The sequence below is a fragment of the Streptomyces sp. NPDC058525 genome, assembly GCF_042719495.1.
In the GTDB taxonomy this organism is placed as follows: domain Bacteria; phylum Actinomycetota; class Actinomycetes; order Streptomycetales; family Streptomycetaceae; genus Streptomyces.
Window position 1 is genome coordinate 1 of the sequence record NZ_JBHXNP010000017.1, and the last position, 48,000, is coordinate 48,000.

At 72.6% G+C, this 48,000-nt stretch carries 40 protein-coding genes; 9 read left to right on the top strand and 31 right to left on the bottom strand.

Going from position 1 to position 48,000, the window contains the following annotated elements; all coding sequences use genetic code 11:
- Positions 1-261: isocitrate/isopropylmalate family dehydrogenase (locus ACFWP3_RS11395; protein WP_384218883.1), on the top strand; the 261-nt coding region annotated here is incomplete at its 5' end.
- A 145-nt stretch (positions 262-406) separates the two neighbouring features.
- Positions 407-799, top strand: coding sequence for a cupin domain-containing protein (locus ACFWP3_RS11400; RefSeq protein ID WP_384218885.1), 393 nt, complete (start codon positions 407-409; stop codon positions 797-799).
- 72 nt (positions 800-871) lie between these two features.
- On the opposite strand, the gene ACFWP3_RS11405 is transcribed toward ACFWP3_RS11400, so the two are convergent.
- The 11 genes from ACFWP3_RS11405 to ACFWP3_RS11455 form a co-directional block, all read right to left on the bottom strand.
- Positions 872-1,627, bottom strand: a complete 756-nt coding sequence (locus tag ACFWP3_RS11405; RefSeq protein WP_384218887.1) for a thioesterase II family protein — start codon at positions 1,625-1,627, stop codon at positions 872-874.
- Entirely contained in the window at positions 1,624-2,844 is a 1,221-nt protein-coding gene (locus ACFWP3_RS11410; RefSeq protein WP_384218889.1) for an aminotransferase class I/II-fold pyridoxal phosphate-dependent enzyme, read from the bottom strand. Before ACFWP3_RS11410 ends, ACFWP3_RS11405 begins: the two co-directional genes overlap by 4 nt.
- 170 nt (positions 2,845-3,014) lie before the next feature.
- The gene (locus ACFWP3_RS11415) at positions 3,015-3,242 is read right to left on the bottom strand and encodes a phosphopantetheine-binding protein (protein WP_384218892.1); all 228 of its coding nucleotides are present in this window, start codon (positions 3,240-3,242) and stop codon (positions 3,015-3,017) included.
- Positions 3,243-3,283: 41 nt separating this feature from the next.
- Positions 3,284-4,243 carry a chlorinating enzyme gene (locus ACFWP3_RS11420; RefSeq protein WP_384218894.1) on the bottom strand — a complete coding sequence of 320 codons (960 nt, stop codon included), beginning with the start codon at positions 4,241-4,243 and terminating at the stop codon, positions 3,284-3,286.
- 56 nt (positions 4,244-4,299) lie between these two features.
- The gene (locus tag ACFWP3_RS11425) at positions 4,300-5,862 is read right to left on the bottom strand and encodes an amino acid adenylation domain-containing protein (protein ID WP_384218897.1); all 1,563 of its coding nucleotides are present in this window, start codon (positions 5,860-5,862) and stop codon (positions 4,300-4,302) included.
- 38 nt (positions 5,863-5,900) lie between these two features.
- The gene (locus ACFWP3_RS11430; RefSeq protein ID WP_384218899.1) at positions 5,901-6,557 is read right to left on the bottom strand and encodes a hypothetical protein; all 657 of its coding nucleotides are present in this window, start codon (positions 6,555-6,557) and stop codon (positions 5,901-5,903) included.
- A 64-nt stretch (positions 6,558-6,621) separates the two neighbouring features.
- Positions 6,622-8,412: a 2-isopropylmalate synthase gene (locus tag ACFWP3_RS11435; RefSeq protein WP_384218907.1), complete on the bottom strand. Its 1,791-nt coding sequence runs from the start codon at positions 8,410-8,412 to the stop codon at positions 6,622-6,624.
- A gap of 127 nt (positions 8,413-8,539) precedes the next feature.
- Complete coding sequence (locus ACFWP3_RS11440) at positions 8,540-9,820, bottom strand: cation:proton antiporter (RefSeq protein ID WP_384218909.1); 1,281 nt, start codon at positions 9,818-9,820, stop codon at positions 8,540-8,542.
- A 58-nt stretch (positions 9,821-9,878) separates the two neighbouring features.
- The gene (locus tag ACFWP3_RS11445; RefSeq protein ID WP_384218912.1) at positions 9,879-11,933 is read right to left on the bottom strand and encodes a BTAD domain-containing putative transcriptional regulator; all 2,055 of its coding nucleotides are present in this window, start codon (positions 11,931-11,933) and stop codon (positions 9,879-9,881) included.
- A 270-nt stretch (positions 11,934-12,203) separates the two neighbouring features.
- Positions 12,204-13,211 carry a DMT family transporter gene (locus ACFWP3_RS11450; protein ID WP_384218914.1) on the bottom strand — a complete coding sequence of 336 codons (1,008 nt, stop codon included), beginning with the start codon at positions 13,209-13,211 and terminating at the stop codon, positions 12,204-12,206.
- A gap of 19 nt (positions 13,212-13,230) precedes the next feature.
- Positions 13,231-13,662 carry a DUF2000 family protein gene (locus ACFWP3_RS11455; protein ID WP_384218917.1) on the bottom strand — a complete coding sequence of 144 codons (432 nt, stop codon included), beginning with the start codon at positions 13,660-13,662 and terminating at the stop codon, positions 13,231-13,233.
- Positions 13,663-13,712: 50 nt separating this feature from the next.
- On the opposite strand from ACFWP3_RS11455, the gene ACFWP3_RS11460 reads away from it, so the two are divergent.
- Positions 13,713-14,552 (top strand): AraC family transcriptional regulator, encoded by an 840-nt coding sequence (locus ACFWP3_RS11460; RefSeq protein WP_384218920.1) that lies wholly within the window; start codon positions 13,713-13,715, stop codon positions 14,550-14,552.
- 62 nt (positions 14,553-14,614) lie between these two features.
- On the opposite strand, the gene ACFWP3_RS11465 is transcribed toward ACFWP3_RS11460, so the two are convergent.
- Together ACFWP3_RS11465 and ACFWP3_RS11470 are read right to left on the bottom strand one after the other, a co-directional pair.
- Entirely contained in the window at positions 14,615-15,013 is a 399-nt protein-coding gene (locus ACFWP3_RS11465) for a RidA family protein (RefSeq protein WP_384218922.1), read from the bottom strand.
- Positions 15,010-16,179 (bottom strand): acyl-CoA dehydrogenase family protein, encoded by a 1,170-nt coding sequence (locus tag ACFWP3_RS11470; RefSeq protein ID WP_384218924.1) that lies wholly within the window; start codon positions 16,177-16,179, stop codon positions 15,010-15,012. The genes ACFWP3_RS11465 and ACFWP3_RS11470 overlap by 4 nt, the downstream gene beginning before the upstream one ends.
- A 146-nt stretch (positions 16,180-16,325) precedes the next feature.
- Here ACFWP3_RS11470 and ACFWP3_RS11475 point away from each other — a divergent pair, with 146 nt between their 5' ends.
- From ACFWP3_RS11475 to ACFWP3_RS11485, 3 genes are all read left to right on the top strand, one after another.
- Positions 16,326-17,957 (top strand): AMP-binding protein, encoded by a 1,632-nt coding sequence (locus ACFWP3_RS11475; protein WP_384218926.1) that lies wholly within the window; start codon positions 16,326-16,328, stop codon positions 17,955-17,957.
- Between the two features lie 4 nt (positions 17,958-17,961).
- Positions 17,962-18,774: a PaaX family transcriptional regulator C-terminal domain-containing protein gene (locus tag ACFWP3_RS11480; RefSeq protein WP_384218928.1), complete on the top strand. Its 813-nt coding sequence runs from the start codon at positions 17,962-17,964 to the stop codon at positions 18,772-18,774.
- 87 nt (positions 18,775-18,861) lie between these two features.
- Positions 18,862-19,701: a GNAT family N-acetyltransferase gene (locus ACFWP3_RS11485; protein WP_384218931.1), complete on the top strand. Its 840-nt coding sequence runs from the start codon at positions 18,862-18,864 to the stop codon at positions 19,699-19,701.
- A 16-nt stretch (positions 19,702-19,717) separates the two neighbouring features.
- Here the strand turns inward: ACFWP3_RS11485 and ACFWP3_RS11490 are convergent, their stop codons facing one another.
- Positions 19,718-21,967: a bifunctional salicylyl-CoA 5-hydroxylase/oxidoreductase gene (locus tag ACFWP3_RS11490; RefSeq protein ID WP_384218932.1), complete on the bottom strand. Its 2,250-nt coding sequence runs from the start codon at positions 21,965-21,967 to the stop codon at positions 19,718-19,720.
- Positions 21,968-21,971: 4 nt separating this feature from the next.
- A complete protein-coding gene (locus ACFWP3_RS11495) occupies positions 21,972-22,799 on the bottom strand; it encodes an enoyl-CoA hydratase family protein (protein ID WP_384218935.1) in 828 nt (275 codons plus the stop codon).
- 159 nt (positions 22,800-22,958) lie between these two features.
- On the opposite strand from ACFWP3_RS11495, the gene ACFWP3_RS11500 reads away from it, so the two are divergent.
- Positions 22,959-23,444, top strand: a complete 486-nt coding sequence (locus tag ACFWP3_RS11500; protein ID WP_384218937.1) for an ATP-binding protein — start codon at positions 22,959-22,961, stop codon at positions 23,442-23,444.
- A gap of 46 nt (positions 23,445-23,490) precedes the next feature.
- On the opposite strand, the gene argF is transcribed toward ACFWP3_RS11500, so the two are convergent.
- From argF to ACFWP3_RS11525, 5 genes are all read right to left on the bottom strand, one after another.
- Positions 23,491-24,501 (bottom strand): ornithine carbamoyltransferase, encoded by a 1,011-nt coding sequence (gene argF / locus ACFWP3_RS11505; protein ID WP_384218939.1) that lies wholly within the window; start codon positions 24,499-24,501, stop codon positions 23,491-23,493.
- Between the two features lie 122 nt (positions 24,502-24,623).
- Positions 24,624-25,850 carry an arginine deiminase gene (locus tag ACFWP3_RS11510; protein WP_384218942.1) on the bottom strand — a complete coding sequence of 409 codons (1,227 nt, stop codon included), beginning with the start codon at positions 25,848-25,850 and terminating at the stop codon, positions 24,624-24,626.
- Between the two features lie 46 nt (positions 25,851-25,896).
- Positions 25,897-26,409: a hypothetical protein gene (locus tag ACFWP3_RS11515; RefSeq protein WP_384218944.1), complete on the bottom strand. Its 513-nt coding sequence runs from the start codon at positions 26,407-26,409 to the stop codon at positions 25,897-25,899.
- 161 nt (positions 26,410-26,570) lie between these two features.
- Complete coding sequence (locus ACFWP3_RS11520; protein WP_384218946.1) at positions 26,571-29,186, bottom strand: polynucleotide kinase-phosphatase; 2,616 nt, start codon at positions 29,184-29,186, stop codon at positions 26,571-26,573.
- Positions 29,183-30,688: a 3' terminal RNA ribose 2'-O-methyltransferase Hen1 gene (locus tag ACFWP3_RS11525; protein ID WP_384219055.1), complete on the bottom strand. Its 1,506-nt coding sequence runs from the start codon at positions 30,686-30,688 to the stop codon at positions 29,183-29,185. The genes ACFWP3_RS11520 and ACFWP3_RS11525 overlap by 4 nt, the downstream gene beginning before the upstream one ends.
- A gap of 181 nt (positions 30,689-30,869) precedes the next feature.
- On the opposite strand from ACFWP3_RS11525, the gene ACFWP3_RS11530 reads away from it, so the two are divergent.
- Positions 30,870-31,670 (top strand): excalibur calcium-binding domain-containing protein, encoded by an 801-nt coding sequence (locus ACFWP3_RS11530; protein WP_384218949.1) that lies wholly within the window; start codon positions 30,870-30,872, stop codon positions 31,668-31,670.
- A gap of 48 nt (positions 31,671-31,718) precedes the next feature.
- Here ACFWP3_RS11530 and ACFWP3_RS11535 read toward each other — a convergent pair whose 3' ends face one another.
- The 8 genes from ACFWP3_RS11535 to ACFWP3_RS11570 all read right to left on the bottom strand — a co-directional run bounded on the left by ACFWP3_RS11535 (position 31,719) and on the right by ACFWP3_RS11570 (position 44,673).
- Positions 31,719-33,440 (bottom strand): hypothetical protein, encoded by a 1,722-nt coding sequence (locus ACFWP3_RS11535; protein WP_384218951.1) that lies wholly within the window; start codon positions 33,438-33,440, stop codon positions 31,719-31,721.
- Positions 33,441-33,549: 109 nt separating this feature from the next.
- A complete protein-coding gene (locus tag ACFWP3_RS11540; RefSeq protein ID WP_384218954.1) occupies positions 33,550-33,810 on the bottom strand; it encodes a DUF6406 domain-containing protein in 261 nt (86 codons plus the stop codon).
- A 4-nt stretch (positions 33,811-33,814) separates the two neighbouring features.
- On the bottom strand, positions 33,815-35,305 hold the full coding sequence (locus ACFWP3_RS11545; RefSeq protein WP_384218956.1) for a hypothetical protein: 1,491 nt from the start codon (positions 35,303-35,305) through the stop codon (positions 33,815-33,817).
- Positions 35,306-35,330: 25 nt separating this feature from the next.
- A complete protein-coding gene (locus ACFWP3_RS11550; protein WP_384218958.1) occupies positions 35,331-37,463 on the bottom strand; it encodes a hypothetical protein in 2,133 nt (710 codons plus the stop codon).
- Positions 37,460-40,777 carry an ATP-binding protein gene (locus ACFWP3_RS11555; protein ID WP_384218960.1) on the bottom strand — a complete coding sequence of 1,106 codons (3,318 nt, stop codon included), beginning with the start codon at positions 40,775-40,777 and terminating at the stop codon, positions 37,460-37,462. The genes ACFWP3_RS11550 and ACFWP3_RS11555 overlap by 4 nt, the downstream gene beginning before the upstream one ends.
- Positions 40,774-42,717: a hypothetical protein gene (locus ACFWP3_RS11560; RefSeq protein WP_384218963.1), complete on the bottom strand. Its 1,944-nt coding sequence runs from the start codon at positions 42,715-42,717 to the stop codon at positions 40,774-40,776. The genes ACFWP3_RS11555 and ACFWP3_RS11560 overlap by 4 nt, the downstream gene beginning before the upstream one ends.
- 124 nt (positions 42,718-42,841) lie before the next feature.
- Entirely contained in the window at positions 42,842-43,732 is an 891-nt protein-coding gene (gene mmuM / locus ACFWP3_RS11565) for a homocysteine S-methyltransferase (protein ID WP_384218965.1), read from the bottom strand.
- A 17-nt stretch (positions 43,733-43,749) separates the two neighbouring features.
- Positions 43,750-44,673, bottom strand: coding sequence for an LLM class F420-dependent oxidoreductase (locus ACFWP3_RS11570; RefSeq protein WP_384218968.1), 924 nt, complete (start codon positions 44,671-44,673; stop codon positions 43,750-43,752).
- Positions 44,674-44,877: 204 nt separating this feature from the next.
- Between ACFWP3_RS11570 and ACFWP3_RS11575 the strand changes: the two genes are divergently transcribed.
- The gene (locus ACFWP3_RS11575; protein ID WP_384219065.1) at positions 44,878-45,135 is read left to right on the top strand and encodes a hypothetical protein; all 258 of its coding nucleotides are present in this window, start codon (positions 44,878-44,880) and stop codon (positions 45,133-45,135) included.
- Between the two features lie 214 nt (positions 45,136-45,349).
- Here ACFWP3_RS11575 and ACFWP3_RS11580 read toward each other — a convergent pair whose 3' ends face one another.
- The 3 genes from ACFWP3_RS11580 to ACFWP3_RS11590 all read right to left on the bottom strand — a co-directional run bounded on the left by ACFWP3_RS11580 (position 45,350) and on the right by ACFWP3_RS11590 (position 47,692).
- Complete coding sequence (locus tag ACFWP3_RS11580; protein ID WP_384218971.1) at positions 45,350-45,835, bottom strand: DUF6099 family protein; 486 nt, start codon at positions 45,833-45,835, stop codon at positions 45,350-45,352.
- Between the two features lie 123 nt (positions 45,836-45,958).
- Positions 45,959-46,300: a nucleotide pyrophosphohydrolase gene (locus ACFWP3_RS11585; protein WP_384219058.1), complete on the bottom strand. Its 342-nt coding sequence runs from the start codon at positions 46,298-46,300 to the stop codon at positions 45,959-45,961.
- Positions 46,301-46,426: 126 nt separating this feature from the next.
- Entirely contained in the window at positions 46,427-47,692 is a 1,266-nt protein-coding gene (locus tag ACFWP3_RS11590; RefSeq protein ID WP_384219060.1) for an ATP-binding protein, read from the bottom strand.
- Positions 47,693-48,000 lie beyond the last annotated feature (308 nt).

The following is a 48,000-nucleotide window of genomic DNA, read 5'->3' on the forward strand; positions in this document are numbered from 1 at the left end:
TCCGGGAACATCAACCCGACCGGCGCCTTCCCGTCCATGTTCGAGCCCGTCCACGGCTCCGCCCCCGACATCGCCGGCACCGGCAAGGCCGACCCCACCGCCACGATCCTCTCCGTCGCCCTCCTCCTGCGCCACCTCGGCCACGAAACCGAGGCCGCCCGCATCGAGGACGCCGTCACCGCCGACCTCGCCGAACGCGACGGAACCTTCCGCTCCACCGACGCCATCGGCGACGCCCTGGCCGCGCGCGCAGCCGGCTGACGCACCCGGTACCGGCGCTGCCGCCCGATTCCCCGCGCAGGGAAACCGGGCGGCGCGCGCTTTTCCCTGCCGGCCGGGCCGGGAAAGGAAATCACCTTCCAAAGCCCCCCTTGAACGGGGCCGTCAATTCGGGCAGGATGAAATCGTGACGAGTAGACCAGTGAACATCAAGGCAACCCTCGATTCGTTCAGCGACCTGTGGAGTCCGCGTATCGTCGCCCAATTCAACGACTATGACGTACGGGTCGCAAAATTCCATGGCGAATACATCTGGCACGCACACCACGACACGGACGAACTGTTCATCGTGGTCTCCGGCCGGCTGGTCATCCACCTGCGCGAGGCGGGCGCCGAGCGGTCCGTCACCCTCGAGCAGGGCGATACGTACGTAGTGCCGCGGGGCACCGAGCACAAGCCGGTGGCCGACGACGAGGCGCACATCCTCATGGTCGAGCCCACCGGGACGCTCACCGTCGGGGACACCCACGAAGAGGTCCCCGATTACGTCGACGCCACCACCGGGCACCGCGTCGCCTGATTTCCGCGCGGAAACACTTGCGGGGCCCGCCCCTTTGGGGGGCGGGCCCCGCGGCACGTCTCCCACCGGTTATTACCGGAGGGAATGCGCGGCCGACAGCTCGGCGGAGACGAGCCGGACGATATCCGCCTCGCATTCCCGGAGATAGTGGTGTCCGCCCGGGAACACCTCCACCCGGGTGGGCGCCGTGGTGGCCTCGGACCAGGACCGGAGTTCCTCGACCGAGCAGGTGTGGTCGTCCGCCCCGCCGAGCACCGTGATCGGCGCGCTCAGCGGAGTGAGGGCGTCCGGCCGGTAGCGGTCCAGGAGGGCGAGGTCCGCGCGCAGCGGCGGCAGGATGATCGGCAGCAGGCCGGCGTGGTCGTAGACCGCGGCGTCGGGCCCGCCCAGGCTCCGCATCGCGGCGACGAGTTCGGCGTCGTCGAGGCGGTGCCGGTGCTCGCCGTCGATGCGGTGCGGGGCCGGCCTCGCGGAGACGAACACATGGCTCATGACGAAGCCGTCCGCGTCCTCCAGGCGGCGGGCGACCTCGTACGCCAGACCGGTGCCCATGCTGTGGCCGAAGAGGTGGACCGGAACGTCCAGGAGCGGGCGCAGTGCCTCGGCGAGCCGGTCGGCCATCTGCCCCATCTCCTCGATGGGCTGCTCGGCGATCCGGTCCTGCCGGCCCGGGTACTGGACGGCGATCAGCTCGGTTCCCGCGGGGAGCAGTGCGGCCCATGAGGCGAAGGAGCCCGCGGCGCCGCCGGCGTGGGGCAGGCAGACGAGCCGGCTGCTTACCGGGCCTTCGACGGGATGCCGGCGCAGCCAGCGGCCGGAGCCGCTCACCGCCCGCTCCGCGCGTCGCGCAGTTCCAGGAGCGTCTCGCCGAGCCGGTTGATCCCCTCGGCGATGTCCCACTCGTCGGGGCTGAGGCTGAGGCGGATGCAGCTGCGGCCGTGGGTGCGCAGGAACGGCGTGTCGAGGGGCTGCACGAAGAAGTGGCGGCCAGGGACGACGAACATCTTCTTGCGCTTGAGCAGTTCGTACACTTCGAGGTCGTCGAACCAGTCGTGGTCGAAGGACAGCCAGCAGAACATGCCGCCGTCGCTGGAGTGCAGGCGCCAGTTCAGTTCGTCGGGGAGGGCCTCGGCGAGCAGGGTCTCCGCCATGGTCCGCTTGGCCCGGTAGTAGGGCTTGATGTGCTGGGTGGTCAGCACGTCGATGCGGCGGGTGGCGAGCATTCCCTCGGCGACCGTCTGGAAGAGCTGCGGGGTGTGCAGTGCCGAGTTGGCGATGAAGGACACCATCGGGTCGATGAGCTCGGCGGGGCCGATGGCGAACGCGATGCGCTCGCCGGGGAGTCCGGCCTTGGACAGCGTGAACAGGTTGATCACGTGGGGGTGGAGTACGGGCGCCACGCGGGTCTGGACCACGCCGGGGAAGGGTTCTCCGTACGCGTGGTCGATGACCAGCGGGGCGTCGTGCTGTTCGGCGACGGAGATCAGGAACTTGAGTTCGGCCGTCTCGACGCTGCTGCCGGTGGGGTTGGCCGGGTTGGACAGCAGCATGAGGCCGATGTCGCGCTGCCGGGCGAGGGCGTCGAGGTTGACGGCGTACCGGAAGGCGTGTCTGCCCTCCTCGACGATCAGGGGCTCGATGCCGACGATCCCGCCGGGGTCGAGGCCGAGTCCCTGGTAGCCGGTGTAGTCGGGCAGCCGCGGCAGGACCAGGGGGCGGGCGGGGCCGTCCGGGGACGGGCCGGTGAAGAGCGTGGTCGCGACGAAGGACAGCATCTGGCTGCCGGGGCCGACGACGACGTTCTCCGGGCCGATGGACCAGCCGTAGGTGAGGTTGAAGTAGTCGACGACGGCGTCGACCAGGCCGGTGGTGCCCCGGGAGGGCCCGTAGCTGGTGCTGGCCTCCACGAACCGTTCCTCGACGGCCTCGCGGGCCATCTCCTGCCAGGCCGCGACGACTTCGGGGATGTGGGAGGGGTTGCCGGGGCTGAGGTTCAGCCATGCGCCGTCGTCCGCGTCCTGACCGGCCGCAGCGATGTCCTCCATGATGCTGCGGATGCCCGACAGCCGGTACATTTGCCGGCCCCGACTCGATAGCTGCACTGGGTGCTCTTCCTTGTGGTGGATGGGATGCACGACTGCCGGGGACCGTGCCCTGGGGGCCGGCCCCCGGCGGACGGGTGCGTGGTGTGGGAATGGACTGCGGCGGTCGGCCGTCAGGCGGCCGAGCGGGCGGCCTCGATGTGCTCGGAGATCTGCTGGACCGTGGACTTGCGGAACAGCTGGTCCATCGGGATCTCGATGCCGAGCTCGGTGAGGATCGCGACCTGGATCTGGGTCATGATCAGCGAGTGGCCGCCCAGGTCGAAGAAGTCGTCGGTGTCGGAGAATTCGTCCAGCTTGAGCGCGCGGCTCCAGATGGCGTGGATCTGCTCGGCGATCATGACGGGGTCCTTTCGGGACTCGTTCGGCGGGAAGGGCGCGGTCAGCTCTGGGTCCAGCCGAACGGCGTCCCGTGGTTGTTCTCGGTGCGGATGCGGTTGTGGTCGTAGCGGTTCTCGCCCGCCACGAGGACGCTGCCGTAGTCGGCGAGGTCGAAGGTGGCGCCGTGGGCGCTGAAGGAGTCCTGGCCGGGGTAGACGCGGACGTGGGTGGGCACGTAGCGGCTGGCGATCGCGAAGCGGGTCTCGCGCTCGGTCAGGTTCGGGGTGGAGCCGTGGACGCAGGAGGCCGTGAAGATGACCGCCTCACCGGGCTGCATCTCCAGCTCGACGACGTCCTCGGCGCGGGGCTCCCACTTCGGGTCGATCTTGAAGTCGGCGAAGTCGTAGCCGAAGAAGCCGGTGTTGGCGTGGGCCACGTCGTAGTCGGCGCCGCGGCCGGCGTCGGTCGCCTTGTGCTCGTCGAAGATCCACTCGCGCTGCGAGCCCTTGACGAACTTCATGCACGCCCGGTCCTGGGTGGCCGGGGTGAAGGTCGTCCAGACGGTGATGTCGATGAACGCGTTCCACTCCGACTCGGTCGGCAGGAGCTGCGGCTTGCCGTTGGCGTAGCTGTAGTCGCGGACCTGGTGCCACTCGGTCGCCTTGGCCCCCGGGAACTTGGGGAACCACTCGGTGCGCCAGTTCAGGACGTCGGGGCCGAGGATCGCCGTGAGGTACTTGATGATCGTCGGGTGGGTGACGTGCCGGCTGAGCTCCGGGATGTCGAAGTGCCGGTCGTAGTTGACGCTGTTCTGGTAGAGCGCCTTCGAGGAGTCCTGGTTGTTGATCCGGATCTCGCGGATCAGGGCCGCGGCCTCCTCGGGCTCGTACAGCTTGATCGGGCCGGTGAAGCCGTCGATGCCGAACTGCTCGATGTCGGCCTTGATGTCCTCGGGGATGACCGCGTTGTCCGCGATCTGCGCGGCGGGGGTCGGGCGCTGCTGGTCGGTCTCGGTGGTCATGGTGATGTCGTTCCTCTGCTCTGCGTATGTGGTGTGTGGAAGGACGGGAGTGCTGGTCAGGGACGCGCCAGGGCCGCGAGGGCCCGGCGGTCGGTCTTGCCGTTGGGGTTCAGGGGGAAGGCGTCGAGGACCGTGAACGCCTGCGGGACCATGTTGCGCGGCAGGGTCCGCAGCAGGTCCTGGGACAGGGCCCGGGGTTCGAGCACGGCGCCGGCGACGGGCAGGACGAAGCCGACGAGGCCGAGTTCGCCGCTGCCGTCGGGCAGGGCCAGGACGACCGCGTCCTGCACCAGGCCGTGGCCGCGGACGCCGTGCTCCACGTCGCCGAGGTCCATGCGCATGCCGCGGATCTTGACCTGGGCGTCGGACCGGCCGACGACCACCAGCTCCCCGTCCGGGGTGAGGTAGCCGCGGTCGCCGGTCCGGTAGATCCGCAGGGGTCCGCCGGGCGCCTCGATCGAGGTGAAGCGGGCGGAGTCGGCGGGCGAGGCGTTGAGGTATCCGGCGCTGACGCTGCGGCCGGAGATGCAGATCTCGCCGGTCTCGCCGTCCGGTACCTCGGCGAGGTCCTCGTCCAGCAGGTGGATCTCGGTGTTGTACACGGGCTCGCCGACGGGGGTGGCCGCGCCCTTGTAGCGCGGGTAGTCGGCCAGGACGTGGGACGTGGCGACGTCGGTGCACTCGGCCACGCCGTACTGGTGCAGGAGGACGCAGGTGTTGCCGGCCCGGGTGGCCCACTCCTCGATGCGGGCCACGTTGAGCGGCTCGCCGCCGATGAAGACGTGGCCGACCTTGGTGAGCGTGTCCCCGCCGAGCGCGCGCTCGTAGTCGATGAGCACGTACAGGGTGCTGGGCGCGCAGTGCAGCTGGCGCACGCCGTGGGCGGCGATGAGCCGGTGGGCCATGCCGGTGTCGAAGACCCGGCTGGGCAGCAGGTGCAGGGCCGCGCCGCAGAACAGCGGCGCCATCAGGCCGCGCTGGCTGATGTCGAAGCCGAAGGAGCTGACGGTCAGGCCGCTGGAGTGCGGGCCCAGTCCGTAGGCGACGCGGAGCCATTCGAGCAGGTTGTACCAGCCGTCGTGGCGGACCGCGGTGGCCTTGGGCGTGCCGGTCGAGCCGGAGGTGAACACCACGTAGCACAGGTCGTCGGAGGCGAGCTCCACCCCCGGGTCGGTGGCCGGCTGGAGGGCGAGTTCGGTGCGCAGTTCGTCGATGGCGAGCAGTTCGCCCGGGGCGTCGGCGATGAGCTCGCGGGTCTCGGCGGAGGCCACGTTGAACTTGAGGACGTCGAGCTGGGAGACCATCAGGCGCAGGCGTTCCGCCGGGTAGGTCGGGTCCAGCGGCACATAGGCGGCGCCCGCCTTGAGGATGCCGAGGATGGCGGTCAGCAGGTCGGGGGTCCGGTCGAGGCAGACGCCGATGACCGAGCCCCGGCCGGCTCCGAGGCCGATGAGGTGGTGGGCGAACCGGTTGGCCCGCTCGTTCAGTTCGGCGTACGTGACGCGCTCGTCGCCGCAGGTCAGCGCGGTCTGGTCGGGGGTGCGGCGGACGTGGGCCTCGAAGACGCGGTGGACGAGGAGGTCATCCGGCAGGGGCAGCTGCCGGCCCTTGAGGGACATCGGAAGGGTTCCCTTCGAGGTACGGGGTGGGAGGGAGCTCAGACGAGGGCGGAGACGGGCGCGCCGAGCAGGAGGCTCTCGTCGCCGGCGAGCAGATAGCTGTAGAAGGGGTTCCCGGGGTGGAATCCGCGGGCGACGAGCTCGCTCACGCCGATCCAGCGGGTCCGCAGCGGTCCTGCCGAGCGGGCGCCGGCGACGGGTACGAATCCCAGCTCGGCCAGGCGTGACGCGGCCCGGCCTGCGGCCACTTCGGCCACGACCTCGCCGACGTCGTGCGACACGGCCCACTGCAGGCAGCCCTTGAGGAGTCCGCCGACCGCGCCGAAGGGCAGTTCGGGCAGGGCCCGGTCCGCGTATCCGGGCCGGACGAAGGGCCGTCGGACCTGGACGAGGCGGCGGCTGCGGCGCAGGACGCCGTCGAGGGCCGGCCACTCGGAGAGCGGCAGTCCGAGCGGCGAGTAGGCGACGAGCTCGGCGCCCGCCACCAGCTCGCCCTCGACGAGGACCAGCATGTGGGTGGTGTGGAACCGGTAGGGGTCCGGTGCCGCGGTCGTGGCGGGTGCGATGCCGAACAGGTCCGTTGCGGCCTGCTCCCGCAGCGTGTCGATCGCGAGGAGGTCGAGTTCGCTGTGGGCGGTGTAGACGAAGCAGTCGCGGCCGGGGTCCTTGTGGCTCTCGTTGAAGGTGAAGTCCATCTCTCGGCTCGCGCGGGTGGAGGGGTGGGCGGGGAGGGAGGGGCCGCGGCCGGGTCGGCCCGGTTCAGGCACGGGCCCGGTTCACGGCCGAGGTGACGGCGGCCAGCCGGGCCGTGTCCTCGTCCCCGGCCAGGGCGGCTCCGTACCAGGTGGCGCTGTCGAGGCCGAGCCGCGCATAGGCGGCGTAGCGCGTGCCGAGGCTGTCGCTGACGGGGTGGGCCGTGATCTCGGTCAGGGCGGCGTCGATGCCGTGTGCGGCGAGGGCGGCGGTGTAGGCGGCGGCGACGTCGGGGCCGGTGCCGGTGAGCCGGGTCTCCAGGCCCGTTCCGTCCACGACGAGGGCGTCGACCACGGTGGCCGCGGCCTGCCTGGTCGCCTCGAACTCCTTGAGCACCAGGGCCGGCATGTCCGCGTCGAGGTACATGCGGGAGAAGACGGCGTGCAGTTGCCGGGAGGTGAGCTCGATGCCGTCGCCGTCGGCGACCGCCTGCACCTCCTTCGCCAGCTCCACGCGCATCCCGCGCGGCAGGTCGAGTCCGTAGACGCTCTTGAGTACGTGGGCGACGCCGCCCTTGCCGGACTGGCTGTTGACGCGGACGACGGACTCGTAGGTGCGGCCGACGTCCTTGGGGTCGATGGGCAGGTACGGGACGTCCCACGGGATCTGCTCGGTGGTGGTCCCGGCTCCCGCGGCCTGCCGTTCGATGTCGGCGAGGCCCTTGGCGATGGCGTCCTGGTGGGTTCCCGAGAAGGCGGTGTAGACGAGGTCGCCGACGTAGGGGTGGCGGGCGCCGATGGGCATCTGGTTGGCGAACTCGACCGTGGAGCGGATCTGGTCGATGTCGGAGAAGTCGAGCTGGGGGTCGACGCCCTGGCTGAAGAGGTTCAGGGCGAGGGTGGCCAGGCAGACGTTGCCGGTGCGCTCGCCGTTGCCGAAGAGGGTGCCCTCGATGCGGTCGGCGCCGGCCAGGACGGCGAGCTCCGCGGAGGCCACGGCGGTGCCGCGGTCGTTGTGCGGGTGCACGGACAGGACGACGGAGTCGCGCCGCTCCAGGTTGCGGTGCATCCACTCGACCTGGTCGGCGAAGACGTGCGGCGAGTCGGTCTCCACGGTGGTCGGCAGGTTGAGGGTGACCGGCCGGTCGGGGCTCGCGTCCCAGAGGGAGATGATGGAATTCGAGACATCGAGTACGAACTCCGGCTCGGTGACGTTGAACGTTTCCGGGGAGTATTCGAAGCGCAGTCGCGTTCCCTTGGCGGCGTCCGCGTGGCGGGCTATCCGCTCGGCCGAACGCAGCGCCATCTGCTGGACCTCGTCGGCGGTCATCCCGAATACGACTTCCCGCCACAGGCAGGCGGTCGCATTGCACAGGTGCACCATGGCCCGGTCGGCGCCCTCGATGGCCTCGAAGGTCCGGTCGATGAGCTCGGGCCGGGCCGGGGTGAAGACCGAAATCGTGACGTCGTCGGGGATCCGGTCCTGCTTTATCAGCGTACGGAGAAAGGAGAAGTCGGCCTCGCTGGCGGACGGGTAGCCGACCTCGATGTCCTTGAAGCCCATGCGGACGAGCAGGTCGAACATCCGGGTCTTGCGCTCGATGTCCATCGGACTGCTCAGCGCCTGGTTTCCGTCCCGCAGGTCGACCGAGGCCCACAGAGGGGCCTTGACCAGCGTGTTCGACGGCCATGTCCGGTCGGTGAGCTCCTGCGGCAGCCGGAGTGCGGTCCGGTTGTAGCGCTGGAACGGCATGGCGGATCCGCGTTGCGCGTTCCACCAGGGCTGGTCGGTGCGGTGAGGACCGGCAGGAGTCCTGATTCCCGGAGCGGTGAGGGGCGACGGGGGTGCCTCGGTCATTCCATGCCTCCCTTTGACGTCGGTAAGGTGCGGCCGGCAGCGGGCGGAAAAGGCCTCGACCGGTTATTGAGTCAAAATGTAGGAGGGGGTGTCCTCATCCCATCCCCGGCCGGTCCTCGGGACGGCCTCAGGCGCTCTTGCGGGAGGATTCCGCCAATGGTTCGGTGCCGGACACGGGGAATTCAGCGGGAATCTCCGCGCGGTCCGTTTCCTGTCCGCGCACACCGAACAGCTTGAGCAGCGGCCCGGTCATGGCGGTCGTGACGACGGCCATGACGACCATCATCGAATAGAAGCCCTGGTTGATCAGGCCCATGTCGAGGGCCACGGCCACGATGACGATCTCGGTGAGGCCGCGGGTGTTCATCAGGACCGCGGCCGGCAGGGCCGCGGAGTGCGGCAGTCCGGCCAGCCTGGCGCCTGCGTAGGTGCCGCCCGCCTTGGACGCGATGGCCACGCCGATCACGGCGACGAGGGCGAGGACGGCGGAGACGGTGAACGCGGACAGGTCCACCTTGGTCCCGGCGATCACGAAGTAGAGCGGGAGCAGGATGTGCCCGACCTGGCTCATCTGCCGCATGATCTGCCCCCGCAGCCCGCCCAGTTCACCGCGTGGCATGACCGCGCCGAAGGCGAAGGCGCCGAAGATGAAGTGGATGCCGATCCACTCGGTCGCGGCGCAGGAGAGCATCAGGCCGACGACGAGTACGGGCACGACCCGTTCGGCGGGGGTACCGCGGTCGGCGGCCCGCTGGGCCATCACGCGCAGCAGCGGCTTCACGACGGCGATCAGGACGAGGAGGTAGACGGGCACCAGCGCCATGCGCCACTGCCCGGAGGTTCCGGCGTAGGCGACGACGCCCGCGAGGCAGATCCAGGCGATGAGGTCGCCGACCGCGGCGGCGGCGAGGGTGAGCGCGCCGATGGGATGCCGGGCCAGGCCCCGGTCGGAGAGGATCCGGGCGAGGACCGGGAAGGCCGTCACGGACATGGCCACGCCGACGAAGAGCACGAACGCGCCCTTGCTGCCGGGGGCGTACGCGTCGGCGAGGGGAACGGCGAGTGCGGCGCCGGCGATGAGGGGGACGACGACGGATCCGGCGACCACTCCGAGGGTGGCCTTGCGGCGGTCGCGTCCGAATCCGCCCTCGATCTCGTAGCCGACGATGAACATGAACGTGGCCAGGCCCACGTTGGCGAGGGCGCCGAGCAGGGGTTTCACGGTTGCGGGCAGAACCGTTTCCGCTCCGGCGGCGGTGATGATCATCGGGCTGGCGAGCAGCCCGGCGCAGATCTCGCCGACGACGGCCGGCTGGCCGACCCGCTGGGCGAGCGCGCCGAGGACCCGGGCGGCTCCGAGGGCCAGGGAGAAGGCGAGGAAGAAGTCGACGAGTATGTGTCCGGTCATGGGACGACTCCGAAGGAGGTGGTCGTACGGGGGAGGGAGGAAGGGAGGAAGGTGCTGGTCAGGCGGCGAGGAGCCGCGCACCGCAGGCCGCGCCGGAGCCCGTTGCGGCCGCGCCGGAGGCCGCGGCGCCCGCGGGTGCGGCATCGGCCATGGGCCGTGCGGCATCGGCCGCCGGACGTGCGGTGTCGGCCGCCGGACGTGCGGTGTCGGCCGCCGGACGTGCGGTGTCGGAGGCCGGACGTGCGGTGTCGGAGGCCGGCGGGGCCGGAGCGGCCCGCTCCGCGCCGTCCTCGTCGGGGTCGCGCAGCTGGGCGCAGTACGTCTTCACCAGCGGGTGCATGGAGTACCGGCCGGGCTCGGGGTGGGACAGCAGGTGCTCGTCGACCAGGTCCTCGAGCATGTGCTCGGCGACGTACACCGGAAGTCCGGCGAGGACGGAGGCTTTGGCCACGTCGGTGTGGTGGTCCGGGGCCGCGCCGAGGAGGCGCATCAGCCGCTGCTGGCCGGCGTTCAGCCGGCGGTACGAGTCTTCGAAGCGGTCGGCGACGCCGCCCTGTTCGGTCCGCAGGTCGGCGAGCCGGCAGACGGGGTCGGCCAGCCGTGCGGCCAGATGGGACAGCTGCCACGAGGGGCGGCGGCGCAGCCGTGCGGCCGCGGCGGAGATCGCCAGGGGCAGGTGGCCGCAGAGTTCGAGGACGGGCGCGGCCTCGTGCTGTTCGGGCCGGGCGTGGCGCTTGCCGAGCACGCGGCAGAACAGTTCGTGGCTGTCGGCCGGGGTGAGTACGTCGAGGGAGAGCACCCGGGTCGCGGACCACGTGGTCATGGTCAGCCGGCGCCTGCTGGAGACCAGGGTGAGGCCCGCGTCCCCGGCGGGGAGCAGGGGACGGATCTGCTCGGCGCAGGTGGCGTTGTCGAGGACCACGAGCAGGCGCCGGCCCTCGGTGCGCGCCCGCCAGGCCGCGGCCAGCTCCTCGTCCGTGTCGGGGAGTTCGCGCTCGGGCATTCCGGACAGGGTCAGGAGCCTGCGGAGCGCTTCGCGGTGGTCGAGCGGGTCGGGATGGGGGCCGTGGGCGCGCAGGTCCAGGAAGTACCGGCCGTCGGGGTAGTCGCCGGCGATGCGGTGGGCGACGTGCAGGAGCAGGGCGGTCTTGCCGACTCCGGCCATTCCGTCGACGGTGAGAACGCGCCGCGGTCCGGGCTGGCCCGCTTCGCCGAGGAGCGTTCCGACTTCCGCGTCGCGGCCCACGAAGTGGACGATGTCCGGCGGCAGGCTGTCGGGTACGGGCGCGGCGGGGGGCCGTCCGGTGCTCGCCTCGGTGACCGGATCCGTCCGCGCGGCGGTGCCCTGCGAGCCGTCGGGGCGGGGGGTGATCCGCGGCGGTTCGGCCGGCTGCGCGGCCGGGAGCCGGGCGCCGCGGTGCGGGGAGGCGCTGTCCGACGGGGTGTCGGAGTCCTCGCGCAGCATGAGCTGGTGGATCTCCATCAGCTCGGGGCCCGGGCTGAGGCCGAGCTGGTCCACGAGGCGGCGGCGGGCCTGTTCGTAGACGGCGAAGGCGCGGGCGCGGGAGCCCGAGCGGTAGAGGGCGAGGACGTACTGGGCGACCATGCGCTCGCGCAGCGGGTACTCGGCCACCCAGGCGGCGAGCTCGCTGATGAGGCTGGTGTGCCGGTCGCGGGCGAGTTCGAGGTCGATGCATTCCTCGACCACCGACAGCCGTACTTCATTCACGCCCGCGACCTGGGCCTGAAGTGCGTCGCTGTGAATCCCCGAAAGCATCGGGCCGCTCCACAGGGACAACGCCGCGCGAAACTCGACGATGGCGTCCGCCGGGCGCTGCTCGCCGAGATGAGTGCGGGCGCGGGCCACGTGCTGGTCGAACTGGTGGAGATCCAGCTTGGCCGGGAGTATGTCGAGTCTGTAGCCGTCCGCGACCGCGATGATGGCGGCTCCCGAGGGAGCGATGACCGTGCGCAGGTCGGAGACGGCATTCCGGATCTGTTTCTCGGCGGTGCTGGGCGGTGTAGGGCCCCAGACCGCGTCGACGAGCCGGCCAATGGAGGTGCGCCGGTTCTCGGAGAGCAGCAATGAGGCGAGAACGATCTGGTGTTTCATCCCCCTGAGGGACACCGAGCGTCCGCTAAGCGTGAGCTCCAGCGGACCCAGTACCCGAAACTCCACGTCGTGCATGAAGTTGAGACCCCGATCTTGCATTCTGAACGGTGGGCGATTGTCGTCGCCCGCGTCGTTGCCGGCGACGGGGGGGAGGAACAGGAAGCCCGCCCAGGCTGGGGTGAAGCCTGGGTCGGGACGCGGGATGCATCACCATCCCCCCGATGGTGATGCGTTGCCGCTGGGTGGCCTGAAAACACCTGTGTGCAGGTGTCAGTTGCCTGTCGGCTCGGTCGCTCGGACCTGTGGGCCCGGCGCCTCGGAGCCCACGGGGCCGGTCGGTGCCGGCTGCGGCCGCCGGAACCTGCCCTGGGTGACGGCCAGGAGTGCGCCGGCCAGCATGACGGCGGCGCCGACGGCCTGGAGGCCGGTGAAGGACTCCCCCAGGAAGATGACGGCGCAGGTCACGCCGAAGACCGGGACAGTGAACATGATCACTGTGGCCGTCGAGGGACTGACGACGCGCAGCCCGCGGTAGTAGCAGAGGTAGGCCACGGCGGTCGGTCCGATGGCCAGGTAGACGACGTTGGCCCAGGTCTGGCCGGACAGTCCGCTCCAGTCGACCTCGGGCAGGGACGGGATGGCGAAAACCAGCAGACCCAGGGCGCCGGCGAGCGTGCCGAAAGTCGTCGCCCGCAGGGGGTCCATGCCCACCAGGACCTTCTTCGAGGCGATGCTGTACACCGCCCACGACAAGGCTCCGAGGAGGAAGACGAGGTCTCCCGCCAACCGCGATCCCTGGGCGTCGACGCCGGCGCCTCCGGCCCCGACAAAGAAGACCACGGCACCCGCGAGGCCCAGTGCGAGGCCCCCTATTCGGGGAGCCGACGCCTTTTCCCGCCCGAGGGCGAGAAGGATGGCCGTCGTGATGACGGGGCTCAGCACCGGAACAATGATGCTCCCATCGATGGAGGGGGCGAGAGAAAGCCCCCAGAAGAAGAACAGGTTGTACGCGAAGACTCCGATCAGACCCACTGCCGCCGCCCTGCACATCTGGCGGAATGTGATCTTCGATCCCTTTGACTTCCGGCTCATGAACACGAGCAGGAGAACCAGGATGAGCGCACCGCCCCCGAATCTGAGAACCGCCGCAACCTGATGCGGCATGTTCCCGACCACCATCTTCGAACTGGCGAATGCGCTGCCGAAGAAGGCCATGGTCGCGAGGAGGTAGAAATACGCGTTGACGGATTCACTTCGTGATGTCGTCTGGTTGTGCACGATACGCCCCTGGGGTGCGTCAGGGGTGCATCTTGGCGCCCTTGATGATTTTGTCCACGGCATTGCGGGGTCCGTAGACGGCCATGCCCACGAGGTCCAGGTTGTCCCGGTGCACGGCGCGCACGGCGGCGCGGTTGTCCCGGTCGTTGTTGGTCGTGAAGAGGTCCGAGGTGAACACCGACAGGGGAAGCCCGCGGGTCACGGCACGCTGGTGGGCCGTCACGAGGGCCTCCTTGCCGGCCTCGAAGACCAGCACGGGCTGCCGGAACATGGGCAGGTACTCGGTGTCGTCGGCGTCGGAATAGGGCTCTCCGATTACCTCCGGCACCTTTCGGCCAATGCCGCTGACCAGGAAGGCGGTCATGTTCAGCCGCTGCCACGTCTGAAGATCGTCCCTCAGGACGACCGCGATCTTTGTCTCGAAACGAACGGGTTCGCTGGCGTTTTCCATGGACACGATTCAACTCTTTCCCGGGGCGGGGAGTCTTGTACGATCTTTGCATGGTTGATCAACCGGAGCTCCGGGCCTGGCATCCGCCCCTGGTCGGAATCGAAGAGGTATTCCACGCCCGCATCACCGACCACGTCTACCCCATGCACACGCACGAGACCTGGACGTTGCTGATCGTCGACGACGGCATGGTCCGATACAACCTGGGACGCCACGAGCACGGCGCCTTGGACCAGATAGTCACACTGCTTCCCCCGCACGTCCCACATAATGGACGCTCGGTCACCCCGGGCGGTTTTCAAAAGCGCGTTATGTACCTCGACTCGACCCAGCTGGGGGACGATCTCATCGGGCTGGCGGTCGACTGCCCGGTCCTTCAGGACCCCTTGCTGCGCCAGCGGATCCACCAGCTCCACGTGGCCCTGGAGCGGCGCGGGGACGAGCTGGAGGTCGAGAGCCGCCTCGCGCTGATGTCCGAGCGGCTGCGCGACCACCTGCGCCGGCGGGTGCAGGACCGCTCCGCGGTCAGGGAGCCGGGGATCGCCCACCGGCTGCGCGAGCTGCTCGACGCCAAGTTCGTGGAGGGGATCAGCCTCCAGCAGGCCTCGGCCGCGCTGCACGTCCATCCGGCGCACCTGGTACGGGTGTTCAGCCGCGAGTTCGGGATGGGGGTGCACCAGTACGTGACCAGCCGGCGGGTCGACCTGGCGCGCAAGCTGCTGCTGAGCGGCATGTCACCCCGGCAGGTCGCCGTCGCCGCCGGGTTCTACGACCAGTCGCACTTCCACCGGCACTTCAAGCGCGTCGTCGGCACGAGCCCCGGCCGCTACGCGGGCAGTGCGCCGGCGGCCCCGGCGCCGGCCGTCCAGGGGACCGCCCACCTGCTGTGACGCCGGGGGCCCGGCACGCCGCCGGTCCGGGCCACCCCCCGCCCCCTGTCTCCCGCCCGCGGTTACGGCAGGACCGCGACGCCGTCGAGTTCGACGAGGGCCTGGTGGTCCCAGAGCCGGACCACGCCGATCACGGCCATCGCCGGATAGTCCCGGCCGGCCAGCCTGCGCCAGATCCCGCCGAGTTCCCCGGCGCAGCCGCGGTACGCCTCCACGTCCACCGCGTAGACGGTGACGCGGGCCAGGTCCGCCGGGACTCCCCCGGCCTGCGCGAGCGCCGTCAGCAGATTGGACAGGGCCTGCTCGAACTGCTCCGGCAGGGTCTCCCCCACCACCTTGCCCGCCGTGTCCAGGGCGGTCTGCCCGGCCAGGAACACCAGCCGGGAGCCGGTCGCGGCCACCGCGTGCGAGAAGCCCTTCGCCGGCGACAGCTCCGCCGGGTTGATCCGCTCGAGGCTCATCGCGCGGCCACCCCCCGGTACAGCTCCTTCGCGATGATCGTGCGCTGCACCTCGCTCGCCCCCTCGTAGATCCGCGGCGCCCGCACCTCCCGGTACAGGTGCTCCAGCAGGTGCCCCCGGCGCAGGGCGACCGCCCCGTGCAGCTGGACCGCGTGGTCTACCACGTACTGGGCGGTCTCCGTGGCCAGCAGCTTCGCCATCGCCGCGCGCCGCGGCACGTCCGGCGAGCCCCCGTCGTAGGCACCGGCCGCCGCGTACACCAGCAGCCGGGCGGCCTCGGTGCGGGTGGCCATCTCGGCCACCCGGTGCGCCACCGCCTGGAGGTCGCTCAGCCGGCCGCCGAACGCGGCCCGGTCCGCCGTGTACGCGAGCGTCGCGTCGAGCGCGGCCCGCGCCATGCCCACCGCGAACGCCCCGACGCTCGGCCGGAACAGGTTCAGCGTGTCCATCGCGACGCGGAAGCCCTGCCCGGGCTCGCCGAGCAGGTCCTCCCGGCCGACCGGGACGCCGTCGAAGGCCAGCGAGCCGATGGGGTGCGGGGACAGCATGTCGAGCGGCTCGCCGGTGAGGCCGGGGCGGTCCGCCGGGACCAGGAAGGCCGACACCCCCTTGGCCCCGGGGCCTTCACCCGTCCGGGCGAACACGGTGTAGAAATCCGCTTCCGGGGCGTTGGAGATCCAGCACTTCTCACCGCTGAGCCGCCAGCCGCCCCCGGAGCCGGGCCCGGGCTCCGACCCGCGGCCGCCCCCGGACCCGCCGTCGGGGACCGCCGCCAGCTCCAGCGCCGCCGCGTCCGACCCCGCCCCCGGCTCGCTCAGCGCGAAGGCCGCCACCGCCCGCCCGGCGCGCACCCGCGGCAGCCAGCGCTCGCGCTGTGCCCCGCTGCCGTACCGCAGCACCGGGTACGCCCCCAGCCCCTGGAGGGCGAGCGCCGTCTCGGCCTCCGTGCAGCCGTAGGCGAGCGACTCCCGCAGCAGGCACAGTTCCAGCGCGCCCGAGGCGAACACCCGCTCCAGCAGGCCCAGTTCACCCAGCGCGGCGAGCAGCGGCCGGTTGACCCGGCCCGGCTCCCCCTTCTCGGCCAGCGGCCTCAGCCGGTCGGCCGCCTGGGCGCGCAGCTGCCCGCACCAGGCCTCCTGGTCCGCCCCGAGCGCGAATCCGTTCATCCGAACATCCCCGCTTCTATCGCGTCCTGTTGACTGCCGTCACCATCACGATACGCTGCTTCGGAGGTCCCTCCCAGCGGCAGCCGGGGGAGACCGCACGGCCGGCTCCACCTCATCCGGGACCGTCGCAAGGGGGCGAACCCGCCTTGGACCTCAAGCCTTCCGCTCACGCCGACACCTTCGCGCGCGATCATCTGCCACCCCCGGACACCTGGCCGGAGCTCGTCTTCGAACTGCCCGAACTGGCCTATCCGGACCGCCTGAACTGCGCGGCCGAGCTGCTCGACGCCACCATCGCCCGGTTCGGGCCCGAGGGCGCCTCCCGGCCGGCCTTCCGCAGCGCCACGGGCGAGGTGTGGACGTACGGCGGGCTGCGCGAGCGCGTCGACCGCCTCGCCCACGTGCTCACCGCCGATCTCGGAGTCGTCCCCGGCAACCGGGTGCTGCTGCGCGGGCCCACCGGCCCCTGGCTGGCCGCGTGCTGGCTCGCGGTGGTCAAGGCGGGCGCGGTGGCGGTCACCGTACTGCCGCAGCAGCGCGCCCAGGAGCTCGCCACGGTCTGCTCGATGGCCCGGGTGGGGCACGCCCTGTGCCATGCGGGCGTACTGGACGACCTGGTCAAGGCGGAGGTGCCGGGGCTGCGGATCACCGCGTACGGGGGCGAGGAGCCGGACGACCTGCTGCGGCTGGCCGAAGGGCACGCGGGCCGGACCTTCCCCGCCGTCGCCACCTCCGCCGACGACGTCGCCCTGATCGCCTTCACCTCCGGAACCACCGGACGGCCCAAGGGCTGCATGCATTTCCACCGGGACCTGCTGTCCATCGCCGACACCTTCTCCCGCACCGTGCTGCGCCCCCGCCCGGACGACGTCTTCGCGGGCAGCCCGCCCCTCGGGTTCACCTTCGGCCTGGGCGGGCTGGTCGTCTTCCCGCTGCGGGCCGGGGCCTCCGCGCTGCTGCTGGAGGAGGCGGGGCCGCGCCACCTGCTGCCCGCGCTCGCCGAGCACCGGGTGACGGTGCTGTTCACGGCGCCCACCGCCTACCGGACGATGCTGGACGCGCTGGGCCCGTACGACGTGGGCGTGTACGACCTCTCCGCGCTGCGCCGCTGCGTGTCGGCCGGGGAGAACCTGCCCGCCGCGACCTGGCAGGCCTGGCACGAGCGCACCGGCCTGCGGATCATCAACGGCATCGGGGCCACGGAACTGCTGCACATCTTCATCTCCGCCTCCGACGGGGACATCCGGCCCGGTACCACCGGACGGGTGGTCCCGGGCTGGCAGGCCCGGGTGGTGGACCCTTCCGGCCGCCCGGTGGCCGACAACGAGCCGGGCCTGCTGGCCGTGCGCGGCCCGGTCGGCTGCCGCTATCTGGCCGATCCGCGCCAGGGGGAGTACGTACGGGACGGCTGGAACCTGACCGGTGACACCTACGTGCGCGATCCGGAGGGCTACTTCCGCTACGTCGCCCGCGCCGACGACATGATCATCTCGGCGGGCTACAACATCGCGGGCCCGGAGGTGGAGGAGGCCCTGCTGCGCCACCCGGACGTGGTGGAGGCCGCGGTGGTGGGCCGCCCGGACGAGCGACGCGGGCAGGTCGTCGTGGCATACACCGTCACACGTGAGGGTGTGGTGCTGACGGAGGAGGAGCTGCGCACCTTCATGCGGACGGAACTGGCCCCCCACAAGTGCCCGCGCTCCTTCGTCTTCCTGCCCGCCCTCCCCCGCACCGCCACCGGGAAGCTGCAAAGGTTCAGGCTGCGGGATCTAGAGTGAAGCCGTGGTCGAGCAGCACACTCCGCGATCTCTGATCGTCACGTTCTACGGCGCCTACGGGCGGGCCTTCGAGGGGCCGGTCCCGGTGTCCGCGCTGGTGCGCCTGCTGGGCGCGGCCGGCATGGACGCCCCGTCGGTCCGCTCGTCGGTGTCCCGGCTGAAGCGGCGCGGCTTCCTGCTGCCCGCGCGCGCGGCGGACGGTTCCGCGGCGTACGAGCTCTCCGCGGAGGCCCGGCAGCTGCTGGACGACGGCGACCGGCGGATCTACGCGAGCCCCGGCGGCGGGGCCGGGCCGGCCGACGAGTGGCTGGTGGCCGTGTTCTCCGTCCCGGAGCAGGAGCGGCACAAGCGGCACCTGCTGCGCTCCCGGCTGGCCCGGCTCGGCTTCGGCTCGGTGGCGCCGGGCGTGTGGATCGCGCCGGCCCGGCTGTACGGGGAGACGGGGCACACGCTGGAGCGGCTGCACCTGACCCCGTACGTGGAGCTCTTCGCCGGCGCCCACCTCGGCTTCGCCCCCACCGCCGAGGCCGTGGCCCGCTGGTGGGACCTGGCGGCCCTGGCCAAGCAGCACGAGCAGTTCCTCGACCTGCACGAACCCGCCCTGCGCGCGCTCCAGTCGGGCCCCGCCCCGACACCGGAGCAGGCCTACCGCGGCTATCTGCTCGCCCTGGACAGCTGGCGCCGCCTGCCGTACGCCGATCCGGGCCTGCCGCGCGAACTGCTCCCGGCGGACTGGCCGGGCGACCGCGCGGCGGCGGTCTTCGCCGAGCTCCACACCCGGCTGCGGGACACGGGCGCGCGGTTCGCGCAGCCGTAGCGGCAGCGGTGGCCGGGCGGCCGGCCGGCGGCACAGCCGTCGGGAAAAGCGGGTGCGCGGGGCTCCCGCGCCGCGCCAGGATGGGCCATGACCTGGACCTTCACCTCAGACCTGGCCGCCTATCTGGCCGCGGCGGGCCCGGCCGTGGCCGCGCAGCCCGTGCCCAACACCCTCCTGCTGACCGTGGCGGACGCGCTGGATCGGCGCGGAGTCCACGCCTTCGGCCCGGCCGACCCCTTCTTCGGCTGGTGGACCGGGCCCGACGGCACCGTCTCCGCCGGCCTGCTGTGCACCCCGCCCTACCCGCTCCAGCTCGGCTCGGTGCCCCCGGAGGCGGTCCGGGCGCTGGCCGACTCCCTCGATGCCGAGCCGCTGCTCGCCGGACTGCACGGCTTCAACGCCCGCCGCCCGGACGCCGAAACGCTGGCCCTGGCCTGGGGCCGGCCCACCCGCGTGGCCGAGGAGACCCGGCTCTACCGGCTGGGCCACCTGGTCGCCCCGGATCCCGCGCCCGCCGGGCGGGCCCGCCGCGCGACCGGGGAGGACCTGCCGCTGCTGCGGAAGTGGATCACGGCCTTCGACGAGGAGCTGGGGCAGCCGGCGCCCGCCTCCGAGGCCGCGCTGCGGGACCGGATCTCGTACGGCGGCTTCCTGCTGTGGGAGCACGAGGGGAACCCCGTCTCGCTGGCGTCCTTCTCCCGCCCGATCGCTTCGGCCGCCCGCGTCGGCCCGGTCTACACCCCGCCGGAGCTCCGCGGCCGCGGCTACGCCGCCGGGGCCGCGCACGCGGCGAGCGAAGCGGCGTACGCGGCGGGCGCCTCGGAGGTCCTGCTCTTCACGGACCTGGCCAACCCGACCAGCAACGGCATCTACCTGCGCCTGGGCTACACCCCGGTCGAGGACCGTGCCGAGGTCGTCCCGGCCTGAGGGCGGTGGACGGGCCTCAGCCTCGGCCCGTCGGAGGCTTGCGGCTGCCCGCCCGGTAGGGCGGCGGCCAGGGCGCGGCGGGGCCCTCGTAGGACTGGTCGGCGGCGGCGTGCAGGGTCCAGTGGGGGTCGTAGAGGTGGGGCCGGCCGAGGGCGCACAGGTCCGCGCGCCCGGCCAGCAGCAGGGAGTTCACGTCGTCCCAGGAGGAGATGGCGCCGACGGCGATGACGGGGACGCCGAGGGCGTTGCGGATCCGGTCGGCGTACGGGGTCTGGTACGAGCGCCCGTACTCGGGGGTCTCGTCCGCGACGACCTGGCCGGTCGACACGTCGATGGCGTCCGCGCCGCGGTCGGCGAAGGCGGCCGCGATCCGGACCGCGTCCTCGGGCGAGGTGCCGCCGGGCGCCCAGTCGGTGGCCGAGAGGCGGACCGTCATCGGCCGGTCCCCGGGCCATGCGGCGCGGACCGCGTCGAAGACCTCCAGCGGGAAGCGCAGCCGGTTCTCCAGGCTGCCGCCGTAGGCGTCGGTGCGGCGGTTGGTCAGCGGGGAGAGGAAGCCGGAGAGCAGGTAGCCGTGGGCGCAGTGCAGTTCCAGCAGGTCGAAGCCGCAGTCGGCGGCGCGGACCGCGGCGGCCGCGAACTCGGAGCGGACCGCGTCCATGTCCCCGCGGGTCAGGGCGCGCGGGACCGCGGAGCGGCCCGGCCGGTAGGGCAGTGCGGAGGCGGCGGCCAGCGGCCAGTTGCCCTCCGGGAGGGGGTCGTCCATGCCCTCCCACATCAGCCGGGTGGAGCCCTTGCGGCCCGAGTGCCCGAGCTGGACGCCGAGTGCGGTGCCGGGGGCCGAGGTGTGCACGAAGTCGGTGATCCGCTGCCAGGCGGCGGCCTGTTCCTGGGTGTAGAGGCCGGTGCAGCCGGGGGTGATCCTGCCCTCGGCGCTGACGCACACCATCTCCGTCATGACCAGGCCGGCCCCGCCCAGGGCCCGCGCGCCCAGGTGCACGAGGTGGAAGTCGCCGGGGATCCCGTCCCGGGCCGAGTACATGTCCATGGGTGAGACGACGACCCGGTTGCGCAGGGTCAGTCCGCGCAGGGTGAAGGGGGTGAACATGGGCGGGGTGCGGTCGTCCGGGCAGCCGAAGTCCCGTTCCACGGACCGGGTGAAGCGTTCGTCGCGCAGGCGCAGGTTGTCGTGGGTGACGCGGCGGCTGCGCGTGAGCAGGTTGAAGGCGAACTGCCGGGCGGGCTGGCCGGTGTATCCGGCGATCTCCTCGAACCAGCGCATGCTGGCGGCGGCGGCCCGCTGGGTGCTGGCGACCGCCGGGCGCCGGGCCGCCTCGTACGCGGCGAGCGCGGCGGGTACGTCGGGTTCGGTGCCGATCACCCCGGCGAGGGCGAGGGCGTCCTCCACGGCCAGTTTCGTGCCGGAACCGATGGAGAAGTGGGCGGTGTGGGCCGCGTCGCCGAGCAGGACCACGTTCTCGTGGGACCAGTGCTCGTTGACGACGGTGCGGAACCGGGTCCAGGCGGAGCGGTTGCCGTGCAGCGGGCGGCCGCGCAGGGCCTCGCCGAAGATCTTGGCGCAGCGGGCGGCGGACTCGTCCTCGTCGCACAGGTCGAACCCCGCCGACCGCCAGACCTCCTCGCGCATCTCGACGATCACGGTGGAGGCGTCGGCCGAATAGGGGTAGGCGTGCAGCTGCATGACGCCGTGCTCGGTCTCCGCGATCTCGAAGCGGAAGGCGTCGAAGGCGAAGTCGGCGGCGAGCCAGACGTAGCGGCACCGGCCGCCGGTCAGGGTCGGCGCGAAGTGGCCGGCTCCGGCCTCGCGGGTGGCGCTGTGCACCCCGTCCGCGGCGACCACCAGGTCGTGGGAGCGGGCCAGGGCGAAGGCGTCGGGGGCCTCGGCGCGGAAGCGGAGGCGGACGCCGAGCCCGGCGCAGCGCTCGTGCAGGATCTCCAGGAGCCGACGCCGCCCGAGGGCGGCGAAACCGTGGCCGCCGGAGGTCAGCAGCCGTCCCCGGTGCACGATGTCCACGTCGTCCCAACGCACGAACTCCGCGCTCAGGGCCGCGTACACCACGGAGTCGGCCTGCTCGATCCCGCCGAGGGTCTCGTCGGAGAGGACCACGCCGAAGCCGAAGGTGTCGTCGGGGGCGTTGCGCTCCCACACCTCGACGGTGTGGCCCTGGCGGGCCAGCAGTGCGGCGGAGTACAGCCCGCCCGGTCCCCCGCCGACGACGGCGACCCGCATGGCGTCCGCGGACATGTGGCTACCTGCCCTTCCACTCCGGCGGGCGCTTCCCGGTGAAGGCCGCGTGGAACTCGGCGTAGTCCTGGCCGTTCATCAACAGGGCCTGGGTGCTGGCGTCCAGCTCCACGGACGCGGCGAGCGGCATGTCGAGCTCGGCGGTGAGCAGCGCCTTGGTCTGGGCGTAGGCGAGGGCGGGCCCAGCGGCGAGGTGTGCGGCGAGTTCGGCGGCCCGTACGTGGGCCTTGCCCTCGTCGGTGAGCTCGCTGAGCAGGCCGATCCGCTCGGCCTCGGGGGCCCGTACGGGCTCTCCGAGCATGAGCAGCCGGGTGGCGTGGCCGAGGCCGACGACGCGGGGCAGCAGGTAGGCGGCGCCCATGTCCCCGCCGGAGAGGCCTACGCGGGTGAAGAGGAAGGCGAAGCGGGCGGTGGGGTCGGCGATCCGGAAGTCGGCGGCGAGCGCGAGGACGGCGCCGGCGCCGGCGGCCACCCCGTGCACGGCGGCGATCACCGGGAAGGGGCATTCGCGCAGGGCTCGCACGACCTGGCCGGTCATCCGGTTGAAGTCGAGGAGCTGGGCGGTGTCCATGGCGAGGGTGGCGCCGATGATCTCGTCCACGTCGCCGCCGGAGCAGAAGCCGCGGCCCTCGCCGCCGAGCACGAGGGCTCGTACGGACCGTTCGCGGGACAGTTCGGCGAGCAGGTCGCGCAGGTCGGCGTAGGCGCCGAAGGTCAGCGCGTTGAGTTTGTCGGGGCGGTCGAGGGTGACGGTGGCCACGCCGTCCTGCCGGGTCACCCGCAGGTGGCGCCACCGTTCGGTCGCTTCTGTGGAACCGGTGAAGGGGCTCACACGATCGACGGTATCACTGGATCGTGACTGCCGTCACAGAAACGCGACACCTTCTCCGGGGGGCGGTCCCGTCGCACGTGCCGAAGGTCCCGTCGACCCGGTGCCGTGGTCCCTTGCGGTTCGGACGGGGTGCCCTACGGTCGCGGATTTCGACTTCGTATGGTTGAAACCAGGATTTCATCGTGCCGACCCCTGTGCGCCCACGGAACGGAGGGACCTGCCGTGCCCGACGCGTCCGCCTGGCGGATCGCCCTGCCCCATACGACGGCTGCCGTCCCCATCGCCCGCGCCCTCGTCCGCACCGCGCTGGCCGAGGTCGACGGGCCGGCCGACAGGGACACGGCGGAGCTGCTGACCGCGGAACTGGTCGCCAACGCCGTCGAGCACACCCGCCCCGGCGCCCCGATCGAGCTGGTCGTGGAGCTGCTGGAGAGCGGCTGCCAGGTGGAGGTCCACGACGGCGACCCGCAGCCGCCCGGCGATCTGACGGCCCGCCCGGACGACGCCCACCCCGACCCCTGGCAGGAGCACGGCCGCGGACTGCTGCTGATCCGCACCCTGAGCTCATCCTGCGGCCACCGGCCCACCCCGCACGGCAAGGCGGTGTGGTTCACCCTGCCGGCCCGCCGGGCGCCGCGCGTATGACTATGCGCCGACGCGCCCGGCTTCCGGCTGGACGCCCGGCTTCCGGCTAGGCGCCCGGCTTCGCGAGCGTCGCGACGAGCACGGCCTTGATGGTGTGCAGCCGGTTCTCGGCCTCGTCGAAGACGACGGAGTGCGCGGACTCGAACACCTCGTCCGTCACCTCCAGCGATTCCAGCCCGTGCCGCTCGTGGATCTCCCGGGCCACCTTGGTGCCCAGGTCGTGGAAGGCCGGCAGGCAGTGCATGAACTTCACGTCCGGATTGCCGGTGGCCCGCAGCACGTCCATGGTCACCGCGTACGGGGACAGCGCCGCGATCCGCTCGTCCCAGACCTCCTTGGGCTCGCCCATGGACACCCAGATGTCGGTGATGACGAAGTCGGCCTGGGCCACGCCCTCGGCGACCTCCTCGGTCAGGGTGATGCGGGCGCCGCTGCGCGCGGCGAGCTCGCGGGCCGCGTCCACCACGGGCCCGGCCGGCCAGAAGGCCTTCGGCGCGACGATCCGTACGTCCATGCCCAGCAGCGCCCCGGTCACGAGGTAGGAGTTGCCCATGTTGAAGCGGGCGTCGCCGAGGTAGGCGAAGGAGACGCGCTCCAGCGGCTTGGCGCAGTGCTCGGTCATGGTGAGGACGTCGGCCAGCATCTGCGTGGGGTGCCAGTCGTCGGTGAGGCCGTTGAAGACGGGGACCCCGGCGTGCGCGGCGAGCTCCTCGACCGTGTCCTGACTGTCGCCCCGGTACTCGATCCCGTCGAACATCCGGCCCAGCACCCGGGCGGTGTCCTTGACGGACTCCTTGTGGCCCATCTGCGAGCCCGAGGGGTCCAGGTAGGTCGTACGGGCGCCCTGGTCGGCCGCGGCGACCTCGAAGGCGCAGCGGGTGCGCGTCGAGGTCTTCTCGAAGATCAGCGCGATGTTCCGGCCCTGGAGCAGGGGCCGCTCGGTGCCCGCCTTCTTGGCGGCCTTGAGTTCGGCGGCGAGCTCGATCAGGCCGCGGAACTCGGCGGCCGTGAAGTCGAGCTCCTTGAGAAAACTGCGGCCGGCGAGGTCGGTGGCCATGGGGGTCGCTCCAGCGTCACGGTGACAGGGGATATTGGAAGTCTATACGATCCCCTGTATTGATATACAGCGCCTGTGTTCCGTGTGCTGCGCGGGCCCGGCCGCCCCCTCACCCTCTCCCGTCAGACGCCGTCGCGCTCCACCGGGCAGCTCATGCAGCGCGGCCCGCCCCGCCCCCGGCCCAGCTCGCTGCCGGGGATCTCGATGACCTCGATGCCCTCCTTGCGCAGATGGGTGTTGGTGGTCACGTTCCGCTCGTAGGCGACCACCACCCCGGGCTCGACGGCCAGCACGTTGCACCCGTCGTCCCACTGCTCGCGCTCCGCCGAGTGCACGTCCTGCGTCGCGGTCAGCACCCGGATCGAGTCCAGCCCGAGCGCCGCCGCGATGGCCCGGTGCATGTGCTCCGGGGCGTGGTCGGTCACCTTCAGCTCCTGCGGCTCCGCACCCGGCTCGATCGTGTAGGAGCGGAGCATGCCGAGCCCCGCGTACTGAGTGAACGTATCTGCGTCGACCATCGTCATCACCGTGTCCAGGTGCATGAACGCCCGCCGCTTCGGCATGTCCAGGGCCACGATGCTGGTCGCCGACCCGGCGGCGAACAGCCCCCGCGCCAGCATCTCCACCGCCTGCGGGGTGGTCCGCTCGCTCATCCCGATGAGCACCGCGCCGTTCCCGATGACCAGCACGTCACCGCCCTCGATCGTCGAGGGGTAGTCGGCCTGCCCCTGCGACCAGTAGTGGAAGGCGCCCGAGGAGGTGAAGAGCGGGTGGTGCCGGTAGATCGCCTCGAAGTGGACCGTCTCGCGCTGCCGCGCGGGCCAGCGCATCGCGTTGATGGACACCCCGTCGTAGATCCACGCGGAGGTGTCCCGGGTGAACAGGTGGTTGGGCAGCGGCCCCAGCAGGAAGTCGTCCAGCTCCATGGCGTGGAAGCGCACCGACACCGGCTCCGCGTGCCGCTCCAGGAACTCCCGCTTGGTCATCCCGCCGACCAGCGCCTCGGCCAGGTCGGCCGAACCCAGCGCGTCGAAGGCCGCCCTGAGGTGGTCGGTGGCGAGCGGCCCATACTCCTTCTCGTCGAACACCCGGTCCAGGACGAGGTGTCTCGCCTCCGGGATGTCGAGCGACTCGCACAGCAGGTCGCCGAAGAGGTGCACCGCCACGCCCCGGTCGCGCAGCACGTCCGCGAAGCCGTCGTGCTCCTGGCGGGCCCGGCGCACCCACAGCACGTCGTCGAAGAGGAGCGCGTCCTTGTTGCTCGGTGTGAGCCGCTTCAGCTCCAGGTCGGGCCGGTGGAGGATGACGCGGCGCAGCCGCCCGGTCTCGGAGTCGACATGGAATCCCATGCCGTACACGTTCCCAGACCGGACGGCCTTTTGACGTGGCGTCTGCTCAGCGGGGGGTGCCCAGACCGAGAATCGCCGCCGGGGTGCCCACGAGCTCCGGGGCGCTCAGTCCCAGCTTGGGCGCGGTCAGGTTCGGCAGACCGAAGTTGGAGCCGTCGGGCATCGTCAGCGGGGAGCCGACGACCGCCCCCGGGGTCCGGGCGCGCATCGTGGTGGCCGGGGCGTCCAGGGAGCCCTCGCCGTCGGTCGCCGGCTCGCCCAGCAGGTTCGGCACCGGAGAGGTGACGAGGGTGTTGCCGAGCTCGGTGGCGATCGGTACCGCGGGGAGCAGCGGGGTCGGGAGCATGTCCCCGCGGTGGAAGCGGGGCGCCTCGGGCGCTCCGACGACCGGCACCGGCACCCCGGTTCCCACGCGGGGGGCGTCCACGCCCAGCGTGGTCTCCACGGCCTCCAGCGGGACTCCGACCGGGACCGACGAGGCCGCGGCCGGGGTGGCCGCGCCGGCCGCCGCCATACAGGTCAAGAGCGCCGCAAAGCTTCCGCGCGCGGTCATCTTCATAGGTGATGTTCCGTCCTTCCAGGGTCGCGGACAGTCCGCTGCCCTGGATGAACGATCCCGCCGGTGGTTTTCCCGGCGTTCTCCGCGAAAGTTCCCCCATACGACCTAATTCGCGGCCGTACGGGGGCCTCGGCTTTACGCGCCCATTCGACGGTACGGCGTCACAGGCGCGGGTCGACCGGCTCCGACTCCAAGGCGAGCACCGCGAAGACGGCCTCGTGGACCCGCCACAGCGGCTCGCCGGCCGCCAGCCGGTCCAGTGCCTCCAGCCCGAGCGCGTACTCGCGCAGGGCCAGCGAGCGCTTGTGCCCGAGGAAGCGTTCGCGCAGCCGCTCGAGGTGGTCGGGGCGGGTGTACTCCGGACCGTAGATGATCCGCAGGTACTCGCGCCCGCGGACCTTGACCCCCGGCTGGACCAGGCGGCCCTTGCCGTCCCGGGCGTAGGCCTGGAGCGGCTTGACGACCATGCCCTCGCCGCCGGCCGCCGTCAGCTCCAGCCACCACTCGGTGCCTGCCCGTACGGAGTCCTCGTCCGCCGTGTCCACCAGGATCCGGCCGGTGCGGCGCAGCAGCCCGGTGCCCGCCGCCTCGTCGGCCGCGACCAGCCGGTCCAGCCAGAACAGCTGCTCGTCGTGGGGCACCGCGGCCAGCGACCGCCCGGCCGCCGCCAGCAGCTGGAAGGGCGCGAACCGTACGCCGTCCAGCCCGTCGGTGGGCCAGCAGTAGCGCCGGTAGGCCTCGGTGAAGGCTTCCGCGTCGGAGGCCCGGCCGCGCTGGCGCTCCAGCAGGGCGCCGGTGTCGACGCCCCGGGCGGAGGCCGCCTCCAGCGCGGCGATCGCGTCCGGGAAGACCGCGCCCGAGGCCGCGCCGACGGCGGCGTACTGGCTGCGCAGCAGGCCGCCCGACTTCAGGGACCAGGGCAGCAGTTCTCCGTCGATCAGCAGCCAGTCGGTGGCCAGTTCCTCCCAGAGCCCGGCGTCGGTGACGGCCGTGCGGAGCCGGGTGAGGACCTCCTCGGTGACCTCGGGCTCCTTGAAGAACGGCCGGCCGGTGCGGGTGTAGACGGAGCCGGTCGGGCCGTCCACGCCGAAGCGCTCGCGGGCCGCGTCGGCGTCCTTGCAGAGCAGCACGGTGGCGCGGGAGCCCATGTGCTTCTCCTCGCACACCACCTGGGCGATGCCGTCCTTGCGGTACTGGGCGAAGGCCTCGGCCGGGTGCTCCAGGAAGCCCCCGTCGGCCGCTCCGCCGCCGGCCCCCTCGCGGGAGGTGGCCGTGGGCGCCATGGTCGGCGGCAGGTAGGGGACGAGGCGGGGGTCCACGGCGAAGCGGCTCATGACCTCCAGGGCCGCCGCCGCGTTCTCCTCGCGCACGGTGACATTGCCCAGGTGCCGGGTCTCCACGATCCGTCGCCCGTGCACGTCGGCCAGGTCCAGCGGACGGCCTTCGTGGCCGCCCGGCACGTCGGTGGCGAGCGGCTTGACCGGCTCGTACCAGACCTTCTCGGCCGGCACGTCGACCAGTTCGCGCTCGGGCCAGCGCAGGGCGGTCATCTTCCCGCCGAACACGGCTCCGGTGTCGAGGCAGATGGTGTTGTTGATCCAGGAGGTGTTCGGGACCGGGGTGTGTCCGTAGACCACGACGGCCTTGCCGCGGTAGTCCTCGGCCCACGGGTAGCGCACGGGCAGGCCGAACTCGTCGGTCTCGCCGGTGGTGTCCCCGTACAAGGCGTGCGAGCGGACCCGGCCGGAGGTGCGGCCGTGGTACTTCTCGGGCAGCCCGGCGTGGCAGACCACCAGCCGGCCGCCGTCGAGGACGTAGTGGCTGACGAGGCCGCGGATGAACTCCCGTACCTCCTGGACGAACTCCTCCGGCTCCCCCTCCAGCTGCTCGATCGTCTCGGCGAGGCCGTGGGTCCGCTGGACCTTGGAGCCCTTGAGGAAACGGCCGAGCTTGTTCTCGTGGTTCCCGGGCACGCACAGGGCGTTGCCGGACTTGACCATGCCCATGACGCGGCGCAGCACGCCGGGGCTGTCGGGGCCGCGGTCGACGAGGTCGCCGACGAAGACGGCGGTGCGCCCCTCTGGGTGGATCCCGTCCTCGTATCCGAGCTTGGCGAGCAGGGTCTCCAGCTCGGAGGAGCAGCCGTGGACGTCACCGATGATGTCGAAGGGGCCGGTGAGGTGGGTGAGGTCGTTGAAGCGCTTCTCCAGGACGACCTCGGCCGACTCCACCTCTTCGACGGAGCGCAGCACGTGCACCTTGCGGAAGCCCTCGCGCTCCAGTCCGCGCAGCGAGCGCCGCAGGTCGCGGCGGTGGCGCTGGATGACCGCGCGCGGCAGGCCGGCGCGGTCGGGGCGGGCCGCGTTGCGCTCGGCGCAGACGTCCTCGGGCAGGTCGAGGACGATGGCGATGGGCAGGACGTCGTGCCGGCGGGCGAGTTCGACGAGCTGCCTGCGGGCCTCGGCCTGCACGCTGGTGGCGTCGACGACGGTCAGCCGGCCGGCCTCCAGCCGCTTGCCGGCGATGTAGTGCAGGACCTCGAAGGCGGCCTTGCTGGCGCTCTGGTCGTTCTCGTCGTCGGCGACGAGGCCGCGGCAGTAGTCGGAGGAGATGACCTCGGTCGGTTTGAAGTGCCTGCGGGCGAAGGTGGACTTGCCCGATCCGGTGGCCCCGATGAGGACGACGAGGGACAGGTCGGTGACGGGAAGTACGCGGGTGCGGTGGGTCTCGGTGTCGGTGTCGGTGTCGGTGTCGGTGTCGGTGTCGGTGTCGGTCATGCTGCCTCGCCCTCCTTCGGGGTGTCGGTGTCGGTGGTGGTGATGTCGGCGGTGGTGCCGGATTCGGCGGTGGTGAAGACGGCCATCTGGGTCGGCGGCCCCACCTCGGGGTCGTCGTCTCCGACGGGCTCGAACGCGACGCCGTACCCGTACCGTTCGGCGACGGATCCGGCCCAGGCGCGGAACTCCTCGCGGGTCCACTCGAACCGGTGGTCGCCGTGCCGGACGTGCCCGGCGGGCAGGGACTCCCAGCGGACGTTGTACTCGACGTTCGGGGTGGTCACGAGGACCGTGCGGGGTCGGGCCGAACCGAACACCGCGTACTCCAGCGCGGGCAGCCGCTCCGGGTCCAGGTGCTCGATGACCTCGCTGAGCACGGCCGCGTCGTAGCCGGTCAGCCGCTTGTCGGTGTAGGCGAGCGAGCCCTGGACCAGCCGGACGCGCGCGCTCTGCCGCTCGCCCATCCGCTCCAGCCGCAGCCGCTTGGCCGCGAGGTTCAGGGCCCGCACGGACACGTCCATGCCGACGACCTCGGTGTACGCGGGGTCCTTGAGCAGCGCCTGGACCAGCTGCCCCTGGCCGCAGCCGAGGTCCAGCACGCGCTGGGCGCCCGCGCCGCGCAGGGCGGCGAGGATCGCTTCCCGCCGCCGCACGGCGAGCGGAACCGGCCGCTCCTCCGTATCGCGCGACTCGTCGACGGCGTTGTCGAGCTCCTCGACCTCGCTGCCGTCGGCCTCGGCGAGCCGCACCAGCTCCAGGCGCTCGAGGGCGTCCTGGGTCAGCCGCTTGTGGCGGGCCAGGTAGCGGGAGCTGATCAGGCCGTTCTCGGGGTGCGCGGCCAGCCAGCCGTCTCCGGCGCGCAGCAGCTTGTCGACCTCGTCGGGGGCGATCCAGTAGTGCTTGGCGTCGTCGAGCACGGGCAGCAGCACGTACAGCTGGCGCAGCGCGTCGGCGAGCCGCAGCTCCCCTTCGAGCACGAGCCGTACGTACCGGGAGTCGCCCCACTCGGGGAACCGTGCGTCGAGCGCGATCGGTTCGGCCCGTACGAGGTCCCAGCCGAGCGGGTCGAACAGCCGGTGCACGAGCGCCGCCCCGCCGCGCGCGGGCAGTACGGGGATCTCCACGCGCAACGGCCTTGCCTGGTCCGGTAGTTCGGGCCGCAGGGCGCACTGCCCCTTGAGGGCGGTACGGAACACCCCGCTCAGCGCGACGGCGAGCAGCGAGGAGGCCGCGTACGGCCGGTCGTTGACGTACTGCGCGAGCGCCGCGTCGGGCGCACCGCCCCGCCCCTTCCCCTGCCCGCGCCGCACGAGCGCGACGGGATCCACCTCCAGCATCAGCGCCGCCGTGCACCGCTGGGCCGTGGCCTCGGGGTAGAACACGTGGGCGGTGCCATGGGACTGGTTCTCGACCCGGACCCGGTCGGGGTGCTTGTGCAGGAGAAAGCCCAGGTCAGTCGCCGGATTCTCGGCGGTGCCGGTGGTGGTGATGGTGAGGAACATGCGCTTCAGCATGACGCTCGGCTCGCGCTCGGGCCAACGGATTTCGGCGAAAACAGGTTCGATCTTCAACATCCTGGCTAAGCTGCGCGACCTTCACCCCATTCAGCCTCAATTCCAGCCACAGTCCCCGCCTCAGCTCCAGCCCCTCAGTCCCCGCCTCAGTCCAACCTTCAGGAGAGCCGTGTACCAGCCGCCGTACCCGTACGCCCCCGCACCCGCGCCCGTCCGGCGCTGGTGGCAGCACCCCGCCCTGATCATCACCGCCCTGGTCGTACTGCCGCCCGTGGGCATCGCGCTCGCCTGGGCGAGCCGCTGGCAGCAGCCGCAGAAGATCGTCGCGACCGTGCTGTCCGGCGTCTGGTTCCTCATACCGCTGCTGTCGGATTCACCGGAGGAGCCGGCGGCCGACGCCAAGGCCGGAGCGGTGGCCGCGGCCTCCGCGAGCCCGAGCGCGGCGAGTCCGAGCCCGACCCCTCCCCCGGCCACGACCGCGCCGCCCGCCCCGGTCGCCGACCCGCTGATGCCCGACGTCGTGGGCAAGCCCTTCGAGCAGGCGGAGAAGACGGTGGAGGATCTGATCACCGGCGAGCTGCAGGCGCTCAGCGCCTACCGAGACGTCGAACTCCCCGCCGCCCACGGCCCGTGGCTCGTCTGCTTCCAGAGCTTCCGGCCCGGCATCGCGCTCGGCGCGCAGGGCGCCGCCACGACCGTGCACCTGGTGGCGCCGGGCACCGGGTGCCCCGCGACGACGGACACGAACCTGCGCCGCCCCCCGACGACGGCGCCCGCGCCCGACCCCGCGCCCGATCCCACACCCGAGGACGACGGGGGTTCGACGGGCTCGACGGACGGGGGCGGCAGCGTCTCCTACCGGAACTGCGCCGCCGTACGGGCCGCCGGAGCGGCCCCCATCCGCCGCGGCGACCCGGGCTACGGCCGGCACCTCGACCGCGACGGCGACGGGGTCGGCTGCGAGCGGTAGGGGCCGCGCGGCAGGCCTCGGAATCGGCGCGGCTCCGGGGCCTGCGGCTCAGCGCGGCTGCGGGGAGACCCGGGACATGAGGCCGATCCCCGGATTGCAGTCACCGAAGACGACCCGCCGGCCGCCGGGCGCGGCCTCCACCAGGACGAGGCCGGTCGGGGGCAGGGCCTGCAACTGCGTGGGCTCGACCGTGAACTCGTACAGCCGGGAGTTCGTTTCGCCGGTCGTGGTCGAGGTGGCCGTCGAGGCGTTCACGCTCTCCTGCCAGCTGCGGGAGAGCGAGGTCCCGGACGTACTGGAGGAGCCCTGCTTCAGGCCGCCCGAGGTGAAGGAGGAGGACTCGCCGAACTGTTCGCCGTAGCTGCTGCCGCGGCCCGTCGTCAGGGTCTCGCCGACCTGCCGCGTCAACTGGTTGACGATGAAGGTGTGCTGGCGCCCGATGAACTCCGCGGCCGCCTTGGCCTCCTCGCCGTTGCCCATGCGCATGAACACGGTCGCGCTGCTTGAGCCGCCCGCGAGGTGCAGGTTCCCCTCACGGAAGTGCTCCAGGATCAGCACCAGGCGGACCCGGGCGTTGCGGGCGTGCCGGGCCAGCGCTTCGAGGGCGTCCCGCCCCATGTGGTCGGCGCCCGCGACGACGAGGGTGCCCGTGCCGGGCGGGAAGGTACGGGTGCGCAGGGCGTGGATCAGCCGGAAGAACATGACGCGGTCGGCGAGGTCCTTGAGGCGGGGGCCGAGGCCGTCGGTGGCGAGCACCGTAAGGGCCCCCGGACTCCACCACCCGGCGGCCGGCCGGTCCCCCGCGACACCCTGCTCCGCTGCGGCCAGCGACTCCAACTGGTCCTTCACGTAATGCAGTTCGTTCTGCCGTCGTTCTCCCTGGCCCACCGAGTCGACGGCTTCGGTGAGCCGGGCGACCTCGTGGGGTGCCAGCGGGCCCGAGCCGTCGGCCGCCGGTTCGTACAGCCGCAGCAGCACGGCCAGGCCGGCGGCGAGCCGGCCGTAGGTGAGCGGCGGGTCCAGGCGCCGCGCCACGGTGCGGATCAGCGTCACGTCCACGGTGTGCAGATCGGTGTCGGTCCCGGGCGGCCGCATGGTGGCGAGCGCCCCGGCGAGGGACTCGGCCAGGTCATCGGGTCCGGACTCGGCGCCGAGATCGGTGAGGAGCGAGGCCGCAGGGAACTGCACATGCCGTACGGGGACCCCCTGCTGCGCGGCGAGGCCCGCCAGCTCGAGCGCGACGGCCTGCTCCGTCATGTCGACGACCAGGAGCGCCTGCCCGCCGGCGAGCACCGGCCCCCCGGCGGTGGCCAGCAGGCTGGCCCACCCGTCGCCGGTGCCGCCGACGACGTCGATCCGGTCGGGGCCCGAGGTGAGCACGAGCGGAAACCAGGTGTCGGCGGTGGCCGCCCGGCGGAGCTGGGCCTGCCAGTGCTCGTGCAGGATCCGCTGCCAGGCCGCCACCCGCTGCTCGTGCGCCTCCCACTGCCGCTGCCGCTCCAGGGCGGCCCGGTGCCGCGCCCGGTCGTGCTGCCGCGCCGGATTGGTGACCAGCACGACGACCACGAACACGACGGCCAGCACGACGGCGGGGATCAGGCCGACCGTGATCGCCCCGAGAGCGAGGATCGCCAGCACCACCCCCACGCTCTGGGCCCCGCTCAGCCGCATCTCGCGCCGGTTGGCCAGCTCGGCCAACTCCCCGAAATACGGCTCGACCCACACGGGCGGACGCCCACTCTCCGGATGCGCGACGGGCGGCTCAGGCACAACAAACTCCCACCCCCACCGCTCCCGCCCCCCGAACACCGCCCGGGCCAACTCCTCGCCACTCACTCCTGCTCCCCCTCCGGTGCGTGCCGCTCGCGCGCTGATGTGCCTAGTCGGTCTGGTCTTCAACCTTGCGGATGACGACCCGCCAGTCCCCGGAAGGGTCCACGACCCGGTCGAGCGTCCAGAGTTCGTCCCGGACGGGGAAGGTGTCGCCCGGTTCGAGGGTGTAGCGGCGCTCCTCGTCGGCGTTCACGCCCAGTCGGACCGTCAGGGGGTGGTCGGGCCGGGCATCCACGTGGATGACTCCGAAGAAGGCGAAGTCCTCTTGGTGCGGGATTCCGCGCCTGAGCCAGATCTCAGTGGTCACGTCGTCACTCCAGAGTGATGTAGGTCGGGTCTGTGAACGTCCTGAACTCTTTCTGTGTCAAAGGCTCCGGGTGCAGTGTCTGCCAGGGATTGTGGAGGTGGACCCTTCCCTGGTCGTCCACTTCGGTCACCTCGTACGCATGGCCCCCCTGGAGGTCCTTGGGCAGTGGGGCATTGGCGAAGTCCGATTCCAGGCGGGTACTGACGATGACGGGCTTTCCATCGACGAGTCGTTCCCGGATGTCGCTCATCAACTGCTCGCCCTGGGGGTGGTCCACGAGCAGGGAGGGCTCACCAGTGAGTTGAGTCAGCATCTCCGCTTGCTCCCAGGCCACGGTGCCCTCGGCGAGCCGAGCATAGCCTTCGGGCAACTCTCCATCGCTACCGATGCTTTGCGCCCACTCATCCCTGCGTTCCGGCCCCCAAGTCTGGTCGATTCCCGCGAGCGCCTTCTCGTAGATCGGTCCACATGCGACGCCGGTGTGCGTGGAATCCGCGTAGGCCGGCTTATGCGGGGAGTGGTCGAATACCGGGAGATCGGGAGTCAAGGTCAGTACCGTCCGGCGGCCCGTGGGTTCGAATCCGTCACCCCCGGCCTTGGGCCTCGCCTCGTGCAACGACACCTCGTAGTTGCCGTCCTCGGTCTCCCTCAACCCTTCACGGAGCGCCTCCGGCCTTTCACTGGCCACGGCACCGAGCACCGCGATGACAGCGCAGTCACCGATTCTCCCCTGCTTCATCTGCTCACGCCCAAGTCCCTCGTCGAACGACGGAACCCGGGTTCCGTCAGCGCGATCGAGCGGCGTGCCGTAACCCTCCGGTACCGGCGCTTCCTCCGGGTCCTCAGGGGGGTCTGGAAGCGCTGGGCGATCGACGAATGCGGTCAGACGCTCTGAGTCGTCCGCGTCGTTCGGGGCCGCCCGGTCGCCGGACGGTTCGGTGAGGGTGTCCGTCGCGGAGGCGTTGCCGTCGGAGCTGTCTCCCATCGTGCCCGCGTCACCGTCGGGATCGGTCGACTGTGCGTCCGTCCCCTCCGCGATCGCTTCAGAGTCCTGCGCTTCCTGTCCTTCCGTTGCCGCCCCCTCGCTGACTCCAGCCTCGGGACCAGACCCGGGCAGCGGGCCCTGGTCCGTGGCGGCGATCGGCGTGGCCTCGGGAGTCGGATCCGCAGGCCCGTCACCTGTCGGCGCATCGAGCGTCGAATCCTGCGTGTCGGGATCGCCGTCCGTCGCTCCTTGGGAGACCTCCTGCGACGCGTGCTCGTCTTCCTTGTCCGCGTCGTCGGCCTCGTCGGCTTCGTCGGCTTCGTCGGCTTCGTCGTCGGAATCCTGGGCGTCGCCGTCGTCGTCCTCGTCATCCTCCGTGCCGGCCGTCTTGTCCTGTGCGTCCCTGTCGTCCTCTTCCAGTCCGTCCCCGTCCGTGGCGACCCCCTCGTCGTCGTCGACCGGGGGTTGCCCTTTCGCTGAGTCGTCTGCTTCCTGGGCGTCTTGGCTCATGACCGGTTCCTCCTCCCCTCTGCGCTCAAAGCCCCATGTCCTTGCCCAGGCCGCGTCCCCGGCGCTGTTCCAGGTTCTGTCGCAGGCTCTGTGTCATCTCGGGCGTTACGTTCGGCACCCTGCGAGACCGGTTCGCGTCGGCGGCTGCGGCCAGTTCCGAGACGTTCGCGAGGCCGGCTGTTGCGGCCTTCATCCAGGACGTGTCCGGTCGCGGGCCCGTTTCGGGGCGTTGCTCGCGGGACTGCTCCGGTTCCTCCTGGCGCTGGGCCTCCCGCGAGGCCTCGTAGTCCTGTTGGGCCTCCACGGCCTTGGCCATGTTGGCCGCGCGCATGCGGTCCACGTCGGGTTCGAGCTCGAGCCCGCGGATCTTCAGCTCCTTGCCTTCGACATCAGGACCGTCGTCGCTGCGCCTGTCCTGCGGCGGTGGGGCATCGGTGGGCCGGGGGGTGAAGAACTGGCTCCAGGGGTTCTCGTCGGGGGTGCCGTCGCCGTTGTTGGGGGCGTCCGCCGCGGCGGAGCCGTCGTCCGGGTCGTTGTCGGGGCCGTTGTCGGGGGCGTCTGACGCTGCGGAGCCCTCGTCGGGGTCGTCGTCGGGGCCGTTGTCAGGGGCGTCCGGGCCGTCCGGGTGTGTCCGGGCGCCGCCGCCGTCCGGCTGGGTTTCCGGTGCCGGATTGTCGCGGGTGAGCCAGGGGTTGGGGCGGGGCTCGGGCGCCCCCGGCTGGTCCGGATCCGCCTCCTGGTCCGGCAGAGGGTCGCCGTCCTCCCAGTCGTCCTCCGGCCGGGAGGTGTCGGTGGGCGCTCCCGTGTCCGGCCTCGCGTCCGGCGCGCGCTCGCCCGTCGCTTCGGCACGGACGGCCGCGGCCCGGGCGTCGAAGGACGCGCTCGCGGAGGCCTCGCCCGCGGCGTTCGTGGCTTGGGCGGCCAGGCCCACGACGGCGTCGGCCACGGCCTCCGTGACCTGAACCGCTCCCTCCGCCATCTGGGTTATGGCCGCGCCGAGTTCGTCGCTCGCGTTGCCCAGCTCGCCGCCGGATGTCCCGGCCGACCCGGGGTCGTCGGTTCCGTCGGCCGGTGTCTGACCGTCGCGCTGCCCCGGCTCGGGAGACGACTGTGCCGGGCGGTCCGGCTGCCCGTCGGCGCGGGGTGCGCCGGCCGGTGCGGGCTGCTCGGGGTACGCGGCCGGAGCAGGCCGGTCCGCCGTACCCGCGGCCTCCGGGCGTGCGGAGTCGGCGGTCGGGGTCGCGGCGGGCTCGGAGCGGCCGTCCAGCGGCTGCCGGCCCTGTCCGGGCGCCCCTTCCGCGCCGCCCTGCGCCGCCCCTCTCTCGGGCCCTCTCTCGGCGCCTCCCTCTGGGCCTCCCTCTGGGCCTCCCTCGGCACCTCGTTCGGGCCTCGACCCGGGCGGGGACGCGGCCTCGGGGTTCGACGCCGCGCCTGCGGAGTCGGAGCCGGCCTCACCCCGGGACGCCGGCTTCGGGCCGGGCGGATCACCACGCTCCCCACCGTCCCGCTGCCCGGGCGAGTCTCCGCCGCCCTCCCCACCGCCTCGCTGCCCGGTCCGCTCCCCGGCCTTCCCCGCCTGCCCACCGTCCGACGACCCGGGTCCATTGCCACCCTCCTCACCCGACGGGGGCCCGGGCCGCTGCTCCCCGCCCTTCGCACCGCCCGGCGGACCGGGCGGGTTGTCGCCCTGCCCGTCCTTGGGCGGATCGGACCGGCCGTCGTCGCCATCGTCACCGTCATCGCCGTCGTCGCCGTCGTCGCCGTCCGGCTGCTTCGACTGCTCGTCGTCGCCCTCATCGCCGTCGCTGTTCTCCGGCTGCTCCGGCCGGCCGCCGCCGTCTTCATCGCCGCCGTCGTCGCCGCCCTCGCCGTCGCCGTCGTCGTCCGTCGGGGCCGGCGCCTCCTTGGGCGGATCGCCGTCCGTCTCGGTTTCGGCCGTGGACGGGAGGGGTTCCTTCCCGTCCGGCTCCGGCCGGTCCTCCGGTTCGTCGCCGTCCGTGGGCTTGTCCCGATCCTCCTCCTCGCCCTCCTGCGACGCCTCCGAGCCCTTCTCGGATCCGCCCGTCCCCTCCCCGCCCTCCGCCTCCTCCGAGTCGGCCGGTCGGTCCAGCTCCGGCTCCGGGGGTGCGTCCGACGTATCGCTTTCGAGTCCGCTCATCGGCTGGTCCCCGTTCCCCCGGCGCAGACCTGCGCCGCCCGCTTCGCCGTCTCCGCCACCACCGCGCGCAGCCGCGGACCCGGTGCGCAGGCCAGGGCGAAGGCTCGTCTGATGTGTTCCTCCGTCGTGCCTCCCGTGACCGCCGCCACCGCGTCGCGCAGGCCGCTGCGTTCCACGTCGCCGATCCGGGCGTGGACCTTCCCCGGCCCGTATCCGGGCAGGGCCCGCACCTGGAGGCGGTGGTCGGCGCCCGAGGTGCCGGTCAGGAGGAGGCCGCGGGATGCCCAGTCGGCCGTCTGGGCCTCCGTATAGGTGTGCGGTCCGTCCGGGGTGGCGCGGCGGGCCTCGAGGATGGCGTCCAGGACGTCCCGGAAGCGGAAGTTGGCGTACGTGAGGCGGCGCCGGTCCACGGGCGGTGGCTCCGTCCCGGCCAGGGCCGAGGAGAGGACGGTGTGCAGGCGGGCCGCGAAGTCCGCCGGGTCGACCTCGTCGCGCATCAGGGCCTCGCGCGCGGCGACGGCGCGTTCCACCGCGTACACGAGGGTGCATTCCAGGTCGCGCGGTTCGAGCGCCCGCAGCTCCGTCCGTACGCTCCTGGCCGGCGCCGGGGCGACCTTGCCCATCGCCTGGGCGGCGGCGGCCGCTTCCACCCAGATCAGCTGGAGCGGTCGCAGGGAGCGGTGGTGGGAGTCGTTCATCGTGCGCAGGGTGCACGGCCGGCCGTGGCAGGAGGCGCCGCACAGCGGGCTGCGGCCGGCCAGGAGCGGGGGGTCGGCCGACGCGTCCTTGGTGTTCTCGTCGTGTTCCCCGTGCGGGACCGAGATGAGGACGGGACGGTCCATGCCGTCGGACGCCACGGCGGCGCGTCCCGGTGGCAGGGCGACGACGTTCTCGCTCTGTTCCGGCTGGAGGTTCATCGTGGCGCCGACGGCCCGGCGGTCGTCCTCGGCCGGGAGCCGGTGCATGATCTTCAGCGCGCTGTTCTTGACGACGTCGGGGAGGATCTTGCTGGGGATCTGCTCGACGATGACGACGCCTTCGCCGTACGCGCGGATCTCCGCGAGGAGCGAGGCGAAGAGCTCGACGGCGGCGGCGGCCGGGCCCTCCTCGACGTTCTTCAGCAGCCGGTGCGCCTCCTCCACGACGAGGACGTGGCGCAGCGGCACCCCGCCCGCGCCGTGGTGGACCCGCAGGTGTTCGACGATGCGGATGAGGACGGCTCCGATGAGGAACGCCTTGTCCTGGTCGTGCGTGATCGTTTCGAGTTCGAGGACCACGTTGCCGGAGAGCAGTGCGGCGATGTCCATCGGGTGGCCGCCCTCGAAGAACCGGCCCGGGGTGCCCTCCCGCAGCGATCCCATGCGGACGTCCACGAAGCCCCGGACGTTGGCGGTGATCTCCTTGCCGTAGCCGATCATCTCGACGACCCGCCGGGCCGTCGCCTGGAGTGCGCCGAGTGTGGGGTAGACCGCCGACCGGGGTGCGTCGGGCTCGCCCAGTGCGAACTTCGGTTTGTGGGCGGGGCGGGGCTCGCCGGTGACCAGGTCCCAGCCGGCGTCCGTGTAGCACTGGGAGAGGGCCCGGGCCAGCACCTGCGGGAACGGTTCTTCAGCCTCGAAGGCGGCCAGGAACAGGTTCCGTACGAGGTCCACATGGCTCTGGAGCGGGAAACCGGGCTCCGGTTCCAGCGGGTTGAGGGATGCGGGCGGCACGTCCACGTCCCCCGGCCGGATGACGGTGACCCGGCGCGCGGCGGCCGGTCCACCCGCCGCGGCGAGGCGGCCGGCCATGCGGGCGTACTCGGCCTTGGCCGGCTCGATCGCGAGCCACGGGATGGGCCGCTCGTGCGTGGACAGGGCGGTGAGCAGGCTGCGTACGGTCTGGGACTTGCCGGAGCCGGTGGCGCCGCAGACGAAGGCGTGCCGGTTGAGCGTGGAGCGCGAGACGTGGAGCCGGTCGGCGGCGGACAGCGACTCGTCGAGGATGTCGCCGATGAGGAAGCCGTCGGAGCGCCCGGTGCCTTCGAAGCCGTCGTCCGTGTCGTCGGCCGTGACGTCGAAGCGGTTGGGGGCCACCGTGCGGATGCCTGGCAGTTCCCGCTCCGGGGGCCGGGCGAGCGCGGCGACCAGTTCGGCGGGGGCGATGAAGGGCGAGCTTCCCGGCAGCCCGCCGCCTGCCGCTCCTGCCGATCCTGCCGCTCCCACCGCCCCTGCCGTTGCCACCGTTCCCACTTCGGCCAGTGCCTCGGCCAGCGGTACCGGCCGCCGCGTCGGTACGAGGACGTACGGCAGGTCGTCGAGGTCGCCCGAGCCGCACAGCAGTGCCGCCGAGGCGAGCGCCGACTCGGGGCGGGCGGCGCCGACCAGGACGCGTACGGTCCACATCCCGGTGGCGAGGGCGCGCGTCAGCTCGCGGTAGCGGGCCTCGGCCCGTTCGGCCGCCACCCGGTCCGCCGCGGAGTTCTCGCGCTGGCGCAGCCGCGGCAGGTGTACGGCCAGTGCGGCGCGCTCCTGCTCCAGCCGCTCGTACGGCAGGGGTTCGGCCAGGACCAGCCAGGCGAAGGCGTCCGGGAGGTGGGCTACGGCGTCGTCGAAGGAGCCGCGGCGTTCCGTGGGGAGGGCGCGTTCGTCGTCGCCCATGCGCAGCGTGTCGTGGGAGCCGAGGCAGGGCAGCCAGTACGGCATCCGGTCCAGCAGGGCGGCGACCTCGCCGGGCGGCACGTCCCGGGCCGTGGCGCCCGGCGGGTAGCCGAGCGGGCGGGCCGCCGGGCCGCGCGGTTCCTCCCCGGCGGGCGGGAAGAAGGGGGCGCCGCCCACGAGGAAGTGCATCGGCCGGTGCGGGCCGGGGCGTATCCAGGCCGCGGCGAACCCGGTCGGGCGGCCCTCCTCCCCCCGGTGGCCGAGCACGGCGTGGGCCGCGGTGACGGCCGCGGCGAGCTGGGCGGCCGTACGGTCCTCCGCGCTCGGGTCGTCGGGGCGGCGGGGCACGGTGAGCAGGCGGTGGAAGCGGTACGCGGCCAGTGCCGCCGATCCGGCCGATCCCGCGGGTCCGGCCGGTCCCGCGGGTCCGGCCGAGACGGCGGGTCCGCCCGGGACGGCGAGTCCGCCCGGGACGGCGAGTCCGCCCGGGACGGCGAGTCCGCCCGGGACGGCGGGTCCGCCCGGGACGGCGGGTCCGCCCGGGACGGCGGGTCCGCCCGGGACGGCGGGTCCGCCCGGGACGGCGGGTCCGCCCGGGACGGCGTCTGCGGGGACGGCGTCGCCGGGGACGGCGTCGCCGGGGACGGAGCCGCCAGGGGTCTCGGCCCGGGTCACGGCAGGCTCGGGCGGGGCCGGGCGGACAGCCGGGGCCAGAGGTTGATGGCCGGGTTGCAGTCCCCGAAGACCACGCGGCGGCCGCCTGGGCCCGCCTCGACGAGTACCAGTCCGGTCACCGGCAAGGCTTGCAGCTGGGTGGGCTCGACCGTGAGCTCGTAGACGCGGCTGAGGTTCTCGCCGGTCGTGGTCGACCGGGCGGTGGAGGTGTTGGTGGAGTCCTGCCAGCTGCGGGACAGGGAGGTGCCGACGGAGCGCGAAGTGCCCCAGCTCCGGCTTGAGTTGCCGGTGAGGCCGCTCCAGCCGGAGGAGCCTCCGCTGTTGAAGCCCTCGGTGTCGGAGACGCCGCGCTGGTAGGTGTAGCTGCTGCCGCGGCCCTCCGTGAGGGTTTCGCCGACCTGCCGGGTCAGCTGGTTCACGAGGAACTTGTGCTCCTGCCCGATGAACTGCGCGGCCGCCTTGGCCTCCTCGCCGTTGCCCATCCGCATGAACACGGTCGCGCTGTCCGATCCGCCGGCGACCTGGACGGCGGCCTCCCGCAGGTGTTCCAGGAGGAAGACGAGCCGGACTCCCGCGCTGCGTGCCTGGCGCGCCATGGATTCCAGTGCCTCCAGGCCGAGGTGGTCCGCTCCGGCGATGACGAGGGTGCCGGTTCCGGGGGCCACGGCGCGCTTGCGCAGTGCGTGGAGCAGCCGGAAGAAGACGAAGCGGTCCGTCAGGTCCTTGCGGCGGCGGACGATGTCCTCGGTCGTGAGGATGGTCAGGCCGCCGGGCCGCCACCAGTCCGCCGCGCGGGCGTCGGGGGCGGCGACCGGCTCGGCCTTGGTGAGCAGTTCGGTCTGGGCCCGTACGTAGCGGAGCTCGTTCTGGACGCGTTCTCCCTGGCCCACGAGGTCGATGGCCCGGGTGATCGACTCGACCTCGGCGGGGCTGAGCGCGCCCGGTCCCTCCGGGGCGGCGTCGTAGACCCGGAGCAGGACGCGCAGGCCGGCGGCGAGACGGGCGAAGGTCACCGGACCTTCGAGCAGTTCGGCGACGGTCTGCAGCACGTCCACGTCGATGGTGTGGAGATCGACGTCCGCGCCGGGCGGGCGCATGGTGCCCAGCGCTTCCGCCAGCGATTCGGCCAGCTCCTCGGGAGTGAACTCCTCGCTCAGATCGAGGTCGAGCAGCGCTCCGGGCATGGGCACGTGGGCGACGGTGATGTCGCGCCGTGCGGCGAGTCCGGCCAGTTCCAGCGCCACCGCCTGCTGGGTGAGGTCCAGGACGACGACCGACTGGCCGCCGCCGAGGAGCGGGCCGCCGACCGTGGCGAGCAGGCTGGCCCAGCCGTGGCCCGTGCCGCCGAAGACGTCGATGCGGCTGGGTCTGGAGGGGAGGGAGAGCGGGAACCAGGTGTCCAGCTTCTCGTTGTGGCGCAGCTGCTCCGCGCGGTGGTTGTCGATCCGGGTCTGCCAGGCGCGACGGCGCCGCTCGTAGTCCTCGCGGGCCCGTGTGCGGGCGGCCTCCAGGCGGCGCCGGGCGGCCCGGAGCCTGGCCTTCGGTGAGGTGGCCACCATCAGGGCGATGGTGAGGACCACGACGACCGCCGCCACGCCCGGTCCGCCGGCGATGAAGGCCACGACGCCCGCTATGACGGTGATGCAACCGAAGCCGTTGGTGTTCCTCTTGTCCTTGGCCCGCTCTTCCATCGCGCGGACCTCGTCGCCCGAGGGCTCGGTGTACACGGGCGGGTTGCCGGCGTCCCGGTGGGCGGGCAGCTCGGGCGGCTGGACGAACTCCCACCCCCAGCGCTCCTCCCCGCTGAAGACGCGCAGTGCCAGTTCGTCCCCGGCGCGGCTCTCGTCCCCTGGTCCGGCGTGGCTCACGTCCCCCGGTCCGGTGCCGCCCTCGTCCCCCGGTCCGGCCTGGCTGACGTTCTCGGTCTCGGCAGCACTCATCAAAGCCCCCGTTCGATGTCGGGGCATCGTGGCCCGCACAGGTGTCACCTGTCACCTGTCGCGACACCTGAGGAAGCCGTCTTTGACCGGAACTCACCTACTACTGACTGGACTTGATGTGTCGTCAGCTGTTCGGACGGCGGCATTCCGCGGCCAGGCCCGCGATCCGGTCCGGGCCGATGCGGCAGCAGCCGCCGATGAGGCGGGCGCCCGCCCGGTGCCAGGCGCCGACGGGCCAGGCCGAGTGGGTTTCGGGGGTGTGCCAGGTGGCGGTGGCGGCTTCCCACACGGAGCCGTCGTTGGGGTAGGCCAGGAGCGGTGTGCGGGTGGTGGCCGCGGCCGCTTCCAGGGCGGGCAACACCTCTGCCGGGTCGCAGCAGTTGACGCCGACCGCGATGACCTGCGGGGATGCCGCGGCGAGGGCGAAGGCCTCCGGGAGGGGCGTGCCGGAGCGGGTCCGGCCGTCGGCGACGGTGTAGCTCAGCCATGCCGTGGCGCCGGTTTCCCCGAGGACGGTGAGCAGAGCCTCCGCCTCGTCGGGGTCGGGGATGGTCTCCAGGGCGAGGACGTCGGGGCCTGCGGCGAGCAGGGCCTCGATGCGGGGGCGGTGGAAGGCGGCGAGCCGGCGCACGCTCAGGCCGTAGCGGCCGCGGTACTCGGAGCCGTCCGCGAGCACCGCGCCGTACGGGCCCACGGAGGCGGCCACCCACACCTCGTGGGCGGCGGCCCCGGCGGCGCGGGCGGCCAGGGCGACGCTGCGGTGCAGGAGCTCGGCGGCCCTGGGGTGGTCGGGGCCGATCTGGTAGCTCGCCGTGATCAGCACCTCGGCGCCGGCCCGTGCGTACGCCGTGTGGGCGGCCTCCACCTGGTCGGGCCGTTCGGCGAGCACCCGCCCCGTCCACAGGCCGCCGGACAGGTCGCAGCCCTGGGCGGCGAGCTGGTTGCTCAGCCCGCCGTCCAGGATCACGGTCCGCCGGGCCAGGGCTTCGGCGAGCGGGCCGGTCGCGCGTGGCATCGTCGTCCCGTCCCCGGTCAGCCGAGCTGGGCGAGGACCTGTGCGGAGATCAGCTCCAGGTGGTCCAGGTCGTCGAGGTCGAGCAGCTGGAGGTAGACGCGGGAGGAGCCGATGGCGGCGTAGGTCCCGATCTTCTCCACGACCTCGGCCGGGGAGCCGGCCAGGCCGTTGGCCTTGAGCTCGTCCACGTCGCGGCCGATGGCGGCGGCCCGGCGGGCGACCTCGGCGTCGTCCTTGCCGACGCAGACCACGAGGGCGTTGGAGTAGACGAGGTCGCCGGCCTTGCGCCCCGCCTCCTCGGCGGCCTCCCGGACCCGCCCGAACTGCCGCTCGCTGTCGGCGAGCGAGGCGAAGGGCATGTTGAACTCGTCGGCGTACCGGGCGGCGAGGCGCGGGGTGCGCCGGGCGCCGTGTCCGCCGATGAGCACGGGCACCTTGGCCTGGGCGGGCTTCGGCAGCGCGGGCGAGTTCTCCACCTGGTAGTGGGTGCCCGCGTAGTCGAAGGTGGAGCCGGTCTCGGTGGCCCACAGGCCGGTGATGACGGCCAGCTGCTCCTCCAGCCGGGCCATCCGCTCGGCCGGGAAGGGGATTCCGTACGCCTTGTGCTCCTCCTCGAACCAGCCTGCGCCCAGGCCCAGTTCGATCCGGCCGCCGGACATCTGGTCGACCTGGGCGACCTGGATGGCGAGCACTCCGGGCAGCCGGAAGGTGCCGGCCGTCATCAGGGTGCCCAGCCGGATCCGCCTGGTCTCGCGGGCCAGGCCCGCCAGGGTGATCCACGCGTCGGTGGGCCCGGGCAGGCCGTCGGCCGCGCCCATCTTCAGATAGTGGTCGGACCGGAAGAACGCATCGAAGCCCAGGTCCTCGGTGGCCTTGGCGACGGTCAGGAGGGTGTCGTAGCTCGCGCCCTGCTGGGGTTCGGTGAAAATGCGAAGATCCATGCCCCCCATCCTGCCCCTCCCACCCCTGCCGGGTGAATCTGCGTCAACCGGACGGTCCACCCCGGACGCCGCCAGTGACCACCCCGGAAAGGGATCGTTGGCTCGGACGGAGCCGGACCGCCCGGCCCGCGCGCCGGCGGCCGCATCGCCGGTACGTCCACCGCGCCCTTCCGCCCCGGAAGGGCCAGGGCCGAGGAGGCCGCCATGTCCCACGAGGTCGTGCCGGAGACCCACCGACAGACCGGACAGTCCGGACAGGCAGCACACGAGGACGCACGTCAGGAGCCCGCCGTACCCGCCGAGGGCGGCGCGCCGAAGGGCCTGCTGCAGCAGATGGAAGAGCTGATGGCGGCGCTGAACGCCGACCTGTCGCAGCTCGACGCCGACCTCCAGTCCTCCACCGACCGCGCCCCGGTCACGCCCGCCCCCGAGAGCGGGCGCCCGTCCTACCGGCCGCTGTGACCGTACGGGTCCCGTCGCGCGCGGCGGGACCCTGGGGACACCTCGGACTGCACGCCTGACACCTCGGAGGCACGTCGGACGGCACGTCGGACGGCACCCTGCACGGCACCTCGGTCGGCGCCCCGCACGGCGCACGGCACCTCGGTTCGGCGCCCCGCACAGCGCGTCGGGCTGCGCTGCGGTCGGCGCCCCGGACGGTACTCCGGACGCCGCGTCAGGCCACGCCCGAGGCGGAACCCCGCTCGCGCACCGCCATCCGGCGCAGGATCGCCCGTACCCGGTCGCTCGACTCGTCAGCCGCGTCGATCGACTCTATGCACTGCCAGTACAGGGTCTCGTCGTCCGTCCCGCAGGCCACCCCGACCAGGGCTATGCCCACTTCGCCCAGCAGCGCCTGGAGTCCGAGCAGCGCCTGCCGGACATCCGACACCTCCGTCAACTGCGCGGCCCGCGGCGGATATTCGGGCGCGCTGCCCTCACCGCGCAGGGCCGCCCGGTCTATCAGCCCGCAGCCTCTGCCTCCCGCTTCCCCCAGTCCCCGTGCCTCCGCTCTCATCTCCGGCGGCCCGGTGACCGCCAGATAGCTCCCTACGCCCTGTGCGAGCGCCTGGGCCTGCCAGGCCTCGCCCACGATGTCCCACGCAGCCCCACTCTGTGCCAGCGCGTGCCGGCCGGCCGCGATGAGCCGTACCGCATCCATATGCCGTCCCCCGTCCGCACGACATCCCGCCGTTGTCACCACTACCCAGAGTGAGGGCAATGAGGCAGTAAAGCCAGGGGTATTCGGAAAATGTGGACAGAAACGTGATTGTGAAGGAGTCCATCACTCCGAAGAGTGACGATTCGGTGTCGGTTCACCCGTCACCGGGAAGCGGAGCTCGTTCCTCTCGATCTTCGCGGCGAGCGCATCCAGCACATCCACCCCGAGAGCCTCACAGAACTGCAGGAGATACGCGAGCACGTCGGCCACCTCATCGGCCACGCGGTGGGCCGTTTCCGGCTTCTCCATGACCGCCGCCGACTGTTCCGGCGTCAGCCACTGGAAGATCTCGACCAGTTCCGACGCCTCCACGCTCAGCGCCACCGCCAGGTTCTTGGGCGTGTGGTACTGCTCCCAGTCGCGCGCCGCGGCGAAGTCGGCGAGCCTGCGCTGCAGCAGGTGCAGCCGCTCGGGGCCCGGCGCGCGCGGCGCGCGCGGCTCATCCGCACCATCCGCCGCATGCGCATCATGCGCCGCGCGTGTGTCGTGCGCGTCGTGTGTGTCGTTGACGTTCTCGGCATCGCTCATGGATCACAGGTCTACCACCGTCACGCCCGCCAGCAGGCGGGCGGCCGCCGCGGTCTCCTCTCCCGCCGCCGCCGCCAGCCGGACGTGCCCGCGCCCGCACGACAGCAGGGCCAGCCGCAGCAGTTCGGTGCTCTGGTTCCGGTCCAGGCCGCGGTCGAAGCCGTCGGCCAGTACCGTCAGCGCCTGCTGCGCGGCGAGCAGTTCGGCGGCCGGGTCCATGGCGAGCACGCCCGGCCCGGTCAGCAGGACCAGCGCCAGGGCCAGGAAGCGCAGTTCGCCCGAGCCGAGCCGGGCCAGTTCCGTGGCGGGCCGGTCGGCGCCGCGGTCCAGTACCGCCGTGACGGGGCCGTCGGCGGGAGCCCGTACGTCCAGCCCGGCGACCGGTCCCGCGCAGCCGGTACGGGCGGCCTCGGCCAGCAGCGCGTACCGGGTGCCGCATTCGTGGCGGGTCCGGCGCAGTACGTCGGCCAGGTTGGCGCAGTCGCCGAGCAGCCGGCCCTCCCCCGGCGGGACGGGGGCGCGCATCCGGCCGGGCCGCGGGTCGCAGGGGAACACCGAGCGCAGGGCCACCACGACCTGTTCGGCGGCGGCCAGGACCTGGCGCTGGCCGGCCGTGGCGCCGGCCACGCGGAGCGGGAGCAGGGCGGTGCCGAGCCGGTCGTCGGGCAGCGGGGCCCGGGTGACGCCGATGGCTCCGCCGGTCAGCCAGGCCCCTTGTACGGAGCGCCGGCCTGGGTCGCGCAGCGCGGTGGCGAGCAGGATCTGCCCCGGCTGCGAGAGGCGTTCGCCGACGATGCGCAGGGCGGGCTCGGCCTGGACGGCGAGGTCGAGGCGGACCGGTCCGGCGGGGCCGTCGACCGTGCAGCCGATCCGGAAGCCGCGCCGCCGGTCGGCGTCGGGGACGGCCAGGTCGGGGATGCGGGCGGCGGCGTCGGGGAATGCCTCGTCGAGGGTGGCTCCGGAGCCGAGCGCGGCGAGGGCCTCGTAGGCGGCCAGGGCCTGGGACTTGCCGCTGCCGCTGGGCCCGGCGAAGAGGGTGACGGGCCCGAGCGCGAAGGCCGCGCCGCGGTGCGGCCCAAAGGCGGACAGCCGCAGCTCGGTCACCCCGGGCCGATGCAACCGCCCGCCCTGCGCGGGCACGCCGCCCACCCGCCGGCCCCCGGCTAACGCGCCGTCGGGGGCCCCGGCGGGCGCTTGGGCGGGAACGATCGCGGGACGCGCGGCGGAAGGCCCGGCGTCCAGCGCGGCTGAAGGCCCGGCGGGCAGCACGCCCGGGAGCCCGGCGCCGAGCGCGCCCGCGAGCCCCTCGTCGAGCGCGGCGGAAGGCGCTGCGCCGAGCGGGGCGGGGATCCCCACCGGAGGCGCGGCGGGCTGCCCGGCATCGAGCGGGCCCAGAACCTCGGCGTCGAAGCTGGCGGAAAGCCCGGCGGGCAGCTGAGCAGGGACGGTCGCGGAGCGCGCGGCGGGAGCGTCGCCGAACTGGCCCGGAGCCCCACCGGCAACGGCGCCCGGAGACCCGGCGTCAAGCGCGGCCGAAGGCCCGGCGTCCAGCGCGACAGGCTGCCCCGCGTCAAGCG

What these genes read in the sequence shown, in the direction of transcription:
- ACFWP3_RS11410 (WP_384218889.1), bottom strand. Translation starts at nt 2,844, where the DNA reads ATGGAGGACATCGCTGCGGCCGGTCAGGACGCGGACGACGGCGCATGG.
- ACFWP3_RS11415 (WP_384218892.1), bottom strand. Translation starts at nt 3,242, where the DNA reads ATGATCGCCGAGCAGATCCACGCCATCTGGAGCCGCGCGCTCAAGCTG.
- ACFWP3_RS11420 (WP_384218894.1), bottom strand. Translation starts at nt 4,243, where the DNA reads ATGACCACCGAGACCGACCAGCAGCGCCCGACCCCCGCCGCGCAGATC.
- ACFWP3_RS11425 (WP_384218897.1), bottom strand. Translation starts at nt 5,862, where the DNA reads ATGTCCCTCAAGGGCCGGCAGCTGCCCCTGCCGGATGACCTCCTCGTC.
- ACFWP3_RS11430 (WP_384218899.1), bottom strand. Translation starts at nt 6,557, where the DNA reads ATGGACTTCACCTTCAACGAGAGCCACAAGGACCCCGGCCGCGACTGC.
- ACFWP3_RS11435 (WP_384218907.1), bottom strand. Translation starts at nt 8,412, where the DNA reads ATGACCGAGGCACCCCCGTCGCCCCTCACCGCTCCGGGAATCAGGACT.
- ACFWP3_RS11440 (WP_384218909.1), bottom strand. Translation starts at nt 9,820, where the DNA reads ATGACCGGACACATACTCGTCGACTTCTTCCTCGCCTTCTCCCTGGCC.
- ACFWP3_RS11445 (WP_384218912.1), bottom strand. Translation starts at nt 11,933, where the DNA reads ATGAAACACCAGATCGTTCTCGCCTCATTGCTGCTCTCCGAGAACCGG.
- ACFWP3_RS11455 (WP_384218917.1), bottom strand. Translation starts at nt 13,662, where the DNA reads ATGGAAAACGCCAGCGAACCCGTTCGTTTCGAGACAAAGATCGCGGTC.
- ACFWP3_RS11460 (WP_384218920.1), top strand. Translation starts at nt 13,713, where the DNA reads ATGGTTGATCAACCGGAGCTCCGGGCCTGGCATCCGCCCCTGGTCGGA.
- ACFWP3_RS11465 (WP_384218922.1), bottom strand. Translation starts at nt 15,013, where the DNA reads ATGAGCCTCGAGCGGATCAACCCGGCGGAGCTGTCGCCGGCGAAGGGC.
- ACFWP3_RS11470 (WP_384218924.1), bottom strand. Translation starts at nt 16,179, where the DNA reads ATGAACGGATTCGCGCTCGGGGCGGACCAGGAGGCCTGGTGCGGGCAG.
- ACFWP3_RS11485 (WP_384218931.1), top strand. Translation starts at nt 18,862, where the DNA reads ATGACCTGGACCTTCACCTCAGACCTGGCCGCCTATCTGGCCGCGGCG.
- ACFWP3_RS11490 (WP_384218932.1), bottom strand. Translation starts at nt 21,967, where the DNA reads ATGTCCGCGGACGCCATGCGGGTCGCCGTCGTCGGCGGGGGACCGGGC.
- ACFWP3_RS11500 (WP_384218937.1), top strand. Translation starts at nt 22,959, where the DNA reads ATGGTTGAAACCAGGATTTCATCGTGCCGACCCCTGTGCGCCCACGGA.
- argF (WP_384218939.1), bottom strand. Translation starts at nt 24,501, where the DNA reads ATGGCCACCGACCTCGCCGGCCGCAGTTTTCTCAAGGAGCTCGACTTC.
- ACFWP3_RS11510 (WP_384218942.1), bottom strand. Translation starts at nt 25,850, where the DNA reads ATGGGATTCCATGTCGACTCCGAGACCGGGCGGCTGCGCCGCGTCATC.
- ACFWP3_RS11515 (WP_384218944.1), bottom strand. Translation starts at nt 26,409, where the DNA reads ATGAAGATGACCGCGCGCGGAAGCTTTGCGGCGCTCTTGACCTGTATG.
- ACFWP3_RS11520 (WP_384218946.1), bottom strand. Translation starts at nt 29,186, where the DNA reads ATGACCGACACCGACACCGACACCGACACCGACACCGACACCGACACC.
- ACFWP3_RS11525 (WP_384219055.1), bottom strand. Translation starts at nt 30,688, where the DNA reads ATGTTCCTCACCATCACCACCACCGGCACCGCCGAGAATCCGGCGACT.
- ACFWP3_RS11545 (WP_384218956.1), bottom strand. Translation starts at nt 35,305, where the DNA reads ATGAGCCAAGACGCCCAGGAAGCAGACGACTCAGCGAAAGGGCAACCC.
- ACFWP3_RS11550 (WP_384218958.1), bottom strand. Translation starts at nt 37,463, where the DNA reads ATGAGCGGACTCGAAAGCGATACGTCGGACGCACCCCCGGAGCCGGAG.
- ACFWP3_RS11560 (WP_384218963.1), bottom strand. Translation starts at nt 42,717, where the DNA reads ATGAGTGCTGCCGAGACCGAGAACGTCAGCCAGGCCGGACCGGGGGAC.
- mmuM (WP_384218965.1), bottom strand. Translation starts at nt 43,732, where the DNA reads ATGCCACGCGCGACCGGCCCGCTCGCCGAAGCCCTGGCCCGGCGGACC.
- ACFWP3_RS11570 (WP_384218968.1), bottom strand. Translation starts at nt 44,673, where the DNA reads ATGGATCTTCGCATTTTCACCGAACCCCAGCAGGGCGCGAGCTACGAC.
- ACFWP3_RS11575 (WP_384219065.1), top strand. Translation starts at nt 44,878, where the DNA reads ATGTCCCACGAGGTCGTGCCGGAGACCCACCGACAGACCGGACAGTCC.
- ACFWP3_RS11580 (WP_384218971.1), bottom strand. Translation starts at nt 45,835, where the DNA reads ATGGATGCGGTACGGCTCATCGCGGCCGGCCGGCACGCGCTGGCACAG.